The organism is Amycolatopsis sp. NPDC051758, from assembly GCF_044453095.1.
Lineage (GTDB): Bacteria > Actinomycetota > Actinomycetes > Mycobacteriales > Pseudonocardiaceae > Amycolatopsis.
Genome location: NZ_JBITCJ010000007.1, coordinates 539,893 through 588,002, shown reverse-complemented (window position 1 = coordinate 588,002; position 48,110 = coordinate 539,893). Strand labels below are relative to the sequence as shown.

54 protein-coding genes and 1 riboswitch (1 of these 55 running past the window's edge) are annotated in these 48,110 nt (G+C 71.5%); of the genes, 19 read left to right on the top strand and 35 right to left on the bottom strand.

Going from position 1 to position 48,110, the window contains the following annotated elements:
• On the bottom strand, positions 1 to 1,358 hold a 1,358-nt coding region (locus ACIA5G_RS33045), incomplete at its 3' end, for an SAV_2336 N-terminal domain-related protein (RefSeq protein ID WP_395930348.1).
• Positions 1,355 to 2,509, bottom strand: coding sequence for an NAD-dependent epimerase/dehydratase family protein (locus ACIA5G_RS33040; RefSeq protein WP_395930316.1), 1,155 nt, complete (start codon positions 2,507 to 2,509; stop codon positions 1,355 to 1,357). The genes ACIA5G_RS33040 and ACIA5G_RS33045, both read right to left, overlap by 4 nt.
• Before the next feature lie 178 nt (positions 2,510 to 2,687).
• Between ACIA5G_RS33040 and ACIA5G_RS33035 the strand changes: the two genes are divergently transcribed.
• A complete protein-coding gene (locus tag ACIA5G_RS33035; protein ID WP_395930314.1) occupies positions 2,688 to 3,185 on the top strand; it encodes a GtrA family protein in 498 nt (165 codons plus the stop codon).
• Here the strand turns inward: ACIA5G_RS33035 and ACIA5G_RS33030 are convergent.
• The 4 genes from ACIA5G_RS33030 to ACIA5G_RS33015 form a co-directional block, all read right to left on the bottom strand.
• Positions 3,115 to 5,289: a glycosyltransferase family 2 protein gene (locus ACIA5G_RS33030; RefSeq protein WP_395930312.1), complete on the bottom strand. Its 2,175-nt coding sequence runs from the start codon at positions 5,287 to 5,289 to the stop codon at positions 3,115 to 3,117. The two genes, ACIA5G_RS33035 and ACIA5G_RS33030, sit on opposite strands and share 71 nt — an antisense overlap.
• Entirely contained in the window at positions 5,286 to 6,233 is a 948-nt protein-coding gene (locus tag ACIA5G_RS33025; protein WP_395930310.1) for an NAD-dependent epimerase/dehydratase family protein, read from the bottom strand. Before ACIA5G_RS33025 ends, ACIA5G_RS33030 begins: the two co-directional genes overlap by 4 nt.
• 83 nt (positions 6,234 to 6,316) lie before the next feature.
• Positions 6,317 to 9,196, bottom strand: coding sequence for an aminomethyl-transferring glycine dehydrogenase (gene gcvP / locus ACIA5G_RS33020; protein WP_395930346.1), 2,880 nt, complete (start codon positions 9,194 to 9,196; stop codon positions 6,317 to 6,319).
• Positions 9,197 to 9,482: 286 nt separating this feature from the next.
• A riboswitch (glycine riboswitch) is annotated at positions 9,483 to 9,581 on the bottom strand.
• Positions 9,582 to 9,623: 42 nt separating this feature from the next.
• Positions 9,624 to 10,202 carry a MerR family transcriptional regulator gene (locus ACIA5G_RS33015; RefSeq protein ID WP_395930308.1) on the bottom strand — a complete coding sequence of 193 codons (579 nt, stop codon included), beginning with the start codon at positions 10,200 to 10,202 and terminating at the stop codon, positions 9,624 to 9,626.
• A 278-nt stretch (positions 10,203 to 10,480) separates the two neighbouring features.
• Here ACIA5G_RS33015 and ACIA5G_RS33010 point away from each other — a divergent pair, with 278 nt between their 5' ends.
• A complete protein-coding gene (locus ACIA5G_RS33010; RefSeq protein ID WP_395930306.1) occupies positions 10,481 to 11,113 on the top strand; it encodes a TetR/AcrR family transcriptional regulator in 633 nt (210 codons plus the stop codon).
• On the opposite strand, the gene trxA is transcribed toward ACIA5G_RS33010, so the two are convergent.
• The 9 genes from trxA to ACIA5G_RS32965 form a co-directional block, all read right to left on the bottom strand.
• The gene (gene trxA, locus ACIA5G_RS33005; RefSeq protein WP_395930304.1) at positions 11,110 to 11,439 is read right to left on the bottom strand and encodes a thioredoxin; all 330 of its coding nucleotides are present in this window, start codon (positions 11,437 to 11,439) and stop codon (positions 11,110 to 11,112) included. The genes ACIA5G_RS33010 and trxA overlap by 4 nt on opposite strands.
• 11 nt (positions 11,440 to 11,450) lie before the next feature.
• The gene (locus ACIA5G_RS33000) at positions 11,451 to 11,846 is read right to left on the bottom strand and encodes a MerR family transcriptional regulator (protein WP_395930302.1); all 396 of its coding nucleotides are present in this window, start codon (positions 11,844 to 11,846) and stop codon (positions 11,451 to 11,453) included.
• Positions 11,847 to 11,886: 40 nt separating this feature from the next.
• Positions 11,887 to 12,360, bottom strand: coding sequence for a bifunctional nuclease family protein (locus ACIA5G_RS32995; protein ID WP_009078856.1), 474 nt, complete (start codon positions 12,358 to 12,360; stop codon positions 11,887 to 11,889).
• Between the two features lie 216 nt (positions 12,361 to 12,576).
• Positions 12,577 to 13,323 (bottom strand): MerR family transcriptional regulator, encoded by a 747-nt coding sequence (locus ACIA5G_RS32990; RefSeq protein ID WP_395930299.1) that lies wholly within the window; start codon positions 13,321 to 13,323, stop codon positions 12,577 to 12,579.
• Positions 13,320 to 13,790: a glycogen accumulation regulator GarA gene (gene garA / locus ACIA5G_RS32985; protein WP_284750621.1), complete on the bottom strand. Its 471-nt coding sequence runs from the start codon at positions 13,788 to 13,790 to the stop codon at positions 13,320 to 13,322. Before garA ends, ACIA5G_RS32990 begins: the two co-directional genes overlap by 4 nt.
• Positions 13,791 to 13,927: 137 nt before the next feature.
• Entirely contained in the window at positions 13,928 to 14,314 is a 387-nt protein-coding gene (gene gcvH / locus ACIA5G_RS32980) for a glycine cleavage system protein GcvH (protein WP_395930296.1), read from the bottom strand.
• 100 nt (positions 14,315 to 14,414) lie between these two features.
• Positions 14,415 to 15,032: a CDP-alcohol phosphatidyltransferase family protein gene (locus ACIA5G_RS32975; RefSeq protein ID WP_395930294.1), complete on the bottom strand. Its 618-nt coding sequence runs from the start codon at positions 15,030 to 15,032 to the stop codon at positions 14,415 to 14,417.
• A 13-nt stretch (positions 15,033 to 15,045) separates the two neighbouring features.
• Positions 15,046 to 15,270 (bottom strand): hypothetical protein, encoded by a 225-nt coding sequence (locus ACIA5G_RS32970; RefSeq protein WP_395930292.1) that lies wholly within the window; start codon positions 15,268 to 15,270, stop codon positions 15,046 to 15,048.
• Between the two features lie 159 nt (positions 15,271 to 15,429).
• The gene (locus tag ACIA5G_RS32965) at positions 15,430 to 15,840 is read right to left on the bottom strand and encodes a hypothetical protein (protein ID WP_395930290.1); all 411 of its coding nucleotides are present in this window, start codon (positions 15,838 to 15,840) and stop codon (positions 15,430 to 15,432) included.
• Position 15,841: 1 nt separating this feature from the next.
• Here ACIA5G_RS32965 and ACIA5G_RS32960 point away from each other — a divergent pair, with 1 nt between their 5' ends.
• On the top strand, positions 15,842 to 16,096 hold the full coding sequence (locus tag ACIA5G_RS32960) for a hypothetical protein (protein ID WP_395930288.1): 255 nt from the start codon (positions 15,842 to 15,844) through the stop codon (positions 16,094 to 16,096).
• 29 nt (positions 16,097 to 16,125) lie between these two features.
• On the top strand, positions 16,126 to 16,524 hold the full coding sequence (locus tag ACIA5G_RS32955; RefSeq protein WP_395930286.1) for a hypothetical protein: 399 nt from the start codon (positions 16,126 to 16,128) through the stop codon (positions 16,522 to 16,524).
• Between the two features lie 108 nt (positions 16,525 to 16,632).
• On the opposite strand, the gene ACIA5G_RS32950 is transcribed toward ACIA5G_RS32955, so the two are convergent.
• Both ACIA5G_RS32950 and ACIA5G_RS32945 read right to left on the bottom strand, forming a co-directional pair.
• Entirely contained in the window at positions 16,633 to 18,342 is a 1,710-nt protein-coding gene (locus ACIA5G_RS32950; RefSeq protein ID WP_395930284.1) for an AMP-binding protein, read from the bottom strand.
• 22 nt (positions 18,343 to 18,364) lie between these two features.
• Positions 18,365 to 19,207 (bottom strand): crotonase/enoyl-CoA hydratase family protein, encoded by an 843-nt coding sequence (locus ACIA5G_RS32945; RefSeq protein WP_395930282.1) that lies wholly within the window; start codon positions 19,205 to 19,207, stop codon positions 18,365 to 18,367.
• Between the two features lie 137 nt (positions 19,208 to 19,344).
• On the opposite strand from ACIA5G_RS32945, the gene ACIA5G_RS32940 reads away from it, so the two are divergent.
• Together ACIA5G_RS32940 and ACIA5G_RS32935 are read left to right on the top strand one after the other, a co-directional pair.
• Complete coding sequence (locus ACIA5G_RS32940) at positions 19,345 to 20,226, top strand: alpha/beta fold hydrolase (RefSeq protein ID WP_395930280.1); 882 nt, start codon at positions 19,345 to 19,347, stop codon at positions 20,224 to 20,226.
• Positions 20,227 to 20,254: 28 nt separating this feature from the next.
• Positions 20,255 to 20,866 (top strand): hypothetical protein, encoded by a 612-nt coding sequence (locus tag ACIA5G_RS32935; protein WP_395930278.1) that lies wholly within the window; start codon positions 20,255 to 20,257, stop codon positions 20,864 to 20,866.
• Here ACIA5G_RS32935 and cobA read toward each other — a convergent pair.
• The 7 genes from cobA to rpmB form a co-directional block, all read right to left on the bottom strand.
• A complete protein-coding gene (gene cobA, locus ACIA5G_RS32930; RefSeq protein WP_395930276.1) occupies positions 20,778 to 22,004 on the bottom strand; it encodes a uroporphyrinogen-III C-methyltransferase in 1,227 nt (408 codons plus the stop codon). The two genes, ACIA5G_RS32935 and cobA, sit on opposite strands and share 89 nt — an antisense overlap.
• Before the next feature lie 47 nt (positions 22,005 to 22,051).
• Positions 22,052 to 23,935 (bottom strand): hypothetical protein, encoded by a 1,884-nt coding sequence (locus ACIA5G_RS32925; RefSeq protein ID WP_395930274.1) that lies wholly within the window; start codon positions 23,933 to 23,935, stop codon positions 22,052 to 22,054.
• A complete protein-coding gene (locus tag ACIA5G_RS32920; RefSeq protein ID WP_395930272.1) occupies positions 23,932 to 24,993 on the bottom strand; it encodes an ATP-binding protein in 1,062 nt (353 codons plus the stop codon). Before ACIA5G_RS32920 ends, ACIA5G_RS32925 begins: the two co-directional genes overlap by 4 nt.
• 90 nt (positions 24,994 to 25,083) lie before the next feature.
• Positions 25,084 to 25,329, bottom strand: a complete 246-nt coding sequence (gene rpsR / locus ACIA5G_RS32915; RefSeq protein ID WP_395930270.1) for a 30S ribosomal protein S18 — start codon at positions 25,327 to 25,329, stop codon at positions 25,084 to 25,086.
• 5 nt (positions 25,330 to 25,334) lie between these two features.
• Positions 25,335 to 25,640 (bottom strand): 30S ribosomal protein S14, encoded by a 306-nt coding sequence (gene rpsN, locus ACIA5G_RS32910; protein WP_395930268.1) that lies wholly within the window; start codon positions 25,638 to 25,640, stop codon positions 25,335 to 25,337.
• Positions 25,640 to 25,807 carry a 50S ribosomal protein L33 gene (gene rpmG / locus ACIA5G_RS32905; RefSeq protein WP_395930267.1) on the bottom strand — a complete coding sequence of 56 codons (168 nt, stop codon included), beginning with the start codon at positions 25,805 to 25,807 and terminating at the stop codon, positions 25,640 to 25,642. The genes rpsN and rpmG overlap by 1 nt, the downstream gene beginning before the upstream one ends.
• Positions 25,807 to 26,043, bottom strand: a complete 237-nt coding sequence (gene rpmB, locus ACIA5G_RS32900) for a 50S ribosomal protein L28 (protein ID WP_395930266.1) — start codon at positions 26,041 to 26,043, stop codon at positions 25,807 to 25,809. Before rpmB ends, rpmG begins: the two co-directional genes overlap by 1 nt.
• Before the next feature lie 78 nt (positions 26,044 to 26,121).
• On the opposite strand from rpmB, the gene mrf reads away from it, so the two are divergent.
• The 4 genes from mrf to ACIA5G_RS32880 are packed head-to-tail and all read left to right on the top strand — an operon-like array spanning position 26,122 to position 28,827.
• Positions 26,122 to 27,372: a ribosome hibernation factor-recruiting GTPase MRF gene (mrf, locus tag ACIA5G_RS32895; RefSeq protein ID WP_395930265.1), complete on the top strand. Its 1,251-nt coding sequence runs from the start codon at positions 26,122 to 26,124 to the stop codon at positions 27,370 to 27,372.
• Entirely contained in the window at positions 27,369 to 27,623 is a 255-nt protein-coding gene (locus tag ACIA5G_RS32890) for a type B 50S ribosomal protein L31 (protein ID WP_395930263.1), read from the top strand. The genes mrf and ACIA5G_RS32890 overlap by 4 nt, the downstream gene beginning before the upstream one ends.
• Positions 27,623 to 27,772, top strand: coding sequence for a 50S ribosomal protein L32 (rpmF, locus tag ACIA5G_RS32885; protein WP_395930262.1), 150 nt, complete (start codon positions 27,623 to 27,625; stop codon positions 27,770 to 27,772). The genes ACIA5G_RS32890 and rpmF overlap by 1 nt, the downstream gene beginning before the upstream one ends.
• Positions 27,769 to 28,827 carry a GTP-binding protein gene (locus tag ACIA5G_RS32880; RefSeq protein WP_395930261.1) on the top strand — a complete coding sequence of 353 codons (1,059 nt, stop codon included), beginning with the start codon at positions 27,769 to 27,771 and terminating at the stop codon, positions 28,825 to 28,827. Before rpmF ends, ACIA5G_RS32880 begins: the two co-directional genes overlap by 4 nt.
• Position 28,828: 1 nt before the next feature.
• Here ACIA5G_RS32880 and ACIA5G_RS32875 read toward each other — a convergent pair whose 3' ends face one another.
• Positions 28,829 to 29,125: a hypothetical protein gene (locus tag ACIA5G_RS32875; protein ID WP_395930260.1), complete on the bottom strand. Its 297-nt coding sequence runs from the start codon at positions 29,123 to 29,125 to the stop codon at positions 28,829 to 28,831.
• A gap of 156 nt (positions 29,126 to 29,281) precedes the next feature.
• Here ACIA5G_RS32875 and ACIA5G_RS32870 point away from each other — a divergent pair, with 156 nt between their 5' ends.
• The 4 genes from ACIA5G_RS32870 to ACIA5G_RS32855 are packed head-to-tail and all read left to right on the top strand — an operon-like array spanning position 29,282 to position 32,431.
• The gene (locus ACIA5G_RS32870; protein ID WP_395930259.1) at positions 29,282 to 29,716 is read left to right on the top strand and encodes a MarR family winged helix-turn-helix transcriptional regulator; all 435 of its coding nucleotides are present in this window, start codon (positions 29,282 to 29,284) and stop codon (positions 29,714 to 29,716) included.
• A gap of 8 nt (positions 29,717 to 29,724) precedes the next feature.
• Entirely contained in the window at positions 29,725 to 31,410 is a 1,686-nt protein-coding gene (locus ACIA5G_RS32865) for an MFS transporter (protein WP_395930257.1), read from the top strand.
• The gene (locus tag ACIA5G_RS32860) at positions 31,407 to 32,147 is read left to right on the top strand and encodes a dienelactone hydrolase family protein (protein WP_395930255.1); all 741 of its coding nucleotides are present in this window, start codon (positions 31,407 to 31,409) and stop codon (positions 32,145 to 32,147) included. The genes ACIA5G_RS32865 and ACIA5G_RS32860 overlap by 4 nt, the downstream gene beginning before the upstream one ends.
• An 11-nt stretch (positions 32,148 to 32,158) precedes the next feature.
• Positions 32,159 to 32,431: a DUF6295 family protein gene (locus tag ACIA5G_RS32855; protein WP_395930253.1), complete on the top strand. Its 273-nt coding sequence runs from the start codon at positions 32,159 to 32,161 to the stop codon at positions 32,429 to 32,431.
• A 51-nt stretch (positions 32,432 to 32,482) separates the two neighbouring features.
• On the opposite strand, the gene ACIA5G_RS32850 is transcribed toward ACIA5G_RS32855, so the two are convergent.
• The 6 genes from ACIA5G_RS32850 to ACIA5G_RS32825 form a co-directional block, all read right to left on the bottom strand.
• Entirely contained in the window at positions 32,483 to 33,898 is a 1,416-nt protein-coding gene (locus tag ACIA5G_RS32850; RefSeq protein ID WP_395930251.1) for a pyridoxal phosphate-dependent decarboxylase family protein, read from the bottom strand.
• The gene (locus tag ACIA5G_RS32845) at positions 33,885 to 35,198 is read right to left on the bottom strand and encodes an MFS transporter (protein WP_395930249.1); all 1,314 of its coding nucleotides are present in this window, start codon (positions 35,196 to 35,198) and stop codon (positions 33,885 to 33,887) included. Before ACIA5G_RS32845 ends, ACIA5G_RS32850 begins: the two co-directional genes overlap by 14 nt.
• 34 nt (positions 35,199 to 35,232) lie before the next feature.
• Positions 35,233 to 36,180, bottom strand: a complete 948-nt coding sequence (locus tag ACIA5G_RS32840; protein WP_395930247.1) for a sphingomyelin phosphodiesterase — start codon at positions 36,178 to 36,180, stop codon at positions 35,233 to 35,235.
• A 17-nt stretch (positions 36,181 to 36,197) separates the two neighbouring features.
• On the bottom strand, positions 36,198 to 38,195 hold the full coding sequence (locus ACIA5G_RS32835; RefSeq protein ID WP_395930245.1) for a neutral/alkaline ceramidase: 1,998 nt from the start codon (positions 38,193 to 38,195) through the stop codon (positions 36,198 to 36,200).
• A gap of 98 nt (positions 38,196 to 38,293) precedes the next feature.
• The gene (locus tag ACIA5G_RS32830) at positions 38,294 to 39,319 is read right to left on the bottom strand and encodes an LLM class F420-dependent oxidoreductase (protein ID WP_395930243.1); all 1,026 of its coding nucleotides are present in this window, start codon (positions 39,317 to 39,319) and stop codon (positions 38,294 to 38,296) included.
• Positions 39,320 to 39,328: 9 nt separating this feature from the next.
• Positions 39,329 to 40,255, bottom strand: coding sequence for an oxygenase MpaB family protein (locus ACIA5G_RS32825; protein ID WP_395930241.1), 927 nt, complete (start codon positions 40,253 to 40,255; stop codon positions 39,329 to 39,331).
• A gap of 86 nt (positions 40,256 to 40,341) precedes the next feature.
• On the opposite strand from ACIA5G_RS32825, the gene ACIA5G_RS32820 reads away from it, so the two are divergent.
• From ACIA5G_RS32820 to ACIA5G_RS32800, 5 genes are all read left to right on the top strand, one after another.
• Positions 40,342 to 40,932, top strand: a complete 591-nt coding sequence (locus ACIA5G_RS32820; RefSeq protein ID WP_395930239.1) for a TetR/AcrR family transcriptional regulator — start codon at positions 40,342 to 40,344, stop codon at positions 40,930 to 40,932.
• A gap of 55 nt (positions 40,933 to 40,987) precedes the next feature.
• Positions 40,988 to 41,773, top strand: coding sequence for an IclR family transcriptional regulator (locus ACIA5G_RS32815; RefSeq protein WP_395930237.1), 786 nt, complete (start codon positions 40,988 to 40,990; stop codon positions 41,771 to 41,773).
• 106 nt (positions 41,774 to 41,879) lie between these two features.
• Positions 41,880 to 43,703 carry a glycosyl transferase gene (locus ACIA5G_RS32810; protein ID WP_395930235.1) on the top strand — a complete coding sequence of 608 codons (1,824 nt, stop codon included), beginning with the start codon at positions 41,880 to 41,882 and terminating at the stop codon, positions 43,701 to 43,703.
• A gap of 18 nt (positions 43,704 to 43,721) precedes the next feature.
• Complete coding sequence (locus ACIA5G_RS32805; RefSeq protein WP_395930233.1) at positions 43,722 to 44,570, top strand: DUF4397 domain-containing protein; 849 nt, start codon at positions 43,722 to 43,724, stop codon at positions 44,568 to 44,570.
• On the top strand, positions 44,560 to 45,153 hold the full coding sequence (locus ACIA5G_RS32800; protein WP_395930231.1) for a class F sortase: 594 nt from the start codon (positions 44,560 to 44,562) through the stop codon (positions 45,151 to 45,153). Before ACIA5G_RS32805 ends, ACIA5G_RS32800 begins: the two co-directional genes overlap by 11 nt.
• On the opposite strand, the gene ACIA5G_RS32795 is transcribed toward ACIA5G_RS32800, so the two are convergent.
• The 4 genes in view from ACIA5G_RS32795 to ACIA5G_RS32780 are tightly spaced (each overlapping or abutting the next) and all read right to left on the bottom strand, a layout consistent with a single transcriptional unit that may run on beyond the window.
• Entirely contained in the window at positions 45,150 to 46,253 is a 1,104-nt protein-coding gene (locus tag ACIA5G_RS32795) for an LLM class flavin-dependent oxidoreductase (RefSeq protein ID WP_395930229.1), read from the bottom strand. The two genes, ACIA5G_RS32800 and ACIA5G_RS32795, sit on opposite strands and share 4 nt — an antisense overlap.
• The gene (locus ACIA5G_RS32790; RefSeq protein ID WP_395930227.1) at positions 46,250 to 47,266 is read right to left on the bottom strand and encodes an aliphatic sulfonate ABC transporter substrate-binding protein; all 1,017 of its coding nucleotides are present in this window, start codon (positions 47,264 to 47,266) and stop codon (positions 46,250 to 46,252) included. Before ACIA5G_RS32790 ends, ACIA5G_RS32795 begins: the two co-directional genes overlap by 4 nt.
• Entirely contained in the window at positions 47,253 to 47,957 is a 705-nt protein-coding gene (locus ACIA5G_RS32785; protein WP_395930225.1) for an ABC transporter ATP-binding protein, read from the bottom strand. The genes ACIA5G_RS32790 and ACIA5G_RS32785 overlap by 14 nt, the downstream gene beginning before the upstream one ends.
• On the bottom strand, positions 47,942 to 48,110 hold the final stretch of the coding sequence (locus ACIA5G_RS32780) for an ABC transporter permease (protein ID WP_395930223.1). It continues 650 nt past the right edge of the window; only the last 169 of its 819 coding nucleotides appear in the window; its start codon lies beyond the right edge, outside the window; it ends in the stop codon at positions 47,942 to 47,944. The genes ACIA5G_RS32785 and ACIA5G_RS32780 overlap by 16 nt, the downstream gene beginning before the upstream one ends.

Sequence of the window (48,110 nt, the reverse complement as noted above, 5' to 3'; positions counted from 1 at the left end):
GTCGTCTCGTCCTCGGTCAGCTGCCGCTCCACGGCCGCGAGAAGGGACTCGCGGCCGGTGAAGTTGGGATTCTTGGGCGGTACGTTGCCCATGATCCTCGGCTGGCCCGAACGGACGACGCGTGCTTCCGGCGGTTTGACTTCCATCTCCTCGCGAGCCCTCCGGGCGGTGTTGTCAGCTGGTGCCGAGGTGTCAGCTGCTGGGGGTGTCGTGGGCGGCACGGGTCCTCCTGGTGAAACGACGCTGTCCGGTGGCAGCTTTGCCCAATTCGCGGCGTTTTTCATCGGTTCCGCACCGATCTCACCCGGCCGGGCAGACGGGCCGCCCGACGAGCCCATCAGGCGGGTGGCCACCCTGGCGGCCCGGCCGGCGTACGGGCCCGCCAGCGCTCGCAGGACGGCCAGTTCGATCCGGAGCCAGGGGCGGGCCCCGGGCTCCGCACCGGGGAGGGCGGTGCGCACCGGGTCGTGGAGGGCCGCGCGGAGCCGCGCGCCGTGGCCCTGCCCCGTACGCAGCTCCGCCAGCAGGCCCACGGTGCGCGCGAGTTGGGTCCTGGTGCTGGTGGCGAGCAGCGCTTCGCGTACGTCGTCGGCGAAGTCCGGGCCGCCCTCGGCGCCGGTGTCCCAGTCGATCAGCCCGCCCATCATGACCTCGGCGAGGTGCTCGGGCCCGGCGTCCGGCAGGGCCAGGTCGCGCAGCTCGTCGATGACGGCGAAGTCCATCGGGGCGAGGGCCAGCAGCACGGCGAGCTGCCGGGCCAACGGGCTGGCCAGCGAGCGGAACCTGCGTACGGCGGCGGCCGCCGCCCGGGGACCGTCGACGACGGGGGTGCGCAGTCCGGGGGCGGAGGCCCCCTTGGCCATCGCACCCGCCAGGACGACCGGCAGCGTTCGCCGCACCCCGCGTTCGCCGGTCACCAGGTCGGCCCAGGCGCGGAAGGACCCGGCGCGCACGCTGAGCACCGGTACGGGCACGGTGTCGTCGTCCGGTTCGGGCAGCGGCCGGACGGGGTCGTGCGCGCCGAGCGGCGGGCGGAAGCGGAACCGTCGGTTCGGCGCGCCGAAGCCTCCGGCGTCCAGTTGGGCGCGGAAGGGGAACAGCGAGGAGCGGTGGCGCAGATAGGGCGGCAGGAGGTGGACGAGCGCGGTGGGCCCGCCGGATGCGAGCCGTTCCAGTAACCGGTCGGCCCCGTGGCCCGCCCAGCCGTGGGCGAGCCCGTCCGTGATGACGAGGAAGAGCCGTGAGCTGCGGCCGTCGAGTAGTTCGGCGGGGTCGCCGTCGCGGGCGCCCGGCCCCCCCCCCGCCCGGTGGGCCGCCCCCCCCGGGCCGGGGCCCCCCCCACGGTCCCGCGCCGTCAGCTCTTGAGCGCGCCCCGCCAGCGCACGGTCGGGCGCAGCTTGTCCGGGTTCACCCGGTGCTTGTTCGCGCCGACGATGTCGAACATCGACTCGATCAGCGTGTCCGAGAGCAGGTGCGGCGCCAGCCCCAGCCCGACCAGCCCGGTGTGCTTCACGTTGTAGTAGTGCTCCAGCGCCTCGGTGCGCGGGTTCTCCAGCTGCTCGATCTGCACCGGGCCGGGGAACCGCTCGGCGACGAGGTCGGCGATGGCGGCCACCGACATGCTCTCGGTCATCTGGTTGAAGACGCGGAACTCCCCCGCCTCGGCCGGGTTCTCGACGGCGAGCCGGATGCACTCCACGGTGTCGCGGATGTCGATCAGGCCGCGGGTCTGCGCGCCCTTGCCGTACACGGTCAGCGGCTGGCCGAGGACCGCCTGGATGACGAACCGGTTCAGCACGGTGCCGAACACCGCGTCGTAGTCGAACCGGGTGGCCAGCCGCGGGTCCAGCGCGGTCTGCGGCGTCTGCTGGCCGTACACGATGCCCTGATTGAGATCCGTCGCCCGCAGTCCCCAGGCGCGGCACGTGAATTCGATGTTGTGCGAATCGTGGACCTTGGTCAGGTGGTAGAAGGAGCCGGGACGCTTCGGGAACAGCACGCGGTCCTTGCGCCCGTTGTGCTCGAGGTCCAGCCAGCCTTCTTCGATGTCGACGTTCGGCGTGCCGTATTCGCCCATCGTGCCCAGTTTGACCAGGTGGATCGCCGGGTCGATCTCCGCGATCGCGTACAGCAGGTTCAGGTTCCCGACGACATTGTTGTGCTGGGTGTACACCGCGTGCTCGCGGTCGATCATGGAGTACGGCGCCGACCGCTGCTCGGCATAGTGGACGATCGAATCGGGCCGGAAGTCGCGTACCGCCTCGAACAGGAACTCCGCGTCCAGCAGGTCGCCTTCGTAGCTGGTGATCGCCGCCCCGGAGACCTCGTGCCACGCGGCGATCCGGTCGGCCAGGGATTCGATCGGGACGAGGCTTTCGACACCGAGTTCGGCGTCGTAGCCGCGGCGGGCGAAATTGTCGAGAACGGCTACCTCGTGGCCTTTGTCCGATAAGTGCAACGCGGTCGGCCAACCCAGATATCCGTCACCGCCGAGAACCAGCACCCGCATTGTGCCGCCTTTCCTGCTCGTTTACGTACAAGCATGCTGATCCCGCGAACGAGCAGAGGCTTGCAAGAACCCGACGTTATCGATCACGTGCTGATGAGGACCTGGCAAACAGCTGTGAATCTCCTATGCGTAGGGGACCCGGACGGCGGCGCGGCGGGCCCGCGGGGAGGATGGGGGCATGACGACCGTAACCAACGGCGTGCGGCCCCGCACGACGGAGAAGACGCGCCGCCGCGGCTGGGCCCGCCTGGCGCGCGCCGCCGCGACGTCGGTCGCCGCCACGGTCCTCAGCCAGGTCGTCCTGCTCGCCGTCCTCGCCACCGGCGGGGCGGCGGCCCTGGCGAGCACGCTGGCCTGGGCGGCCGGCGCGGTGCTGAACTTCGTCGTCACCCGCCGCTGGGTGTGGGGCCGGACCGGGCGGCCGCGGGTCCGGCGCGAACTGCTGCCCTACCTGGTCGTGATCGGGCTCGGCGGGCTCGCGTCGATCGGCCTGACCACGCTGGCGGGCTCGCTGCTGACGCCGCTGAACCTGCCGCACTTCTGGTGGGTCGTGCTCGTCGACGGCGCGTACGTGGCCAGTTACGCGCTGGTGTTCGTCGTAAAGTTCACGCTGCTCGACCGGCTCGTGTTCGGCCGCGGCGCAGCACGTACCCCCGCCACCACGTCCCGGTCATGACGCGGGCGTAGTTGGCGCCGTAAACGACGCTGCCGCCCTTCTTGCTCTTGCCCGCCTTGCGCAGCCGCATGCTCATCGGCAGCTCGACGACCCGGGAGCCGCGCGCGGTCACACCGAGCAGCAGTTCCGACGACTGGTACTGCGGTTCGTTGAGCGGGACCGAGCACGCCAGGTCCGCCCGCATCGCGCGGAAGCCGAACGACGTGTCGGTGATCCGCCGCCCGGTCAGCACCGAGGCCAGCACCGCGAACACCCGCACCCCGAGCCAGCGGACGCGGCTGTCGGCCTCTTCGTGCCCCAGCCGCCGGGAGCCGGTGACGAAGTCCGCGGTGCCGTCGACGACCGGTCCGACCAGCGCTTCGAGCTCGCTGTTGTCGTACTGGCCGTCGGCGTCGGTCGTCACGACGTACTCGGCGCCGGCCAACGCCGCGAGGTGGTATCCGAGCCGCAGCGCGGCGCCCTGGCCGCGGTTGCGGGGTGCGACGCAGACGTACGCGCCGTGCTCCCGCGCGATCTCGGCCGTGTTGTCGGTGCCGCCGTCGACCACCACGACCACGTCGACCGGCATGCCGAGGCACTGGTCAGGCATCTTCTCCAGCACTTCGCCGATGCCGCCGGCTTCGTTGTAGGCCGCGATGACAACCGTCAACGGAGCGAGCTTCAGCTCCGGATGGCGGCCGCGGAAGTCGTCGAGCGCGCCGGTGTCGACGTTGTCGGGGAACGCGGCGAGGCGTTTCCGGCTGGCCGAGGTCAGCGTCGTGAAGCCGAGCGCCCCGGCCACCGGCAGCAGCACCAGGGCGGGGATCTGGTAGCGCCAGGAGAACTGGAACACCGCCGACGCGAAGAGCAGCACGAGTCCGCTGGACGCGGCGAGCAGCGCACCGGCCCGCGCCCGGTCGACCGGCTCCTTGCGGCGGAACACCGTCAGCAGTCCCAGCAGTGCGCCGATGCCGAGCACCGCGCCCGGGACGTAGCCGCCGCCCAGCTGGTAGTCACGCAGGATCTTCGCCAGAGGCTGGTCGACACTCGCGACCACACCGTCGTTCTGCTGCGTGACGAGGTCGATCAGCGACTGGTCGGCCCACTGCGGATAGGTCAGCTGGAACTGCCAGCGGTCCAGCGGGACGTCGGTGGGGTCCTGGGTGCGGGTCCACGCGAAGCTCTTCGAGAAGTCGTCCAGGACCGCGCCCGCGACGTCGAACGGCTGGGCCTTCAGCACCTCGATCGCGAACTCGTGGGCCAGCGCGGCCTTGTCCGCGCCGGGCGGCAGCGGGCCCGGCCAGGCGGGGTCGAGGTCGGCGTGGGTGTAGTTGTCCACCAGCCGCGTCTCGCGGGGTTCGGTCGGGCAGAACACCTGCAGCGTCGGGTCGAGGTGGAGGTTCGCGCAGTCGGCGACGGCGGCGGTCCGGCCGTAGAGCATGTTCCCGGACGGCCCGGTCAGGCCCCACTTGCCGGTCTGGTCGTGCACGCGCGCCGCGTAGGGCACGAGCACGACCAGCAGCCCCAGCAGCCCGACGCCGGCGCGACGCCAGCCCGCCCACTGCCGCCACGCTCCCCCGGCGACCACCAGGTGGACCAGCAGCGGCAGGGCCAGCGAGATCCCGATCAGCCGGGTCAGCACGGCGAACCCGACCAGCAGGCCCGCGGCCCCGGCGCGCTTCCAGCCCGGGGCGCCGCGGCCGAGCAGCAGCCACAGCAGGGCGAGCAGCACGGCCTCGAAGACGACCTCGGACATGATGTTCTGCTCGATCTGCAGCTGGTAGGCGTCGAGCAGCACCGGCGTCGCGGCGAGCGCGCCGACCCACGGGCGGCCACCGAGGCGCAGCACCAGCGCGTACACCCCGACGGCGATCAGGAGACCGCCGACGTGCTGCACGGCGGCCACCCAGGCGAGCCCGCCGACCGCCAGCAGCGGGCGCAGCACCAGGTCGTAGCCGATCGGGTCGAGCTGGTCGGCACGCAGGGCGTGAAGGTTGTCGAGGTAGCGGAACGAATCGATGTAGAGCAGGGCCGGCCGGTAGGCGAGCCAGGTCAGCACCCGCAGCACGATCGCGGGCACCAGCAGCAGGAGCAGCAGCCAGTGGCGGCGCAGGAACACCCTCACGGTGTCGCGTTTGGACGGTCGAGCCCGGAGAAGTACTTCCACGCCGTGGCCAGGCCGTCGATCAGCGACACCGTCGGCTCGTAGCCGATCGTCCCGGCGCTGGCCGAGACGTCGACGACCACCGCGGGCATCTCGCCCGCCGGGGCCTCGACGTGCTCGACGGGCAGCTCGGCGCCGGTGACCTCGCGCACGGCCTCGACCATCTCCAGCACGGACACCGAACGCCCGGCGCCGACGATCGCACGGCCGGAGTGGCCGCTGTCGAGGGCCAGCAGGATCGCGCGGACGACGTCGTCGACGTGCACCAGGTCACGGCGCTGGCGGCCGTCACCGTAGATCTTGACCCCGGTGCCGGTGAGCGCGGCGCGCATCATCCGCGGCACAAAACTGTCCTTGTGGGACATTCCCGGGCCGTAGACATTGGTGAACCGCAACGCACACGTGGTCATGCCGTACGCGCCGGCGTACCCCGAGAGCAGCATTTCGCACGCCGCCTTGGTCGCGCCGTACGGGGTCAGCGGCCGCAGCGGCAGGTCCGGGGTGATGGTCTCGGTGCCGACGTTGCCGATCACCGCGTTGGTCGAAGCGAGCAGGAACTTCGGCACCTCCCGGCGCCGCGCGAGCTCCAGCAGCTCCTGGGTGACCACGACGTTGTCGGCGAAGGTCTGCTCGGGCAGTTCGACCGAGCGCAGCACCGACGTCAGCGCGGCGAGGTGCACGATGCCGGCGGTCTCCCGCGTCACGGCTTCCTCGCGGACGGCGGCCTCACCGAGCTCGCCGGTGACCACACGAACGCCGTCGAGCTCTTCGGGGAACGGCACCCGGTCGACGACGGTGACCGGAACACCCCGGTCGCGGAGGGCGCGCACGACGGCCCGGCCGATGAAGCCGCTGCCGCCGGTCACGACCACGGACGTCCGATCAGGACCGTGCGCACTCGCCATGGCGTCAACCTACCTCCCGTTCCTGTGCGGGTCCGGCCCGGCGTAGGTGTCCTTTCGGCCGCGCCCGCCCAGCCCGCACCGGCTCAGGCGAACGCCTCCGGCGGCGGGCACGAGCAGACCAGGTTCCGGTCACCCGCCGCGCCGTCGATCCGCCGGACCGGGGGCCAGATCTTCGGCGCGCCGGTGCCCGCCGGGAACACCGCGACCTCCCGGCTGTACGGCCGGTCCCACTCCCCCGTCACACAGCGCGCGGTGTGCGGGGCGTGCCGCAGCGGCGAATCCGCCAAGGGCCACTCACCCGCGGCGACCCGGTCGATCTCGCCGCGGATGGCGATCATCGCGTCGCAGAAGCGGTCCAGCTCGGCGAGGTCTTCACTCTCCGTCGGCTCCACCATGAGCGTGCCCGCGACCGGGAACGACATCGTCGGCGCGTGCAGGCCGTAGTCCGCCAGGCGCTTCGCGACGTCGTCGACCGTGACGCCGGTGGCCTTCGTCAGGGGCCGCAGGTCGAGGATGCACTCGTGCGCGACGAGCCCTTCGTGGCCCGCGTACAGCACCGGGTAGTGCTCCCCGAGGCGGCGAGCGATGTAGTTGGCGTTGGCCACCGCGACCAGGGTCGCCCGGCGCAGGCCGTCGGCGCCCATCATCCGGACGTACGCCCACGAGATCGGCAGGATCGACGCGCTGCCCCAGGGCGCCGCGCTGACCGGGCCGACGCCGGTGGCCGGACCCGCGGCCGGCTGCAGCGGGTGGTTCGGCAGGAACGGCGCCAGGTGCGCGCGGACGCCGATCGGGCCGACCCCCGGCCCGCCACCGCCGTGCGGGATGCAGAACGTCTTGTGCAGGTTGAGGTGTGAGACGTCGGCGCCGAAGCGGCCGTACTGGGCGACGCCGATCAGCGCGTTGAGGTTGGCGCCGTCGACGTACACCTGCCCGCCCGCGTTGTGCACCGCTTCGCACACCTCGCCGACGGTGTCTTCGTAGACCCCGTGCGTCGACGGGTAGGTGAGCATGATCGCCGCGAGGTCGGCGCGGTGGTCGTCCACAGTGGACTTGAGGTGCGCCAGGTCGATGTTGCCCCGCTCGTCGCACCGGACGACGACCACCCGCATGCCCGCCATCACCGCGCTCGCCGCGTTGGTGCCGTGCGCGCTGGCCGGGATCAGGCAGACGTCCCGCGCGTGCTCGCCGCGGGAGCGGTGGTAGGCCCGGATGGCCAGCAGGCCCGCGAACTCGCCCTGGCTGCCCGCGTTGGGCTGTAGGGAAACCGTGTCGTAGCCGGTGATCCGTGCGAGCCAGGCGCCCAGATCGGCCACCACGGTCAAGAGCCCGGCGGCGTCTTCGGCCGGCGCGAACGGGTGCAGCCCGGCGAACTCGGGCCAGGTGATCGGCTCCATCTCGGCGGTGGCGTTGAGCTTCATGGTGCACGAGCCGAGCGGGATCATGCTGCGGTCGAGCGCGACGTCCTTGTCCGCGAGCTGCCGCAGGTAGCGCAGCAACGCGGTTTCCGAGCGGTGCGCGTGGAACACCGGGTGGGTGAGGAACTCGCTGGTGCGGCGCAGCGGTGCCGGGAGCGCGTCCGCCGTGTCGGCGTCCAGGCCGTCCACATCGGACACGGAGACGCCGAACGCCTTCCACACGCACGAAAGCCGTTCCCGGGTCGTGGTCTCGTCACAGGCGATGCCGACGTGGTCGTCGTCGGTGTGGCGGAGGTTGACCCCCAGGTCGCGCGCCGCCGCGACGATCGCGGCCGCCCGGCCCGGCACCGCGGCGGTCACCGTGTCGAAGAACTCGCCGTGCACCACCTCGACGCCGCCCTCGGCGAGGCCGGCGGCCAGCACGGTCGCCATCCGGTGCGCACGCAGCGCGATCCCGCGCAGCCCCTCGGGCCCGTGGTGCACGGCGTACATCGACGCCATCACCGCCAGCAGGACCTGCGCGGTGCAGATGTTCGACGTCGCCTTCTCACGGCGGATGTGCTGCTCGCGCGTCTGCAGGGCGAGCCGGTACGCGGGTGCGCCATCGGCGTCCTTCGAGACGCCGACCAGCCGGCCCGGCAGCTGCCGCTCCAGGCCCCGGCGAACCGCCAGATACGCGGCGTGCGGGCCGCCGAAGCCCATCGGGACGCCGAACCGCTGGGTCGAGCCGATCGCGACGTCGGCACCCAGTTCACCGGGCGGGCGCAGCAAGGTCAGGGCGAGCGGGTCCGCGGCGACGATCACCGCCGCGCCGTGCTTCTTGGCGTCGGTGATGGTGAAGTCGAACTCGCGGACCGCGCCCGACGCGCCGGGATAGGACAGCAGGATCCCGAAGAAGTCCCCACCGAGCCCGAGCCCGGTCAGCCCCTGCGAAAGATCCTCGACGACCAGCTCGATGCCGAGCGGCTCGGCACGCGTCCGAAGCACGGCGAGGGTCTGCGGCAGGGTGTCCTCGTCGACGACGAACCGGTTCGACGCCGACTTGCCGGCGCGGCGGACCAGCGTCATCGCCTCGGCCGCCGCAGTGGCTTCGTCGAGCAGGGACGCGTTCGCGACGGGCAGCCCGGTCAGGTCCGCGACCATGGTCTGGAAGTTGAGCAGGGCTTCGAGCCGCCCTTGCGAGATCTCGGGCTGGTAGGGCGTGTACGCGGTGTACCAGGCCGGGTTCTCGAGCACGTTCCGCCGGATCACCGGCGGCGTCACGGTGTCGTGGTAACCGAGCCCGATCATCTGCGCCATCGGCCGGTTCCGCGCGGCCAGCGCCCGCAACTCGGCAAGCGCCTCGGCTTCATTGGCGGCGGACGGCAGCTCGAGCGGCTCCGCGGACGCGCGCAGCGACTCGGGAACCGCACGCTCGGAGAGCTCGTCGAGCGAAGCGACACCGACAACGTCGAGAATGTGGCGAAGTTCGTCCGGTCCGGGCCCGATGTGCCGCTCGGCGAAGGGAATGCCCTGCTCGAGCGAGGCGAGCGAGAGATCCACGATGGCCTCCTCCGAACGGCGGTGTCTCCACCCACCTAACCGGACGCGGGAACCAAAGGCGACCACCGCGGGGGTCCGGGGGCGGAGCCCCCGGGCGGGGTGTGGGGATCGCACCCCCACAAAACACCAGGAAGGCGAGAGCGAGCTCGCGAGCCCTGAGCCGAGCCGAACCTCCCCACTCTGTCCGTACCCCGAAGGGCGCCTGAGAGTTTCACCCGAGGTTGAGCCGGGCTTGCACCGTCGGCGGGGCCATCAGGCTGTGTCCTGACGACCCGCTTTCCAGAGGCGTCTCGTCCGCGCGGTCCTGGGTGCCTGAGAGGTTCCGGGGAGGACTTGCTCCTTCGGCGCCGAGCTCGGAGTGTGGCTCGGACTCTCCCGCGCGGATTCGTCGACCGCAGGGGAAACCTTACCCGGTTCCCCGCGGCGATGATCACCCGGTCCGGCGGGCGTTGCGGCGCTGGGTCAGTTCGTCCGGTCCGTGCTGCTCGACGATGCCGCCGTCGGCGCGTTCGGCCGGGAACTCGTGGATGGTGCCGCTGATTTCCTGCATCGCGCCGCTGACCGCGATGCCGAACACACCCTGGCCACCCTGGAGCAGGTCGACGATCTCTTCCGGCGACGTGCACTCGTAGACGGTGGTGCCGTCGGAGAACAGGGTGACCTTGGCGAGGTCGCGGACACCGCGGACCCGCAGGTGGTCGACCGCGACCCGGATGTTGTGCAGGGAGACCCCGGTGTCGAGCAGCCGCTTGACGACCTTGAGGACCAGGATGTCCTTGAACGAGTACAGCCGCTGCGAGCCGGAGCCGTGCGCGGTGCGGATGCTGGGTGCGACCAGCTTCGTCCGGGCCCAGTAGTCGAGCTGGCGGTAGGTGATCCCCGCGATCTGGCACGCGGCCGGGCCGCGGTAGCCCACCAGCTCGTCGGGCAGCGAGTCGTCGGGGAACAGCTCACCCTGCTCACCAGCCGCGACCTGAACAGGCTGCTTCTCGGAACCAGCCTCGACCACGCAAGCCTCCCCTCGCCCGACCGGACGGCCGGCGAATGACAGCCGGGGAGTCCCAGGAGCGGGACCCACCGGAGATCAACCGCCGCGGTCCGGCCCCAGACCGTGAATCACACCGTGGCGATTTACCTCCTTCGACGGTAAGCGCCCGGAGAACACCGGTCAACGCGACGCGCGGCAAGCCTCAACGGTCGGATGAGCCTTTGCGCCGTTCGCCGTACCCCGGAAGCGGCGGTTCAAACCTCCTGGACGGTTTTACTCAGCCGTGTTAATTTTAACTCATGCAAGTAAACACCGACCTCATGGCCGAGCTGGGCCTCAGTGTGACGGAGGCGGCGCGCCGCGCGCAGATCATCGGCGCGACCATCGGCGTCATCGCCGACCTCGGATACCGGAAGGCCACGTTCGCCAAGATCAAGGAACGCGCGGGGCTGAGCAGCACCCGGATGATCTCGTACCACTTCACGAACAAGGCCGGCCTGATGCAGGCCGTGCTGAGCACGGTGGTCGAGACGAAGAGCGAGTTCCTGAAGGAGCGCACCGGCGGCGGGGTGGACCCCGCGGACCGGGCCGGCTACCTGCGGGCGCACATCGAGACGTCGATCGCCTTCCTGCGCGCGTACCCGGAGTGCGTCCGGGTGCTGACGGAGATGGCCGCCAACGCCGACGACGCCGACAACTGGGTGATGACGAAGGTCCTGGTCGACGACATGCGCGTGCACGGCCTGGCCCGCCAGCTCAAGCAGGGCCAGGCCGAGGGCGCGTTCGGTGTCTTCACGCCCGAGGTGATGGCGATGTCGATCGCCCAGGCCGTCGACGGCGTGGCGGCGGCCTTCGCGGGCGATCCTTCGCTGGACCTCGAGCAGTACGGGCGGGAGGTCGCGGACACCTTCGTGAAGGCGACCGCGCCCTAGAGGGCCTGGTCGAGGCGTTCCTCGATCCGGGCCTTCGGGTAGGCGCCGACGATCGTCGTCACCGGTTCGCCGCCCGAGAAGAGGATCATCGTCGGCAGGGACATGACCTGGTACGAGCGGGTCGTCTCCGGGTTCTCGTCGGCGTTGACCTTCCGCACGGCGAGCTCCCCGGCTCGTTCGGCGGCCAGCTGGGCCAGCACCGGGCCGACCATCCGGCACGGCCCGCACCAGGTGGCCCAGAACTCGACCAGCACCGGGACGTCGCTGCCGAGGACCTCGGCGGCGAACGTCGCGTCGGTGACATCGGAAACGGCTACAGCGGTCATGACAGGCTCCTTCACGGGCGCGGGGCATCGGGGACGACACACGGATCGGGCGCCTGCCGGGCCAGCGCGCCGGCGAGCTTCGCGGCCAGCTCGGCACGGATCCCGCCGAGCCGGGCGAGGAGCGCGTCGGCTTCTTCGAGCTTGCGGCGGTAGACCTCGAGCGAGCTCGCGCAGGAGTCGCCGGTCTCGTGGCCGCTGCGCAGGCAGTCGACGAACGGCCGGGTCTCGTCGAGGGTCAGGCCGACCGTCTGCAGGGTCAGGATCTCCTTGACCAGCTGGAGGTCGTCCTCGGTGTATTCGCGGTAGCCGTTCGCCGAGCGCCCGGCCGCGATGAGGCCCTGGGCCTCGTAAAAACGCAGCGCACGGGTGGTGACACCCGTGCGCTGCGCAAGCTCTCCGATCCGCATACCCCGACGCTAGACGTTGACGTCCGCGTCAAGGCAAGTTTCAGGTGTCGGCTCCCCGGAAGTCTTCCGGTGACACGGAGTCGAGGAACTCGCGGAACTTCTCGACCTCGTCCTCCTGCTCGTCCGGGATGATCAGGCCCGCCTCCTCCAGCACCGCGTCCACGGCGTGGATGGGGACCCCGATCCGCAGGGCCAGCGCGACCGAGTCGCTCGGCCGGGCGGACACCCGGATGTCGCCGTCGAAGACGAGCTCCGCGAAGAACGTCCCCTCCTTCAGGTCGGTGATGACGACCTGCTCCAGCTCCCGGCCGAGCGCCCCGATGACCTCTTTCAGCAGGTCATGCGTGAGCGGGCGGGCGGGGCGGACGCCCTGCTGCTCCAAGGCGATGGCGGTGGCTTCGACCGAGCCGATCCAGATCGGCAGGTACCGTTCACCCTCGGTTTCCCGCAGCAACAAGATCGGCTGATTCGCGGGCAGCTCGACCCGCACACCGACGACGCGCATTTCGCTCATCGGGCTTCGCCTCCCTCTCGTGCACACGGGCTTCAGCGGTGGGAACGGCTTGCGCCGCCACTGCCGACGCTACCCGTCATCCGTGCGCTGTGCTCGCTGTCCGGACTCTCTCGGTTCGCCTGCCGCAAACCCTTGCTCTCACGGTACGGCATGAGGGTCCGAACATTCAGTCATTGACATGGGACCGCAAAGAGGATCTCACTGTCCCGTTACGCATCAACACCCGGAGACGCCGCGGATTCCCGCCTTGACGAGGAGCGTGTGCAGGGTCACGGACAGTGCCGCGAGCTCCCTGACCACCTCGTCGGCCCGCGCCTTGGCCTCCGGGTCACGGTGCCGATACACCGGCGTCACGATCTGCTCCAGCAGGCCGACTTCGCGGTCGGCCGCGGCGCGGAAGGCACGCAGGTGTCTCGGCTCGATACCGAATTCGGTCATCGCCTTCACCGTCCGCGCGACCAGCACCGCGTCCGGGTCGAAGAACCCCGCGGGACCGGGCCGGACCAGGCCGTACTGCTGCAGCTCGGCCAGCACGGCCGCGTTGATGCCGGCCTGCTCCAGGAGGTCCTCCTCGGTGAGGCGGAGCTCCTTGCCGGCGGCGAAGTCCTCCGCCACCGGCAGGCCGACGTTCTCGGCCGGCGCGTCGATCGGGACCAGCCGGCGCGGCGGGCGGGGCAGGGCCGCGACGGGCCCGGCACCCGAGTCCGCCGCGTCCAGCTGCTCCTTGATGACCTTCAACGGGAGGTAGTGGTCGCGCTGGGCGGCCAGGACGAACCTGAGGCGCTCCACGTCCGCCGCGGCGAACTGCCGGTACCCCGAAGCCGTGCGGCCCGGCTGGACCAGGCCTTCCGCTTCGAGGAACCGGATCTTGGAGATGGTGACATCGGGGAAATCCGAGCGCAGCTGCGCCAGTACGGCCCCGATGCTCAGCCCGTGGTTCTGTGGCCGCCCGGCCGCCGTCACTGCGCCCCCTGGCCCCCGTGCCCCGGGCCGGTCAGGAAGACCAGGCGGAACTTCCCGATCTGGACCTCGTCGCCGCCGGCGAGGACGGCCTGGTCGACCGGCTCCCGGTTGACGTAGGTGCCGTTGAGGCTGCCGACGTCGATGACGACGAACTCGCCGCCCTCACGCCGGAACTCGGCGTGCCGGCGGGAGACGGTGACGTCGTCCAGGAAGATGTCGCTGTCCGGGTGCCGCCCCGCGCTGGTGGTGTCGCGGTCGAGCAGGAACCGCGAACCCGCGTTGGGCCCGCGCTTCACGACCAGCAGCGCCGAACCCGCCGGCAGGGCGTCGACGCCCTGCACCGGTGCCTCCGCGGCGGGGGCGGACTCGTGGCCTTCGGCTTCGGCCAGGAAGTCGGCCCGGAAGACAGAGGTCCGCTCCGGAGACTGCTCCGGGGGAACGCCGCCGGGCCCGTCGTTCGTGCTCACCTGAGCTCTCCTCCACACATGCTGTGTTGCCTAGTACTCAAGAACGTGTAGCTGCCAACGTACCGTGCCTGATCGATTCTCCGAGCCCCGGCTCCCCGAACCGGCGCAGTGCCGGTCCGGCCGGCCCGGAGCCGGGTTCAGCCCTTGGTCAGCGCGTCGTACGCCTCGGCTTCGAGCAGGGCTTCCAGCTCCGCCGGATCGTCCAGCCGGATCTCGATCAGCCAGCCTTCGCCGTAGGGGTCGCTGTTGATCAGCTCCGGCGAGTCGGCGACCGCCGCGTTGACCGCGACGACCTCGCCGTCGACCGGCGCGAACAGCTCGGAGACGCTCTTGGTCGACTCGACCTCGCCGAAGACGTCACCCGCGCTGACCTGGCGGCCGACGTCGGGCAGGTCGACGAACACGACGTCACCCAGCTGGTCCTGCGCGTACTCGGTGATGCCGATCCGGACGAGGGTGTCCTCGCCGCGGGTGGCGACCCACTCGTGTTCCTCGGTGTAGCGAAGCTCTTCAGGAGCGGACACCGCCGGTCCCCTTTCATGCCCTCACTGGCGAAACGTGCTGGGCGAAGTCTTACACCCACACGGCCCAGCCGCCGGGCACTACCCGGGAAAAGCGTCGCGCTCAGTCGTCACCCGCGCCGCGCAGCGCGTTGCGCGCCTGCACGACGTAGAGCACGCCGGACCAGACGTAGAGGACACCACCCCAGATGGTGAAGGCGTAGCCGATCGGCCGGGCGACCGCGGCGACGTCCGAGCCACCCTGCGCGAGCAGCAGGAACGGGAAGGCGTACATCAGCACGAAGGTCGCGCCCTTGCCGATGTAGGTGACCTCCGGCGGCGCGAAACCGCGGCGGCGCAGCGTCAGCACGCACACGCCGAGCACGGCCTCGCGCAGCACGAGCGGCACCACGACCCACCACGGGATGATGCCGCGGACCAGGAACGCTACGAGCGTCGCGAGGATGTAGAGCCGGTCGGCGGCCGGGTCGAGCAGCTGCCCCAGCCGCGACATCTGGTTGAGCCAGCGGGCCAGCTTGCCGTCGAGCCAGTCGGTCAGGGCGCTGAACACCAGCAGGGCGAGCGCCCAGCCGTCCTCCTCCGGGCCGAGCAGCAGCCACAGGAACACCGGCACACCGGCCAGCCGGAGGATCGACAGCATGTTGGGGACGTTGAACGCCTGCCTCAGCAGGGACGGCTCGACGCTCGCCTGAGCGGCTGGTTCGGGGGCGGCTGTGCTCACACGGTCAGCGTAGTCAGCACGCGCGGCGGTGGCTCCAGCCGCGTCGCTGCAGTTCGGCGCTGCTCAGCGCCTCGGGACGGCCGCGGTAGTCGGTGCCCATCCAGCGGGCGCGGCCGGGGCGCGCCTCGAGGACGTACGGGCGCCCGCAGCACCAGACGACGCTGCTGGGAACGGTCGGCGGGCCGGCCGGGTCGTCGGTGCTACTGGCTTCGGGGCTGGTCACAGCTTCGGCGTTCATCGCTCTCACGGGGCTCGGGGCGGGTGTCGGGGACGGGGGAAGCTCTTCGGCCTCCACCAAGATCTTCGGCCCGCGGGGCCGGGATGTTAACCGGCGCGGCGGGAATTAGACCGATCGATTCTTGATGACAGCCTGAGGTTTCGGAGCGTGAACGGAATGTTAATCGTCCATTGTGGACGGTGAATCGGCAGCCACCGGGCCGGGCCGCCACCCGGCTGGAGTAATCTCCGGCACACCCGTGGGCGAGTCGGCCCACGGCGCCCGGGCCCGGTGGGCCAGAATGGCCCGACCAGCCAGCCGGGGAGGAAGGATCGCGGTGCCCCACCCGACCACCACGAGGACGTGGCGGCCGTTGCTCGCGGCCTGTCTCGCCGTGCCGGCCCTCGCGGCCTGCTCCGGCGAACCGGCCGCCCAGGCACCGCCGCCTTCGACGTCCGCCTCGCCTTCGGCACCCGCGACGACGTCGACGGGCACGCCTCCCCCGCCGCCCGCGACCGGCAGCTCGTCGGCGCCGGCCCCGGTGACGAAGCCGTCCGGGGCGCCGCCGTCGGTACCCGGCTCGTGCGGCACCGTGACCGCCGCCAGCGGGTTGACGCTGTACGTGTTCGACAGCGGCTCCGCCGGCGTCAGCTGCGTCGCGGCGACGAAGCTGGTCGGCGACTTCCACCGCAAGATCGCCGGCCGCCAGGGCGCCGGCTCGAACGACGCGGTGAACGAGACCGTCGACGGCTGGCTGTGCACGTCCGGGCCGCCCGCCGCGCAGGGCGGCACCACCTGCACCAAGGGCGAGCAGACGGTGTTCGCCGCCGTCGTGCCGTCCGAGTGAGATCCGTTCCGTCCGCTGCTGAAGGGCCCATGAAGACACTCGCGTATCCCCTGCTGCTCGTCGCCGCGACCGCCGCACTGGCCGGCTGCGGCGGCTCGGACCCGGCGCCCGCCGCGCCGTCCGGTTCCGCCTCCGTGCCGGCCGCGGCCGCCGCGGCGGAGTCCACCGCCCCCGGCGTCCCGTGCGGCGACGTCACCGGCACGGGCGGCACGAAGACGGCGGTCGTCGCGCACGGCCAGGTCGACTGCGCCGCGGCGACGAAGCTCCTGAAGGACTACTTCGCGAAGCTGACCCCGGCCGAGGCGAACTCCCCCGACGGTCCGGGCCCGGTCGTGCTCGACGAGTGGACGTGCGGCAGCGGCGCGAACGACCCGGTGACGGCGTGCTCGACGGAGGACGGCCGCCAGGTCGAGGGCACCCGCGCCTGAGCTGTCCCGGAGCGCCCCAATGTGGCCTTCGGTGCGTGAGACGCACCCAAGGCGGCCTTCGGTGCGTCGGACGCAACCAAGGCCGCCTTGGGGCGCTGAGACCCGGGCTCAGGACTTGAGGTCCGGGAAGTCCTCTTCGCGGTACTCCGTGCCTTCGCCGCGCTTCGGATCGTTCTCGCGGCCGCGCAGCTCGACGCGGCGGATCTTGCCCGAGATCGTCTTCGGCAGCTCCGCGAACTCGAGCCGCCGGATCCGCTTGTACGGCGCCAGGTGCTCGCGGCAGTACGCGAGGATCGACCGTGCCGTCGGGGCGTCCGGCGAGAAACCCGAAGCCAGCACGACGTACGCCTTCGGCACCGCGAGCCGGATCGGGTCGGGGGCCGGGACGACCGCCGCCTCCGCCACCGCTTCGTGCTCGATCAGCACGCTCTCCAGCTCGAACGGCGAGATCCGGTAGTCCGACGCCTTGAACACGTCGTCCGTGCGCCCGACGTAGGTGATGTAGCCGCGTTCGTCGAGCGAACCGACGTCGCCGGTGTGGTAGAAGCCGTTGGCGAAGGCCGCAGACGTGCGCTCGTCGTCATCCGCGTACCCGGTCATCAGGCCGACCGGGCGGTGCTGCAGGTCGAGGCAGATCTCGCCCTCCGGCGCCCGCTCGCCGCTGACCGGGTCGACCAGCGCCACCACGAAGCCGGGCAGCGGGCGGCCCATCGAGCCGGGCACGACGTCCTGGCCGGGCGTGTTCGCGATCTGGACGCTGCTCTCCGTCTGGCCGAAGCCGTCGCGGATGGTGACACCCCACGCCTTCTGCACCTGCTCGATCACCTCGGGGTTGAGCGGCTCCCCCGCGCCGACGACCTTCTTCGGCGGGACCCGAAGCGCGGTCAGGTCGGCCTGGATGAGCATCCGCCACACCGTCGGCGGCGCGCAGAAGCTGGTGATCCCGCACCGGTCCATCTGGGCCATCAGCGCGTTCGCGTCGAAGCGGCTGTAGTTGTAGAGGAACACCGTCGCTTCGGCGTTCCACGGCGCGAAGACGTTGCTCCACGCGTGTTTCGCCCACCCGGGCGAGGAGATGTTCAGGTGGACGTCACCCGGCTCCAGCCCGATCCAGTACATCGTGGACAGATGCCCGACCGGGTACGAGACCTGCGTGTGCTGCACCAGTTTCGGCTTCGCCGTCGTGCCCGAGGTGAAGTACAGCAGCAGCGGGTCGGCCGCCTTCGTCGGGCCGTCCGGGGTGAACTCCGGCGACTCGGCGAACGCGGTGGAGTACGACTGCCAGCCCTCGACCGGCTCGCCCACCGCGATGCGCGTGTAGTCACCGGCGATGTCGGCGAACTTCGGCGCGTCCACCGAGCGGACCACGACGTGCTTCGCCGCGCCGCGCTCCACGCGGTCGGTCAGGTCCGCCGGGCCGAGCAGGGTGGACGCCGGGATGATCACGGCGCCCAGCTTGATCGCCGCGAGGATGGTCTCCCACAGCTCACCCTGGTTGCCCAGCATGAGGATCAGCCGGTCACCGCGCCGGACGCCGAGGCCGCGCAGCCAGTTCGCCACCTGGTTGGACCGGCCGGACATCTCCGGGTAGGTCCAGCGGTTCTCGGTGCCGTCCTCCTCGACGATCCACAGCGCGTACCGCTCGGCGTTGTCCGGGTCGTGCGCGACGACGTCGAACCAGTCGATCGCCCAGTTGAAGTGGTCGAACTCCGGCCAGGCGAAATCCCGGTAGGCCGTGTCGTAGTCCTCCCGGTGGGTCTGCAGGTAGTCCCGCGCCACGCGGAACGCGTGGTGGACTTCCGAAGCGCCGTTGCTCACCCTGCTGCCTCCTCGGTCGTGTCTATTCGCCCTTGAACTCCGGCTTGCGGCGCTCCATGAACGCCTGGACCGCCTCGCCGAGGTCCTTGCTGGGCAGGAACGCCGAGTTCCACGCCGCGACGTACCGGAGGCCGTCGGCGACCTGGCGCTCGGTGTTCGTCGCCAGTACCTGCTTCGTACCCTGCACCACGAGCGGCGGGTTCGCAGCGATCGAGCCGGCGAGTTCGCGCGCGGCGGCCAGCAACGCCTCCTGGTCTTCGTAGACGTCGTTGACGAGCCCGATCTTCTCGGCGCGCGCGGCGGTGATGTCCTTGCCGGTCAGCGCGAGCTCACGCAGGTGCCCCTCACCGACGATCGAGGCGAGCCGCTGGAGGCTGCCGAGGTCGGCCACGATGGCGACACGCACCTCGCGGACGCTGAACTTGGCGTCGGCGCTGGCCAGGCGGATGTCCGCGGCCGCGACGACGTCGACCCCGCCGCCGATGCACCAGCCCGAAATCGCCGCGACGACCGGTTTGCGGCATTCCGCGATGGAGCTGACGGCCGCCTGGAGCGACCGGACCTGGTCGAGGAAGGCCGTCCGCGGGCCGGCGAGGCTGTCCCCGCCGAGCATCGGCGCCCAGTCGCCCATCATCGCCGGCAGGTCGAGGCCGTAGGAGAAATGGGACCCGCTGCCGGTCAGCACCACGGCCCTGACCTGCGGGTCGGCGTCCAGCGCGCGGAACACCAGCGGCAGCTCGCGCCAGAAGTCCGGGCCCATCGCGTTGCCCTTGGACGGGCCGAGCAGGGTCACTTCGGCCACGTGGCCGTCGACGTCGACCTTCAGGGAGACGAGGTCGGGCAGACTGTCAGCAGTAGCGGTCATGGGGCCATCTTGACCCATGCCCGCGACGACCCGCCATTGGCACCTTGTCAATTGAGACCAGCGCGTCACTGTGCCAACGGCGGCACGGGATGCTTTCCTGGAAGCAGGGTCTTACGACACGGGGAGGACGGTGGGACATGAGCCCGGCCAGCAGCAGCGCGACCGTGATCGAACCGGAGCCCGCGCCGGCGCCGGCGCGGCGCTCGTCCCGCCCGATCGAGCTCACCGGCTCGTTCGACCACGAGGGACACCGGCTCTGGTACACCGAGTTCGGCAGCGGCGACCGCGTCGTCGTGCTGACCCACGGCATCATGCTGACCCGCCGGATGCACGCCCCGCTGGCGCGCCGGCTGGCCCGCGCCGGGTTCCGGGTGGTCACGCTCGACCTGCTCGGCCACGGCGACTCGGACCGCCCGACGGAGTCGTGGCTCTACTCGATGCCGTCGTTCGCCGAGCAGACCCTCGCGCTGCTGGACCACCTCGAGGTTTCGTCCGCCGTGATCGGCGGGACGTCGCTGGGTGCGAACGTCTCGCTGGAAGTGGCGGTGTCGGCGCCCGAGCGGGCTCGCGGCCTGATCGTCGAGATGCCGGTGCTGGACAACGCGATCGTCGCCGGGCTGTTCACGTTCGCCCCGCTGCTGATGGCGGCCCGGTTCCTGCCGGTGACGGTGCAGGCGGTGGCGCTCGCGGCATCCCTGGTGCCGCACGGCAACCAGTGGGTCGACGTCGTCACGGACACGCTCTCGCAGCGCCCGGCCCCGATGGCGGCACTCCTGCACGGCGTCCTGTTCGGCCGCATCGCACCGCCGAAGTCGGTGCGCCGCAAGATCACGACCCGCTCGCTGGTGATCGGCCACCAGGGTGACCCGATCCACCCCTTCGGCGACGCGGACACGCTGGCGATCGACATGCCGGACGCGGAGTTCGTCCAGGCCCGCAGCCCGGTCGAGCTGAGGCTGGACCCGACCCGGCTGTCGGACGCGATCCGGGACTTCGCCGCGAGCTGCTACGAGGACTGAACGCGGCGTGACGTGAGATGCTTCGCCGGTGCCATTGGTGTGGGTGACCGGCAACTCGGGAGCCGGCAAGTCGGCGGTCTGCGCACTCCTGAAAAGCCGGGGCGAGCATGCGGTTGACGCCGACGGGGAGGGCTACAACCACTGGGTGGACCGGACGAGCGGACGGGTTGTCACCCATCCCCCTGATCCGGTGCCGGCGGGCTGGCTCGACCGCTTCGGGTGGCGAACCAGCCGCACGGCGGTCGAGGTCCTCGCGGCGAAGGCGCACGACAAGATCGTGTTCTTCTGCGGATCCACCGAGAACGACGGAGAGCTGCGGGACCTCTTCGACCTCGTGGTCTGCCTGGTGGTCGACAACACCACGCTCCGGGACCGCCTGCTGACCCGTACCTCGAACAGCTTCGGCAAGCACCCGGAGGAGCTGGCGGCGGCACTCGAAGCCAATGCCGGCGCCGAGTCCGCCTACCGACGGCTCGGCGCGACCATCGTCATCGACGGCCGCCTGCCGCTGCCCGACGTCGCCGATGCGATCCTCGCCGCCCGGCCGTCTCCTAAGAGGACTGAACCGGTGCGAGCCCGGCCACCGGGCCGATCACGATCACCGCGGGCGGCCGGACCCCCGACGCCGCCGCGTCCGTGACCACCGTGTCCAAAGTGGACCTCAGGGCCCGCTGGGTGCGCATCGTGCCGTCCTCGATGATCGCCACCGGGGTGTCGGCCGGGCGGCCGCCGTCCAGCAGCGCCTTCGCGAACTGCGGCAGGCGCTCGACGCCCATCATCAGCACGATCGTCCCGCGCATGCGGGCCAGCAGCTCCCAGTCGACCAGGGACCGGTCGTCGCCGGGCGCGACGTGGCCGGAGACCACCACCACCTCGTGCGCGACGCCGCGGTGGGTCACCGGGACGTCCGCCACCGCCGGGACCGCGAAGGCGCTGGTGATGCCCGGGACCATCGTCACCGGGACGCCCGCCTCGGCGCAGGCGAGCACCTCTTCGAAACCGCGGCCGAACAGGTACGGGTCGCCGCCCTTGAGGCGGACGACGAACTTGCCCTCCTTGGCCCGCTCGATCAGCGTGCTGTTGATGACGTCCTGGCTGGCCGCGCGGCCGTAGGGGATCTTGGCCGCGTCGACGATCTCGACCTCGGGCGCGAGCTCGTCGAGCAGCTCGCGGGGCGCCAGCCGGTCGACGACCACGACGTCCGCGCGCGACAGCAGCCGGCGGCCGCGGACGGTGATCAGCTCCGGGTCGCCCGGGCCGCCGCCGACCAGCGCGACACCGGGCAGGCTGCCCGCCGGGTGCGGCCGGCGGCCGTCCTCGATCGTGCCGTTGTGCAGGCCGTCGAGCATCGAGTCGCGCACCGCGGCCGAGCGCAGCGGCTCGCCGCCGGAGAGCACGCCGAACAGCAGGCCGCCGTGCCGGCCGGACGCCGGCGTCACCGCGGAACCCGACTCGCCTTCGTCGGCGCGGACGCAGAACACCCGCTCGCGCTCGGCTTCGGCGCAGATCGCGGCGTTCACCGCGGGGTCGTTCGTGCAGGCCAGCGCGTACCAAGCGTCGCGCAGGTCACCCTCGGTGTAGGGGCGTTCGTGCCAGACGAGCTCCCCCGCGTCCACCATCCCCTGCACCGACGGCGTCGTGTGCGGTGACACGAGTTCGACGCGGGCACCCGCGCTGATCAGCCGGGGCAGCCGCCGCTGGGCGACGGAACCACCGCCGAACATCACGACGCGGCGGCCCGTCAGCTGGAGGCCGGAGAGGTAGTGGGGGTCGTCCATGGGCGGGAGTTTATTGACGGTTCACCGGCGCGCCAGCCCAGCGTGCGTTACGCCACCCGGAACACCGGCCCGCGCGCCACGAACGGGAGCCGCGCCCCCCGCGGGACCAGGTACGCGTGCTCACGCCGCGGACGGACGTGGTCGCACTGGGCGTCCGTGATGATCAGGATCGGCCCGTCCGCCGGGAAGTCCGGTGCCCGCTGCAGCAGGTCGACGCCGGGCTGCAGGATCGTGCCGCCCCGGCCACGGACCTTCACCCTTCCCGCGATCTGCTCCACCGCGAGGTAGCCCGCGTCGTACGCGACCGCGTCGCAGAACACCACCCGGGCCGCGGGGACGTCGCGGGCCATCGCGTACGACGCGATCGCGCCCACCGCCTTGCCCAGCAGCTCCGCGTTCATCGAGCCGGACGTGTCGAGCACCACGCCGAAGGTGACACGCCGGTCCAGGCGCTCGGGGCGGACGCGGCCCGGGCGCGGGATGTCCGGCGTCGACGACTGGCGGCGGGACGCCCGCGCGTAGCTGCGCACCGGCAGCTCGGCGCGGACGTGCTCGTCGAACCAGCGGGCGAGCTGCGCGTCCCACGGCAGCGGCGGGTGGTCCAGGGCCCGGATCTCCTGCTCCAGCCCGGCCGGCAGCAGCCCGCGGCCCTGGTTGTGGTGGTAGGTCAGGCCCTGGGTGAGCGCGCGGCGGTAGAACTCGTCGAGGTCGACGCCCTGGACGCGGTCCGTCCACGGCATCGGCCGCGGCTCGGCGCGCCGCGACGACCGGCGCTGCGTCGCCTCGGGTTGCGAGAGCCAGTCGCCCAGCACGTCTCCCGCTTCGCGGCCGCCCAGGGTGTGCAGCTTGCGGCTGCGCCGGAGGTCGGTGGTCAGCGTGTCGTACACCGACTCGGCGGACAGGCCGGTGAGCTGCGGGTCGTGCAGCGAGCCCTCGGGCAGCTCGCCGACGGCCATCGTGACCAGCCAGCCGTTGATGACGTAGTCGCAGGCGACGTTCCACAGGTACGGGTCGCGGCCGAGCGCGCGGCGGTCGTGGCGCAGCGCGGCGTGCAGCATCTCGTGGGCGAGCACGAACCGCCATTCCTCGGCGGTCAGCGCCGCGTGCGGGTTGACGTAGATCTCGCCGTGCTCGGCGTCGACCGCGGCCAGGGTGATGTCCCAGGCCCGGACGACCTCGACGTCGGCGATCAGGGTGAAGCCGGCGGCCATCGCACCGAGCAGCGGGAACGACGAGACGAACCAGGCCAGCGCGCGGTCCCACTCCCCCAGCGCCCGCCGGTGGCGGGTCTGGCCGCGTGCGTCCGCGGCGCGTTCCATGGCCTCGGTGGCCGACACGATCAGGCCGCGGGCGAACCGCTCGGTCCACTTCTCCGGCTTGCCGTGGTACTGCAGCTGCCAGCGCGAAAGCGGCGGCCCGAGCCGCAGGCACGGCCGCGCGCCGCCGGTGCCGAGCGCCGCGAAGGGCGCGGGGACGCCGGTTTCGCGCCACGCGCGAGCCAGGGAAAGTTCGTCGCCGCCCGGCAGTTCCGGGAGCAGCACCGCGGGTTCGCCGACGTGGACCGCTTCGGCGAACCGGTGGACGGCCACGCAGCACGCCGTGCCGTAGGACGCGTCGATCTCCCGGCCGGGCGTGACGGCCTCGGCGTCGGCCAGCACCTCTTCGTCGAGGTGACCGAGGCCGAGGTGCAGCAGCAGGTGCGCGAAGACCCACGCCCATTCCGCGGGTTCGGCGTCGCGAGCGCGGTTCGCCGTGACCACCCCGCGGTCGCTGACGACGGCCCAGCTGCCGACGCCGGTCAGGCTCTCCTTGTCGAGGCTCGCGCCGCGCATCAGGTGGTCGAGGACGGTGTTCTCGCGGGCCAGCGCCCAGCCGGCGTCGATCGCCTTGGTCCGGCGTTCGCGGCGCTTGGCCTCCGCCTTGGCGTTCATGCGCGCGCCGCGACCAGCCGCGGCAGGTCGCGGGCCGCTTCGACCAGGAACCACGACGGCAGCCGCGGGTGGCCGGCTTCGTCGTCGGCGATGACCAGCTGCGCCATTTCCAGGGAGAGCTCGGCCAGCTCCACGAGCAGGCTCTTCGCCCGGAACGCGAACTGCCGGACGGCCGCCGACGCGTGCCGCTTGTCCGCGGGCAGGTCCTTGACCAGCCGCGCGCGGAACGTCTCGGCGAGGAAGTAGAGCAGGTCGCGATCGCCCGGCTCGGCGGGCCAGCGCGCGTCACCCTTGAGGATCGCCTCCAGGTCGAAGGCGTGCCGTGCCACCTTGAGGTACGCGCGGAACGCGCCCGCGTGCTGAGGCGTGAGCGTGGCGTACGCCAGCAGGGCGATGGTTTCGTCGCCGGCCGCTTCGCCGTAGGAGTGCAGCAGGTCCGAGAGCATGTGCCAGGACCGCGGGGTCGAGAACGGCTCCTCGGTCTTCGGCGGCGGGCTCCACAGGTGGTCCGGGCGCTGGGTCAGGTACTCGACCACCGACGGGTGGATGCCGTGCCCGGCGGCCCAGGTGAGCCAGTCGCCCGCCGCGGCCCGGAGGTGGACGTGCACCAGGCGGTTGACCAGCGCGGACGCCATCGGGCGGGCCAGCGCCTGGTCGGTGGCGCGGTTGCCGGCGCCGATCACGACCGAGCCGGGCGGCAGCTCGTACGAGCCGATGCGGCGGTCGAGGATGAGCGAGTAGAACGCCTTCTGGACGTCGGGCGCGGCGGCGTTCAGCTCGTCGAGGAACAGGCAGTAGGGCTCGTCGCGGGCGATCTGCTCCGGCGGGCAGAACCGGCTGCGGCCGTCGACGATCTGCGGTACACCGATCAGGTCCTCCGGCGCGAGCTGGGTGCCGAGCAACGACACGCACTCGAGGCCGAGCGAAGCGGCGAACTCCCTTACCAGGGAGGACTTCCCGATGCCGGGCGCGCCCCAGAGGAACACCGGCCGGACGACGGCGGTGTTCAGCAGGACTTCGGGCAGCTGGGCGGGCGTGACCGTGAGCTGGGCGTGCAAGCGTGGACTTCCTGAGTCAGGACATCCTCTTGCGACGCCCCCTTTCGTGAGCCCATCATCGCGCGCCCGCCCAGCGTGCGCACCCGAATTTCAGTTCGCGCGCCCCGATGCCGGGTACGGCAGCAGGGCCATTTCACGTGCGTTCTTGATCGCCGTGGCGACCTGTTTCTGTTGCTGCGGCGTCAATCCGGTGACGCGGCGGGCACGGATCTTGCCGCGGTCGGAGATGAACTTCCGCAGCAGGTCGACATCCTTCCAGTCGACTTCGGTGACCTTGTTGGCACGCAACAGGTTCACCTTGCGGCGGGCCGGACGGTCGCGGTTCGGCTTCGACATCCGGCTCACCAGCTCGACTTCGAGACGCCGGGCAGTTCGCCGTTGTGCGCGGCCTGGCGCATCTTCACCCGCGACAGTCCGAACTTCCGCAGGTACCCGCGCGGCCGTCCGTCGGCCGTGTCGCGGTTGCGGATCCGGGTCGGGCTCGCGTCGCGCGGCAGCTTCTGCAGCGCGACAACCGCTTCGCCCTTCTGCTCCGGCGACGAAGCGGGTGAAGCGATGACGGCCTTCAGCGCACGACGGCGTTCGACGTACCGCGCGGCGATCACCTTCCGCTGCTCGTTCTTCGCGATCTTCGACTTCTTCGCCATCAGCGCTCTTCCTTGAACTCGACGTGCTTGCGCGCGACCGGGTCGTACTTGCGCAGGACCATCCGGTCGGGGTTGTTCCGCCGGTTCTTCTTCGTGACGTAGGTGTAGCCGGTGCCCGCGGTGGACCGCAGCTTGATGATCGGCCGCACGTCGGTGCTCTTCGCCATTACAGCTTCACTCCCCTTGCTTTCAGTTCGGCGACCACGGATTCGATGCCGCGCTTGTCGATCGTCTTCATCCCCTTGGCGGAGACACGCAGGCGGACCCACCGGCCTTCGCTCGGCACGAAGTAGCGGCGGTTCAGCAGGTTCGGCTCCCACCGCCGGGACGTACGGCGGTGCGAGTGCGAGACCTGCTTGCCGTACCCCGGCTTGCGGCCGGTGACCTGGCACACGGCGGACACGGACCCTCCCGAGTTGATAGTGGTTATCGTTTTCATCTACTCTACGCACCGTACCCCGCCCGTATTCCTGGAGCTCTCGTGACCCCTGATCCCCGCATTCCGCTCGTCTTGGTGAGCGGCCTCGCCCCGGGACCGAACGCCGAACTCGCCGAACTGCTGCGCGTCGCCGAGCCCGGCACCGCCGTCGTCCACCACGACCTGCGCGACATCCACTCCGGCGTCGTCCGCCGCCGGCTGCGGCTCGACCAGCGCGACCAGCTGACCGTGCTCGAGCTGGCCCACGGCTGCGTGTCGTGCACCCTGCGCGAGGACCTGCTCCCGCTGCTGCGGCGCCTCGCCCGGATGCCGCGGGTCCGCCGGATCGTCGTCCGGCTGGACGAAGCGATGGAGCCGGAGCCGGTGAGCTGGGCGATCCGGAACGTCCTGGTCGGCGACCACCCGGTGCACGACGACGTCGACCTGCGCGCGGTCTTCACGGTCGTCGACTGCGCGACCTGGCTCGCCGACGCGACCGGCGACGACGTCCTGGCCGAACGGAACCTTCAGGCCAGCCCGGAGGACGAGCGGACCGTCGCCCAGGTCGCGCTGTCGCAGGTCGAGTTCGCCGACGTCCTCGTGCTGGCCGGCGCGGCCACCGACGCGTGGAACGCCGCGAAGGCGTCCGCGGTCCTCGACCGCGTCGCGCCGTCGATCCCGCGGGTCGAACTGTCGCGGATCGACGGGAACAGCGCGCTCGACGCCGTGCCGAAGGACGCCCGCCGTGGCGAGGTCACCGACATGCACGGAGCCCTGCTGCGCGGGGAGCCGCCGCTGCACCCGGACTGCGGAATCGGCGTGGTCACCTTCACCGCGCAGCGGCCGTTCCACCCCGAACGGCTCCACGACGCCCTCGACGTCCTGCTCAACGGCGTCGTCCGCACCCGCGGGCGCGCGTGGGTGGCGAGCCAGCCGGACGTCGCGTTCTGGATCGAGTCGGCCGGGGGCGGGCTGGGCATCGGCCACGCCGGCCCGTGGCTCGCCTCGCCGGACGGACCGGCGTGGCCGGACGTCTCCCCCGAGCGCCGCACCCTGGCGTCGCTGCGCTGGGACCCGGTGCACGGCGACCGCGCGCAGGAGCTCGTCGTCGTGACGGACCAGACAACGCCCGACGAGATCGACGCGGCCCTGCGCGGCGCTCTACTCACTGACGAAGAACTGGCCGCCGGCCCGGCGGAGTGGCAGCGCTACCCCGACCCGTTCGGCGACTGGCACGAAGAACCGTGCGAGGACACCGAGACCGACCCGGCGCGGCACGACGCGACCGCGGCGAACCGAAAGGAAGACCAGTGAAGAACGGCATCCACCCCGACTACCACCCCGTGGTGTTCAAGGACTCGTCCACCGGCGACGCGTTCCTGACCCGCTCCACCATCACCTCCGACAAGACCGTCGAATGGTCCGACGGACAGCGCTACCCGCTCGTCATGGTCGACATCAGCTCGTGGTCGCACCCGTTCTGGACCGGCACCCAGCGGATCATGGACAGCGCCGGCCAGGTCGAGAAGTTCCACCGCCGCTACGGCAAGCGGGGTACGCGCTGATGGCCGTCCCGAAGCGCAAGAAGTCGCGAAGCAACACCCGCGCCCGGCGGTCGCAGTGGAAGGCCGCCGCGGTGGACCTGGTGCCGATCAAGGTCGACGGCGGGACGAAGCTCGTCCCGCGCCGGCTGATCAGGCACTTCCACTCGTGAGCGTTCCGGTCACGGTGCTGTCCGGCTTCCTCGGCGCGGGCAAGACGACGCTGCTCAACCACATCCTCGCCACCCGCGCGGGGCTGCGGGTGGCGGTGATCGTCAACGACATGAGCGAGGTCAACATCGACGCAGGCCTCGTGCGGTCGCAGGAGCGCCTCGTCGAGCTGACCAACGGGTGCATCTGCTGCACCCTGCGGGAGGACCTCCTCGAGGAGGTCGCGGCCCTGTGCGCCGGCGACCGCTTCGACCACGTGCTCATCGAGTCGAGCGGGATCTCCGAGCCGATGCCGGTGGCGGCGACGTTCTCGTTCCTGGACTCCGTCGCCCGCCTCGACACCATGGTGACGGTGGTGGACGCGGCGAACTTCGCCCGCGAACTGGCCGCCGGCGACTCCCTGGTGGAGCGCCGGCTGGACCAGTACGAAGCCGACGAGCGGACCGTCAGCGACCTGCTGATGGACCAGGTGGAGTTCGCCGACGTCCTGCTGCTGAACAAGACGGACCTGGTGTCGCCGGACGACGCGGCACTGCTGGTGGCGGTGCTCCGGCGGCTCAACCCGGCGGCCGACGTCGTCACCAGCAGCTTCGGAAAGGTGCCGCTCAACCGGGTCTTCGGGACCGGCCGGTACGACCCGGTCCGGGCACAGGAGGCGCCGGGCTGGGTTGCCGAGCTGAACGGCGACCACGTGCCGGAGACCGAGGAGTACGGCATCTCGAGCGTGGTGTTCCGCGCCTCGCGGGCGTTCGACCCGGTGGCACTGTGGGACTTCGTCGCCCGCCGGCTGGACTCGGGCGAGTTCGGGACGGTGTTGCGCTCCAAGGGGTTCTTCGCGCTGGCGTCCCGGCCTGGGGTGACCGGCCTGTGGTCCCAGGCCGGCACGGTGGCGCGGTTCGAACCCCAGGGCGTGGCGGACGAACCACGCCAGGAACTGGTGTTCATCGGCGTCGACCTCGCCGGCGAAGCGCTGCTGGCCGCGCTACGGGAGTGCCTCGGCGAGGTCGCGTCCGGGCCGGATCCGTTCCCGGCGTGGGGCCCGGTGCACGTCCATTGACTCAGTGGTCGTCGTAGTGGTCCTCGTGCACGGCGTGGCGGTGGCCGTCGTGCAGGTAGTCGACGTGCTCGCCGTGCGGCACGGCGACGTGCCCGCAGCCCTCGCCGTGGGTGTGGTCGTGGCCGGTGTGCGGCACGTGGCCGGTGATCTCGCACTCGTCGAAGTGGCCGTCGTGGGCCCGGTGCAGGTGCCCTTCGTGCACGTAGTCCACGTGGTCGCCGTGCGGCACGGCCGCGTGCCCGCAGCCCTCGCGGTGCACGTGGTCGTGGCCGGCGTGCTCGACGTGCGGGATGGTCATCGGCGGTTCCTCCGTGGATGCGCTCGGCTGCATATGTCCACTTCGGACGCTAACACCGGGTGACCGGGCCGACCGGGCGAAAGCTCCCGGCTCACCCGATAGCGGCCGATCCGTCCGAGTTGATCAACCCAGGTTTATCAGTCTAGGTTGACGATCGTGACGGATGAGGAGCTGCTCCAGGCGAGCACCGACCTGCGCGTCGCCCTCGGCCGGCTGGTCCGGCGGCTGCGCCAGGGGTACGTCGTCGGCGAGCTGACCCTGCCCGAACGCTCGGTGTTGTCCCGGCTCGACCGGGAGGGCCCGGCCACCCCGGGCTGCCTGGCCGACCTCGAGCGGGTGAAACCGCAGGCCATGGGCGTCACCCTGGCCGGGCTGGTCGACCGCGGCCTCGTCGAGCGCCGCAAGGACGACTCCGACGGCCGCAAGGTCCTGATGTCGGTCACCGGGGCCGGCGTCCGGCTGCTCACCGACCGCCGGTCGCGGACCACCGAGCTGATGGCCACCGCGCTGGCCGAGAAGTTCACCGTGGCCGAGCAGCGCAAGCTCATGGCGGCCATCCCGCTGATCGAGCGGCTGGCGGACGAGCTGTGACGGCGGCGGTGACCACGAACAGCCGTTACAAGTGGGTCGCGCTGTCCAACACCACGCTCGGCGTGCTGATGTCGGCGCTCGACGGCTCGATCGTCATCATCTCGCTGCCGGCGATCTTCCGCGGGATCGGGCTCGACCCCCTGGCCCCGGGCAACATCGGTTACCTGCTCTGGATGATCCTCGGCTACCTGCTGGTCCAGGCCGTGCTGGTGGTGACACTCGGCCGGCTCGGCGACATGTTCGGCCGGGTCAAGATGTACAACCTCGGCTTCGTCGTCTTCAGCGTCGCTTCCGTGGCCCTGTCGTTCGACCCGTTCCACGCCGGCGGCGGCGCCCTGTGGCTGATCGGCTGGCGGGTGGTGCAGGCGGTCGGCGGCTCGATGCTGACGGCGAACTCCGCGGCCATCCTCACCGACGCCTTCCCCACCGAACAACGCGGCATGGCGCTGGGCGTCAACCAGATCACCGCGCTGGCCGGGCAGTTCCTCGGCCTGGTCGTCGGCGGGCTGCTCGCCGAGATCGACTGGCGCGCGGTGTTCTGGGTGAGCGTCCCGTTCGGCCTGCTCGGCACGATCTGGTCGATCCGCAGCCTGCGCGAGGTCGGCACGCCGAAGCGCGCCAAGATCGACTGGGGCGGCAACGTCACCTTCGCCGCGGGCACCGCGATCCTGCTCGCCGCGATCACGTACGGGATCCAGCCCTACGGTGGCGGCGCGACCGGCTGGGGCAACCCGTGGGTGCTCGGCGGCATCGGCGCCGGGGTGCTGCTGCTCCTGCTCTTCGGCGTCATCGAGACCCGTGTCGCGGCGCCGATGTTCCACCTCGGGCTGTTCAAGATCCGGGCCTTCGCCGCGGGCAACATCGCCGCCCTGCTGACTTCCGTGGCCCGCGGTGGCATGCAGTTCATGCTCATCATCTGGCTGCAGGGGATCTGGCTGCCGCTGCACGGCTTCGACTACGAGCGGACCCCGTTGTGGGCGGGCATCTACCTGCTGCCGCTGACCGTCGGCTTCCTGATCGCCGGTCCGGTGTCGGGGTACCTCTCCGACCGGTTCGGCGCGCGGCTGTTCTCCACCGGCGGGCTGCTGCTGGTCGCGGCGGCGTTCCTCGGCCTGCTCGCACTGCCCGTGGACTTCCCTTACCCGCTGTTCGCCGCACTGCTCGTGGTCAGCGGGATCGGCCAGGGCATGTTCTCCGCGCCGAACACCTCGGCGATCATGAGCAGCGTCCCGACCGAGCAGCGCGGGGTCGCTTCCGGCATGCGGGCGACGTTCCAGAACTCCGGGACGTCGTTGTCGATCGGCGTGTTCTTCTCACTGATGATCGCCGGGCTGGCTTCGTCGCTGCCCCAGACCTTGACCGGCGGCCTGCAGGCCCACGGCGTCCCGGCGCACGTGGCGGACGGCGTCGCCCAGCTACCCCCGGTGAGCACGCTGTTCGCGGCGTTCCTCGGCAGCAACCCGGTGGGGCACCTGCTCGGCCCGGGTGTCCTTTCCGGACTGTCGCCCGGGGACCGCGCCACGCTGACCGGCGGGGAGTTCTTCCCGCAGCTGGTCTCCGGGCCGTTCCACCACGGCCTCGTGGTCGTGTTCACCGCCGCCGCGGTGATGGCCGTCGTCGCCGCGGTGGCGTCGGCCTCGCGCGGAGCCCGATACTTCCACCCGACAGCGGACGCAGCGAAGGAGAACCGATGACCGACGAACTCATCGCCGGAACCGTCACCATCACCGGGCACGGCGGCGACGAGATCGAGGCCTACCTGGCCAAGCCGACCGACGCGGCGCCCCGCGGCGGTGTGGTGGTGATCCACCACATGCCCGGCTACGACGCGTCGACCAAGGAGATGGTGCGCCGGTTCGCTGCCGAGGGGTACAACGCGCTCTGCCCCAACCTCTACTCCCGCGAAGCTCCCGGCGCGGACCCGGACGACGCCGCCGCCACGGTCCGTGCGGCCGGCGGTGTCCCGGACGACCGGCTCGTCGGCGACGTTGCCGGCGCGGCTGACCACCTTCGCGCCCTCGAAAACGCGAATGGTCGCGTCGGTGTCATCGGGCACTGCTCGGGCGGGCGCCAGGCGTTCCTGTCCGGCTGCTCGCTCGACATCGACGCGGCAGTCGACTGCTACGGCGCGTTTGTCGTCGCCGATCCGCCGGAGGCGATGAAGCAGATGAAGCCGCTGCTCGGCCTGGCCCCGCAGCTGTCGTGCCCGCTGCTCGGCATCTTCGGCGCGGACGACCAGTTCCCCAGTCCGGACGAGGTCGCCGTGCTGGCGGCGGAGCTGGAGAAGCTGGGCAAGGAGCACGAGTTCCACACGTACGCGGGCGCGGGTCACTCGTTCTTCGCCGTCGACCGCCCGAGCTACCGGCCGGAAGCGGCGAAGGACGGCTGGGAACGCATCTTCGACTTCTACTCCCGCACGCTCAGCGCCTGAGAGGACCCGCCATGTGCACCTACCTGACCGAGAAGTTCCCGCTCGAAGGCAGCGGCAAGGGCGCCCGCGGCTGGTTCCGCCTGGACGAGGGCACCGTGTACGTCGACCACCCGGTCCACGCGCCGTACGGGCACACGGTCAACATCGACTTCCGCAACCCGGGCCTGGGCGCGTCGGCGCGCGTCGCGCTCGAACTCACCGAGGAAGACGCGCTGGCCTTGGCGGACGCGATCCACGCAGCCGTCAAGTCCGCCCCGGCGGGCCTCGCCTCCCGCAACCAGTAGCCACGTGCCGTTAAGGCCACCTGACGCCCGTAAGGTGGCCTTAACGGCATTTCACGGGGTGTAGAGCGCGCCGAGGAATTCCAGCAGCAGGCGTTCGCGTAGCGGCGGAGGAGCCGTTGCGAGGAGGGCGTTGATCGGGGCCATCCGGTCCGGCAGGCCCGAAGCGCCGCCGAGGCCCGCTGCCGCGAGGAGCCCGGCGAACTGTTCGGACGTGAGCGTCGCGGGATCCAAGGCCGCGACGAACTCCGCCACCGCCGGGTCGATGATCACCGGGCCCGCCGCGCGGGCCGCGTCGACCGAAGCAGCAAGATCGGCGAGAAACTCCTTCTCACTGCCGTGATTCGCCGCCGTCACCGTCAGGTGCAGGTTCACCGGCGATGACAGATGAGCGAACTGCGGCTGGACGTACCAGCCGCGCGTCTTCATCTCGTCGGCCACGGTGAACAGGTCGAAACCGTCGTCGCCGGTGAACGCGATCAGCGTCGACACCGGGTCGCCGAGCACGCGCAGCCCCTCGATTTCCGAGACCCCGTCCCGGATCCGGGAAACCGCTTCGCGCGTCGACGCGGCCAGCTGCAGATAACCGTCCTCGCCGAGGTGACGCACCACCGCCCACGCCGCGGCCAAGGGACCGCCCGAACGTGTGCTCTGGATCGTCGTGTTCAGCATCGTGTACCCCGGCCAGCCCGCGCTCGCGAAGTAGTGCGAACGCCGCAGCTCCGCCGACGCGTGCAGCAGCACCGACGTGCCCTTCGGGCAGTACGCGTACTTGTGCAGATCCACCGAAATGCTCGTGACACCCGGGACGCGGAAGTCGAACGGCGGCACGTCGGCGCCGAGGCGAGCGAAGTACGGCAGCACCCAGCCGCCGATGCACGCGTCGACGTGCATCCGGACCCCACGCGCCGAAGCCGCCGCGGCGATCTCGCCGATCGGATCCAGCACCCCGTGGGCGTACGACGGCGCGCTCGCCACCACCAGCACCGTCGAGTCGTCGATGGCCGCCGCCATCGCCGCCGGGTCGGCGCGGAACGTCACCGGGTCGACCGGGACGTCGATCCGCCGCACCCCGAACAGGTGCGCCGCCTTGTGGAACGCGGCGTGCGCGGTGGTCGGCAGCACGATCGAGGGCGAAGCGATCGAAGGGTGCGCGTCCCGGGCGGCGAGCACCGCCAGCAAGCACGACTCTGTGCCGCCGGAAGTCACCGAGCCGACCACACCCGGCACCGAGCCCAGCAAAGCAGAAGCCGCGGCAACGAGGTCGTTCTCCATCCGCAGCAAGCTCGGGAACGCCGTCGGGTCGAGGCCGTTCGCCGACGACGCCAGCGCGTGCGCCGCGGCCCCGAGGGTGTCCACTTCGGACAGCCCGCTGTCGTAGACGTACGCCAGGGTGCGGCCGCCGTGCGTCGGCAGGTCACCGGCGCGCAGCTCCCGCAGCGCCGCGAGGACGTCCTCAGGCGGGTTCATGGCGCGGCTCCAGGACCTTGCGCCGCAGCAGCGGCAGGGCCAGCGCGATGAGCACGCCGGGGACGATCGACGCGCCGACGAGGATCGCCACGATCGCGCTGTCCGGCTGGGCGCTCGTCGCGTCCGTGCTGGAAACGTACCCGCCGAACGCGAGGATGAGCGCCCACAGGCCGCCGCCGAAGGCCAGCCCCAGCGTCTCCCCCGCGGTCCACACGCCGGCCGCGATCCCCGCGCGGGTCTCGCCGGTGCGCTCCTCTTCGGCGGTGATCAGGTCGGGCAGGATGGCCAGCGGGAACACCGAGATCCCCGCGTACCCGACGCCGCACAGCGCCACGAAGACGAACGACACGAACAGCGGGATCTCCTGGGCGAACACCAGGCCGAGCAGGCCGATCGCGAACGTGGCCGTCGCCAGGCGGAAGCCGTTGAGCTTGCCGACCCGGTCGCCCAGCCGCGGCCACAGCGGCATGGTGATCAGCGCCGGGCCGACGAAGATGACGAACAGGATCGTGCCGTAGCCGCTGTCACCGAGGATGCGCTGGGCGAAGAACGGGATCGCGGCGAGCACCGTGCCGATGCCCAGCGCCTGGATGAAGTACGTGCCCAGCAGCCAGCGGAAGGGCCGCCAGCCGGCGAGCGTGCGGACGAGGTCCTTCAGGTTCACGGTGTTCGGCCGCAGCGAGCCGACCGGCGCGTCCTTGAGCCCGAAGTACACCAGCAGTGTCGCGGCCAGCACGATCAGCCCGATCACCACGGCCATCACGCGGTAGCCGGCGACGCCGTCGATCGCGGTGGTGATCGCCGGGGCGCCGCCACCGCAGATCAGGATCGTCACGGCGAGCACGCCGATCCGGACGCTGGTGAGCTTCGTGCGTTCGGTCGCCGACTCGGTCAGCTCGGCGGGCAGCGCGTTGAACGGCACCTGGAACAGCGCGTACGCCGTCGCGCAGAGGGCGAATGTGATCGCCACGTACAGCGCGTCCGGCAGCGGGGTGCCGAACCCGGGGTGGGCGAACATCGCCGCGAACAGGATCGCCACGCCGATGCCGCCGATCAGCAGGAAGCGGCGGCGGCTGCCGGTCTTGAGCAGGTCGGCGTCCGACATCCGGCCGGCGATCGGGTTGAACAGCACGTCCCAGGCCTTGGGCACGAACACGATCGCGGCGGCCCAGCCGGCGGGCACGGCCATCGTGTCGGTCAGGTACTTGACCAGGACCAGGCCGGGGACCGTGCCGAAGGACCCGGTGACGAACGAGCCGAGCGAATACCTGAACCGCGTCCGGCCGGACAGCGTCGTCATGGTCCTCCTCGAAAAACGAACTCCGATGAGGCGATCAGTAGTGGATCTCGGCCAGCACCGGGTAGTGGTCGGAGGGAATCGTGCCACCGTCGTAATGCACCAGCTGTACCGGCCCGACCTCGGCGCGTCGCAGCGAGCCGACGTAGTCCAGCGAATCCCGGTAGCCGGCCGGGACGGACTTCGCCGCGGCCGGGTTGGTGACGGCGTCGAAGCTGTACTCCCCCGCTCCCGCCGTCCGCAGCGTCCCGCCGAGCACGGCCTCGCCCTGCGACGACTGGGACCGCCCCAAGGCGTCGCGGCGGTCCTGCCCGGCCCAGTACTCGATGTTGAGGTCTCCGGCGACGGCCACCGGGTCGCCCGCCGGGACGCGGGCGGCGGCGAGGTCGCGCAGCTCGCCGAGCTGGGCCAGCCGGATCTCGTGCGCCTTCGGCAGCGTCTCCGGGCCCTCGTCGGCCTGCAGGTGCGTGCCGGCGAGCCAGAGCGCTTTGCCGTGGGCGAAGATCCGCACCAGCGCCGCGCCCTTGTTGGACAGGTAGTCGGCCGTCCCGAAGTAGGAGTTTCGGTAGACGAGCTGGTGCTTTTCGGTGATCGGGTACTTGCTGAGCACGGTGACACCGCCGTTGACCACGATCGGCGAGTTCGAGCAGGTGCCGTTCACCGACGTCCAGCCCGGCGACGTCGAGCAGGACTGCCCGACCAGGGGTGTCTGGAACGGGTAGGCGTCGACGAGCCGCCCGCGCAGGTCCTCGGCCTGGGCGCTGAAGGCCTCTTCGAGCACGACGACGTCGGCGTCCTGGGCGCGGATGACTCCTTCCGCGGCCTGAGCCCGGGCCGCCTTGTCGGCGGTGTTCGGGTTGGCGATCCACGGCAGCTGCCAGAGGTTGAAGCTCAGCACGCTCACGGCGGCGTCCGCGGCCCGGGCGGGCGCGGTCAGGAGGGTGAGCGCGGTGACGACGACGGCGAGAATGGCGGTCCTGCGCACGACGGGTCCTTTCCGGATCAGGAGACGACGAAGGCGCGGGAGGTCCCGCTGAGCTGGGCGATGGCGCCGGTGAGGCCGTGCTTCCACGCTCCGAAGTGGACAACGCGGTACTTGCCGACCGGCGTGTTCGCGGGAATGTCCCAGGTGACCTCGGCCCGCGACTCGCTCACGAACGTCCGCGTCCACCGGAACTTCGTCGCCCAGTCGCCGTCGTCGGCGTAGCGGACCCAGCGGCCGTCCACGTACTGCTGGATCTCGAGGAACGTGCCGTCGCGGCGGAGGTCGTTCTTCGGATGGCCGGTCACGAACGCTACCGAGACCTGCTCGCCGCGCCGGTAGCTGCTCTTCGCGTCGGTGACGACGTCGCCGAAGCTCTTCAGCAGCGGCGCGCTGTCGAAGACGACACCGGGTTGGAAGTTGACGAGCTTGCCGCGCAGATCACGCGGGACCGGGCCGTGCGGCACCGACGTCCCCGCCTTCATCGCTGCGGCGAGCTTCCCGAACTCCTGCTGATACGCGGGCAGCGTGTAGCGGCCGAAGAGCGTCGACGCGCCTTCGTACTGCTGCGAGTCGTACTCCTCCGGCGTCGTGACGTACTGGCTGTAAGCGTTGGAGTAGCCCTGCATGAGGACGTTCTCGAGCGGCACGCCCAGCGCGGCGGCGACGGTCTTCCGGATCCGCAGCCCGGCGACGATCGTGTACTCCGCGGGCCCGGCGACCAGGTGCAGCTGCCCGATCCGGACGATCTGCAGCGGCAGCACCTCCGGCGCCCACGGGTACGGCTTCATCGCGCCGAACGGCACCGCGACGACCTTCGGTGCCTGCGCGTCGGCCAGGGCCTGCGGGATCGGCGCGTCGATGCCGCCGAGCCAGTCGATGAACGGGTTCTTGACACCCTCGGGCAGCGGCAAACCTGGCCCGTCTTCGGTGCTGCCGGCCAGCATCGAGACGCCGATCGCGGCGGTGCAGGTCCGATGCGCGCGGCCGTCCGGGGTGAACTGCGGGTCGACGTCGACGGCGGACATGTCCACGTACGTCATCCGGTGGTCCACGCCGCCGGTGATCGGCTCGCCCGCCGCGTCGAAGGCGCGTTTTGCCGCCTGGAACTGGAGTTCGCCGATGCGCCGGGTGTTCTGGAACTCCGTCTCCGGCGTGCCCGGCTGGAGGTTCAGGTTCGGCGTCATGTCGCCGGAATTGGTCTGGGCGAAGGCGGCGACGAACCCGGGCGGGCCGTCGAGGTAGCGGACACCCGCGTGGTCGTGCTCCCACGCGTAGGCGGCGTAGCCCTTGTTGTCGCTGCTGATCAGGTGATTGCCGTTGCTCATGGACGTGCCGTGCGTGGCGAACCAGGTGATCGCGCCGACGTCCTTCCCGCCTTGGCGGAACCGCAGCACGGTGACGGCCGGGTCGATCGAGAGCGGGAAGTGGTCCTTGTCGGGGTTGCGCTCGAAGGCGACCCTCGACCGGTTCGCGCTCGCCTCGGTCAGCTCGGTGCGGCCGAGGCTGAGTTCGCCCGGCGCGAGGTCGTCGTGCGCCCGGCTGATCGCCTCGACGATCCCGGCGACAACGGCGTCGTAGGTCTGCTGCTGGAAGCCGAGGATCGACAGGTCGTACGCGGCGTAGTGCGAGTCACCGCCGCACGCGGAGTGCGTGTGGGTGGCGTTGAGCAGGACGTTCTGCTCGGTGTAGCGGTCGCCGTACTTCCGGACCAGTTCGCGCAGGACACCCTGGTGGACGGACTGGAACAGCGCGCCCAGCTCGGCGGTGACGAAGACGATCCGGCGGGTCCCGTCGTCGACGACGTAGGCCCGGGCCCGGGTGCGCAGGTGGATGCCGGCGGTCTGCTGCTGCGGCATGGAGTAGCCCATCATGCCGTTTTCGGCCGCGGGCCCGGTGACGTCGCCGATCCCGACGCCGACCTTGAGCGCGGAGGCGGCCGCGGCGGGTCCGGCCACGGCGGCGGCGAACGGGAGCGCGGTGGCTCCGGCCAGGACGGTACGACGACTCACCCGCATACGGTCTCCCGACTAACGTGAACGACTTTCGCGTTAATCGGGGACCGTACGTGAGCCCCGCCACCCCGGCAACCCGACAAAAGTGCCGACAGCGGCGCTCAGCCCAGGGCTTCGGCGATCTTCGTCAGGGTCGCCGCGTCGCCACGCAGCAGCAGCTGCGTCACGACCGTTTCCTCCCAGGCCTGCAGCTCGTCGCGGATTTTTGCGGCGGGTCCGATCAGTGACGTGTCCTCCACGAGCGACGTCGGAATGGCCGCGGTCGCCTCGTCCTTGCGGCCCGCGAGGTACAGCTCCTGGACCTTGTCCGCCACGTCCTCGTACCCCAGCCGGGCGAAGACGTCGTGGTGGAAGTTGACGCTCTTCGCGCCCATCCCGCCGATGTACAGCGCGAGTGACGGCTTGATCCAGCTCGCCGCCTCCTCGACGTCGTCGTGGACGAGCACCGGGACCGAGCACGGGACCTCGAACGTGTCGAGGGTGTGCCGGGCGCCCGGCCGCGCGAAGCCCTCTTCCAGCGCCGCCTTGTAGAAGTTGTTGCTCTTGGGTGAGAAGAACAGCGGCAGCCAGCCGTCGCCGATCTCGGCGGAGAGGGCGACGTTCTTCGGGCCCTCCGCGGCCAGGTGGATCGGGATGTCCTTGCGCAGCGGGTGGACCGTCGGCCTGAGCGCCTTGCCGAGGCCGGCGCCGCCCTTGTACGGCAGCTGGAAGTGCTGGCCGTCGAGGGTCACCGGGGCTTCGCGGGCGATCACCTGGCGCACGATGTCGACGTACTCCCGGGTCCTCGCCAGGGGTTTCGGGTACGGCTGGCCGTACCAGCCCTCGACGACCTGCGGGCCGGACGCGCCGAGCCCGAGCACCATCCGGCCACCCGACAGGTGGTCCAAGGTGAGCGCGCTCATCGCCGTCGCGGTCGGGGTGCGCGCCGCCATCTGGACGATGTTGGTGCCGAGCCGGATCCGGCTGGTGGAGGCGCCGTACCAGGCCAGGGGCGTGAAGGCGTCCGAGCCGTACGCCTCCGCCGTCCACACCGAGTCGAAGCCGAGCTCCTCGGCCCTCACCACGGCCTCCAGCGCACCCGGGGTCGGCCCGCTGCCCCAGTACCCGACGTGGAATCCCAGCTTCACGAATGCCTCCTAGACGTTCGGCGCGTAGTGCTCCGGCTTGCCGCGCTCCGACAGCGGCGGCAGGTTCCTGGGTGGAGTCTCGACCACCGGCGCGTCCGGAGCCACCTCGCCGCGCACGCGGCGCCAGCCGGCGCGGGCCCGCGGGTGGTAACGACGGTCGTGCGGGACGAGCTTGAACACGGCGTTGATCAGCTTCCCGGCCCGCCGGTGGCGCCGCGCGTCGCGTTCGGACCAGCGCAGGCCCAGCAGGTCGCGGATCTCGCGGTCGTAGAGGCCGGTCGTCAGCCAGACGAAGTTCTTCGCGATCAGCACGCTCACCGGCCGCCAGAGCACGTCCGGCAGCCAGGGCAGGAACGGCGGTTTCGCGATCCCGCGCAGGTCGAGGACGTCCCGGGTGGCCTTGTTGTCCTCCAGGACCTCGGCGCACATGTGCTTCCAGTAGCGCTGGAAGTCCTCCCAGCTCTCCGGCACCGGCCGCAGGGTCATGTCGTACATCCGCCACCAGGTGACGTGCTCGTCGAACAGCCGCCGCTTCTCCACCTCGCCGATGCCGCCCATGAAGTGGTCGGCGATGAGGATCGTGCTGACGAAGAACGTCGAATGCGCCCAGTAGTAGGTGTCGGGGTCGAGCGCGTGGTACCGGCGGCCTTGCGCGTCGATCCCCTTGATGCGGTCGTGGTACCCGCGGACCTCGAGAGCGGTCCGGTGCGCGCGCGGCCCGTCGTAGACCACGCCGCCGATCGGGTAGAGCGAGCGGAACAGCCGTTGCCACCGCTCTTCGAAGAACCGGGAATGCTGCTCGACGCCGGCGCCGAGGCCGGGGTGCATGTTCTGCATCGAGCCGGCCCACAGCGCGATGAGCAGGCCACGCCAGTCGCCGAAGTACTTCCACGTGAGCGAGTCGGGGCCCAGCGGTCGGGGTGCTTCCCTGCTCATCGGCGCTCTCCTCGTCGAGTCGGAACTGACTACGGCTGTTGTCAGGCTAGGATCTGACAACACACGTAGTCAACCGAGGAGCGAGCATGCCGGGCCGCACGTGGGCGGGCACGACCCTGGACGACCGGAAGGCGCTGCGCCGTGAGCAGCTCGTCGCCGCCGGGCTCGAACTGCTGGGCACCGAGGGCTCGGCCGGGACGAGCGTCCGCGCGGTCTGCCGGCACGCCAAGCTCACCGAGCGCTACTTCTACGAAAGCTTCGCCGACCGCGAAGAGCTCGTCGCGGCGGTGTACGAGCACGTCGGCGAGCAGGCCCGGCAGGCGCTGGTGGCCGCGGTCCGGGACGCCCCGAACCCCACGCTGCGGGCCGAGCACGCGGTGCGCGCGTTTGTCGAGCTGATCGTCGACGACCCGCGCCGGGGCCGCGTCCTGCTGCTCGCGCCGCTGACCGACCCGGCGCTGACCCGCCGGGGCCTGCACCTGCTGCCGGTGTTCGCCGCGCTCGTCGGCGAGCAGCTGTCCCACGGTGACGAGACCGAACGCCACATGGTCGCCATCGGGCTGGTCGGGGCCCTGAGCAACGTCTTCATCTCCTACCTCGACGGCTCGCTGAAGGTTTCGCGCGAACGGCTCGTGGCGCACTGCGTCAAGCTCGTGCTCGGCGCCGACGACCACTGACCTCACCTCCGCTGACCTGGTGACAGTGGCGGGGAAGATCGGGCACACTCAACCCATGCGTACCGCTGGCCGGAACGACGGCGCGAGCGGCGACGGCCTCGTCGCCGCCCGGCTCGCCGCGCTCCTCGACGCCTTCCGCCCGGGTGACGAGACCCTCGGCGTCTCCGAGCTGGCCCGCCGGACCGGGCTCGCCAAGACGACCGTGCACCGGCTCGTCGGGCACCTCGTCGAAACCGGCCTGCTCCAGCGCGAGGACAGCGCGGTGCGGCTCGGCCTGCGGCTGTTCGAAATCGGCCAACTGGCCTCACCCCGCCGTGGGCTGGTCGAAGCCGCCCGGCCGTACCTCGCGGATCTGCGCGAGGCGACACGCAACACCGTGCATCTCGCGATCCTCGAAGGCACCGAAGTCGTCTACCTCGACGTGCTGCGCGGGCCGGACGCGCCGACGCTGCCGTCCCGCATCGGCGGCCGGTTTCCCGCGCACGCGACCGGCGTCGGCAAGGCGATCCTGGCGTTTTCCGCGGAATCCGTGGTGAACCAGGTGATCGACGCCGGATTACCCCGCATGAGCGCCCGGACGATCACGGCGCCCGGCTTGCTCCGCCGTCAGCTCACCCGGATCCGCGAGGACGGGATCGCGCTGGAGCGCGAGGAATCCGGCGTCGGTGTCGTGTGCGCGGCCAGCCCGCTGCTCGACGCGCGCGGTGTCGCGGTGGCCGCCGTTTCGATCTCGGGCTGGGCCAACCGGATGCGCACCGAACGGGTTGCCCCCGCCGTCCGGACGGTCGCACTCGCGTTGACCCGGACACTCTCCGGATCCACTCGGGACAGTCGGAAATAATCTTGCGGGACAAGGCTTTTTGATCTCCCCGGCGATCTCTAGGCCGTCCGGATGACGTAATCGTCCCGAGCTGGACGGGTGATCGGGAGCGGCTACGATCCGTCCAATGGCCCAGCACAGCTGGGGGACGTCGTACTCGGGCCCCTCCCCCGCGACGCTTTCCGAGCGGCCGGGCACTCCGTCCCCGGCCGCACACCGGTTGCTGTCGCTCGACATCGTCCTGGCGCTGCTGGCGCTGGCCGGGGGCCTCCGGGTGCTCTACCTGGCCGCCACGACACCGGCCCTGCCCGCCGAATCCGCGAACGTCGCGCACGCCTACGCGCTCGGGCACTTCACGCCGTTCACCGACGCGGGTGGCGCCGGGGTGAGCCCGTTCGGCTGGTGGCAGCTCTCGGCCTACACGATGGTCACCGACGCGTTCGGCCGTTCGGCCTCGGCCCTCGGCGCGGTCCGCGAAACGATGCTCGTCGCCGCCGTGGCCGGCATCGTCCTGCTGTGGGTCCTGGCGCGCCGGCTCGGCCTGACCCGGTGGGCGTCGGCGGCCGCGGTGGTGCTCGTCGCGGCTTCACCACTGGCGCTCGGCCTGCAGCGGCTGGTCGTCGTCGAGCACCTCGCGGTGGTGTGGGCACTGGGCGCGCTGGTGCTGGTCACCAAGCCCGGCGGCCGGATCCGCCACGACGTGCTGGCCGCGATCTGCCTGCTCGCGGCGGTCCTCACCTCGCCGCTGGCCCTGTTCTTCCTGCCCGCGGCCGGCTGGCTGCTCGTGCGGCGCGCGCCGGCCCGGGCGGCGCTGGTGGCGGTGCTGCTCAACCTGGGGCTGGGCATCGCCTTCGGCCCGGCCGCCGACGTCCTCCGGCCGCACCTCGCCGCCGCGAGCCGGCCTTCGGTCGCCGACTGGGTCGCGCTCGACCCGGCATGGGCGGTGCTGTCGACGGTCGCGCTGGTGGCCGCGCTCGCCGTCACCGCGCTGCGGCCGCTCGCGGTGTCCGGCCTGCTGCTGGCGGCGACGCTGGCCATCCCCGGTGTGCCCGACACCGCCGTGCTCGCCCTGCTGCTGCCCCTGACTCCGCTGCTGCTCGCCGGCGTCGCCCAGGCCATGACCCGCCAGCGCACCGCGGCGCACCGGTGGGAAGCCGGCCGTTCGCGCGGGATCGCCCTGGCGACCGTCGTCCTGGTCGCGGTGGTCGCCGTCGGCTGGGTGTACGGCTACCCGGCGCTGAAACCCTCGACCGACCGGCGCGGGCCGCTCGCCGAAGCCCAGGAATGGTTGCAGGCCAACGCATCCGGCGCCCGGCTGCTGGTCGACGACGCTGCCTGGGCCGAGCTCGCGAAGGCCGGCTGGCCGACCGGCATGCTGGCCGCGCCCGCGGCGTGTGCGGCCACCTGCCCGCCCGCCGAGTGGGCCGTCTTCACCGGTGACGGGGCCGACCTCCGGCAGCACTTCCCCGCTCTCGACGGCACTCTCGGCACCGCCGGGGTGACCGCGGTCTTCGGCGCGGGCGAGGGCCGGGTCACCGTCTCGCGCCTCGGCCTGTCCCCGGCCGACCCGGCGGGGCCTTCGGAGTCCTCGGCGCGCGCCCACGCCGGCGAGGCGCTGGCGTCGTCCGCCCGGATCAGCCTCACGCCGGACGCCGCCGCCGTGCTCCGCGCGGGCCGTGCCGACCCCCGGCTCATCGCGACGATCGCCGCGCTCGCGGCGCTCCAGCCCGTCCGGGTCACGGCCTTCCCCGAGGTCCCGGGCGAGGACCCGGCCGGGCAGCCGCGCCGCCGGGTGCTGCTGGCCGGCGGTGAAGACGGGGCGGCCGAGTTCTACGCCGGCCAGCGCGACCTGTTCCGCCCGTCCTCGGTCGCCCGGACCGCCGGCGGCGTGCTCGTCACCTATCCGCTGTTCGCACCGACGGGACTGCTCGTCCCGTTCTCCTCTCCCTGACCGGCGAAAGGCCCTCCCATGCGCACCCTTCCACGGCTCCTGCTCAGACCCGGCGGGCTGGCCGCCGCAGCCCTCCTGCTCGTCGCGCTGACGCCGGTGACGGCCGAGGCGGCGACCGCGCCCGGCCCGGGCGTCGGCTGGATCCGGGTCGGTCACCTCTCCCCCAAGGTGCCGCCGGTGGACATCTACTTCGCGCCGTTCGGCCAGGCGGAGAAGGTCGTGATCCGCAAGGCCGGGTACGGCGCGGTCACGCCGTACTCCTCGCTCGGCCCCGGCAAGTACACGCTTTCGATGCGGCCCGCCGACGCCGCGGCCAGCACCCCGCCCGCGCTGTCGGCGACGATCGAGGTCGCCGAGCGCAACGCCTACTCCTTGCTGGTCTTCGCGAACGGCCCCGACGGCACGCTCAAGGGTGACCTGCTCACCGACGACCTCACCCCGCCCGCGGCGGGCAAGGGCCGGGTCCGGGTCGTCGAAGGGTCGGCGGCGATCACGCCGGTCAGCGTCGACGGGCCGCAGGGCGTTTCGCTCGCCAAGGACGCGCCCTACGGCCTGACCTCGAACTACGTCGACGTGCCGGAAGGCCGCTGGCCGCTGCAGCTGAGCGGCGGCTCGGTGAAGTCCACCGCCGACGTCGACGTCAAGGCGGGGACTTCGACAACGCTGCTGGTCACCGAGAACGCCGGAGCGCTCAAGGCGAACCCGATCTCGGACGGCGCGGCCTTGCCAGAACCACCGAAGTTCGGCGTCGAAACCGGAGGCGGCGGCACCGCGCCGTCGTCCGGGATCCCGCTGTGGCCGGTGTTCGCGGCGATCGCCCTGCTGGCCGCCTTCGTGGTGGGACGCCGGGCGGCCCGTGCGCGCTGACCTCGGCGTCCTGCTCGTCGTGGCCGCGCTGGCCGCGGGGTGCTCGGCGGCTCCGGCCGCCACGCCGCCTTCGGTCACACCGCCGTCCGCGACCCCGACGGCGACCGGGCCGCAACCGCTGCCCGCCGCCGCCGACGTCCGCCCGGTGCGGCTGCGGATCCCCGCCATCGGCGTGGACGCGCCCGCGCTCGTCCCGCTCGGGCTGGGCGCCGACCACCAGCTCGAGGCGCCGGCGCGCTTCGAGGACGTCGGCTGGTACGCCGCCGGCCCGGTGCCGGGTGACCCGGGCCCGGCGGTGATCGCCGCCCACGTCGACTCCCGGTCCGGGCCGGCGCCGTTCTTCCGGCTGCGCGAGCTGCGCGACGGGGACCAAGTGTTCGTCGCGCGCTCGGACGGCCAGGAGACCCGCTTCGTCGTGGACGGCGTCCAGCGCTACCCGAAGGACGCGTTCCCGACCGACGCGGTGTACGGGCCCGCGCCGGGCAGCGCACTGCGGCTCATCACCTGCGGCGGCAGCTTCGACGCGGCGAAACGGTCCTATCGCGACAACGTCGTCGTCTACGCCTCGCCCCGCTGGGGTTAGAACTCCTTGATCAGGCCGCGTCGCGCGAGCTCCGGCCGGACGCCGTCGCCGAACCAGTACGCCTCCTCCAGGTGCGGGTAGCCGGAGAGGACGAACTCGCTCACGCCGATGCTGTGGTACTCCTCGATCAGGTCCGCGACCTCGCTGTGGCTGCCGACCAGCGCCGTGCCCGCGCCGCCGCGGACCAGGCCGACGCCGGCCCACAGGTTCGGGTGGATCTCCAGCCCGCGGACGCCGCCGTCGGTGCGGCCGCCGTGCAGCGCGACCATCCGCTGCTGCCCCACCGACTCGCTGGCGGCCAGCTGCGCCTGCGCCTTGGCGACCTGCTCCGGGCTCAGCGCGTCCAGCAGCTTCTGCGCTTCCGCCCAGGCTTCGGCCGAAGTGTCGCGCGAGATCGTGTGCAACCGGACGCCGAAGCGGATCGGCCGGTCGCCGGCCAGCGCACGGACCTTGCCGATCTTCTCGGCCACCTGCGCGGGCGGCTCGCCCCAGGTCAGGTAGACGTCGGCGTGCCGCGCCGCGACCGGCAGCGCGGCCGGTGACGAGCCGCCGAAGTAGATCGGCGGCAGCGGGTCCGGCGCGGCCAGGGTTGTCGCGCCTTCGACCTTCAGGTGCTCCCCTGCGAAGGAGAACGGCTGTCCCGACCACACCCCGCGCACGATCGTCAGGAACTCGTCGGTGCGGGCGTAACGGGCGTCGTGGTCGTGCCAGTCGCCGAAGCGCCGCTGCTCGACCGCGTCACCGCCGGTGACGATGTTGAGCAGCACCCGGCCGTTCGACAGTCGTTGGAAGGTGCCCGCCATCTGCGCGGCCAGCGTCGGCGAGATGACGCCGGGGCGGAACGCGACCAGGAACTTCAGCCGGGTCGTCTCCCGGATCAGCGCGGCGGTGGTCAGCCAGGCGTCCTCGCACCACGTGCCGGTCGGGGTCAGGACACCTTCGAAACCCTGCCGCTCGGCGGCGCGGGCGACCTGCGCCAGGTAGTCCAGGTCGGGTTCGCGCTGCGCCGACGGGCCCTGGGACCGGTTGGCGTGGAAGCGTTCCACGATCGTGCGGCCGTCGCCGCTGGTGGGCAGGAACCAGTGCAGCCTGACGCTCATCCGTTGCTCCTCGCCTGATCCAGGTCGGGACCGAACCGCCGGTCGACGTACGCGGCGAAGTCCACCTTCCCCGGCAGAGTCTTCTCGTCGCTGAAGGCGTCCGCGAGCTGTTGCTCCGACGCCACCACCGAATCGTCCAGCGCGATCGGCCGGTCGCGGCCCGCGTCCACGGCCTTCTGGGCCACTTCGAGCTTGAGCCCGGTCTCCTTGGCCCACGCCGCCGCCCACTCCGTGCGGTGCGTGTCGGCCCACTTCTGGGCCTTGACCACCCGGATCACGAAGTCGCGGATCGCCGAGTTCCTGCCGGGGTCGGCCAGCGCCGCGGTGCTCGCGGTTTCGAAGGCCAGGCCGTTGGACGCGCCCCGGCCGTCGGCGAGCACCCGCGCCTTGGCTTCGATCTGGGCCTGCGCGGTGTAGGGGTCCCAGATCGCCCACGCGTCGATCGTGTGCTGGGTGAACGCGGCGTAGGCCTCGGCGGGCTGCAGGAAGCTCACCTTGACGTCCTTGGTGGACAACCCGTTGTTGTGCAGGGTGTTCAGCAGCTGGCCGTGCGCGGAACTGCCTTTCGCGACACCGATCGTCTTGCCCTTGAGCGAGGCGACGTTCGTCAGCGGCGAGTCGGGCGGGACGAGGATGGTCTCCCGCTCGACGTTGCTGCGCGCCACGCTGACGACCGCGATCTTCGCCTTCGCGGCCGCAGCGAAGATCGGCGGGGTGTTCCCGACCCGGCCGATGTCGATCGCGCCGGCCGAGGCCGCTTCGAGCAGCGGCGGGCCCGAGGTGAACGTCGCCCATTCGATCTTGTACGGCGTGCCGTCGAGCTGGCCCGCCGCGGTGAGCAGCGACTTCACGCCGCCCTTCTGGTCACCGACCTTGAGTGTCACCTTCGCCAGGTCGGCCGGGCTCACCGGTCCCGGCACGGCCGCCGGGCCCGGGTCCGAGCTCGTCGCCGAGCCGCACCCGGCCAGCACGAACGCCGCCGCGACGACGGTCAAAGCCTTACGCATGCGCATCTTCGGTCACTCCCAGGTCCGCCAGCACCCGCCGGCGGAGGTCGTCGTGGTCGGCGGCTTCGCGCGGCCGGTGCTCGGCGACGATCCGGCCACCGTCAAGCACCAGCACCCGGCCGGCGAGCAGCAGCGCCTCGTCGACGTCGTGCGTCACCAGCAGGACGCCGGGCCGGTGCCGCCGCCACAGGTCCTGGACCAGCCCGTGCATCGCGATCCGGGTGAGCGCGTCGAGGGCGCCGAACGGCTCGTCGAGCAGGAGCAGGCCGGGTTCGCGCACCAGCGCGCGGGCGAGCGAGACACGCTGGGCCTCACCGCCGGACAGGGTCAGCGGCCAGTCGTCCGCGTGCTCGGCCAGGTGGACCTCGGCCAGCGCCTTCTCGGCCAGGGTCCGGTTGCGCGCCTTGGAGACGCCTTCCTGGCGCAGGCCGAGGACGACGTTGCGCCAGACCTTCCGCCACGGCAGCAGCCGGGGCTGCTGGAAGGCGACCGAAACGGTCCCGGGCACGTCCACGCTGCCCTCGACCTGGTTGTCGAGCCCGGCCAGGACACGCAGCAGCGTCGACTTGCCGGAGCCGCTGCGGCCGAGCAGGGCGACGAACTCGCCGCGCTCCACCGTCAGGTCGAGTCCACTGAGGACGGTCCGGTCGCCGAACCGCTTGGTCAGGTCCCGGATCTCCGCTACCGCGTCCGCCACCGGAGCACCTTCCGTTCGAGCAGCCGGACCAGCGCGTCGGTGACCAGGCCGAGCAGGGCGTACAGGATCAGGCCGACCACCACGACGTCGGTGCGCAGGAACTCCCGCGCGTTGTTGATGAGGTAGCCGACACCGGCGTCGGCGTTCACCGTC

What these genes read in the sequence shown, in the direction of transcription:
- ACIA5G_RS33040 (WP_395930316.1), bottom strand. Translation starts at nt 2,509, where the DNA reads ATGCGGGTGCTGGTTCTCGGCGGTGACGGATATCTGGGTTGGCCGACC.
- ACIA5G_RS33035 (WP_395930314.1), top strand. Translation starts at nt 2,688, where the DNA reads ATGACGACCGTAACCAACGGCGTGCGGCCCCGCACGACGGAGAAGACG.
- ACIA5G_RS33025 (WP_395930310.1), bottom strand. Translation starts at nt 6,233, where the DNA reads ATGGCGAGTGCGCACGGTCCTGATCGGACGTCCGTGGTCGTGACCGGC.
- ACIA5G_RS33010 (WP_395930306.1), top strand. Translation starts at nt 10,481, where the DNA reads ATGCAAGTAAACACCGACCTCATGGCCGAGCTGGGCCTCAGTGTGACG.
- trxA (WP_395930304.1), bottom strand. Translation starts at nt 11,439, where the DNA reads ATGACCGCTGTAGCCGTTTCCGATGTCACCGACGCGACGTTCGCCGCC.
- ACIA5G_RS33000 (WP_395930302.1), bottom strand. Translation starts at nt 11,846, where the DNA reads ATGCGGATCGGAGAGCTTGCGCAGCGCACGGGTGTCACCACCCGTGCG.
- ACIA5G_RS32995 (WP_009078856.1), bottom strand. Translation starts at nt 12,360, where the DNA reads ATGAGCGAAATGCGCGTCGTCGGTGTGCGGGTCGAGCTGCCCGCGAAT.
- ACIA5G_RS32970 (WP_395930292.1), bottom strand. Translation starts at nt 15,270, where the DNA reads ATGAACGCCGAAGCTGTGACCAGCCCCGAAGCCAGTAGCACCGACGAC.
- ACIA5G_RS32955 (WP_395930286.1), top strand. Translation starts at nt 16,126, where the DNA reads ATGAAGACACTCGCGTATCCCCTGCTGCTCGTCGCCGCGACCGCCGCA.
- ACIA5G_RS32945 (WP_395930282.1), bottom strand. Translation starts at nt 19,207, where the DNA reads ATGACCGCTACTGCTGACAGTCTGCCCGACCTCGTCTCCCTGAAGGTC.
- ACIA5G_RS32940 (WP_395930280.1), top strand. Translation starts at nt 19,345, where the DNA reads ATGAGCCCGGCCAGCAGCAGCGCGACCGTGATCGAACCGGAGCCCGCG.
- cobA (WP_395930276.1), bottom strand. Translation starts at nt 22,004, where the DNA reads ATGGACGACCCCCACTACCTCTCCGGCCTCCAGCTGACGGGCCGCCGC.
- ACIA5G_RS32925 (WP_395930274.1), bottom strand. Translation starts at nt 23,935, where the DNA reads ATGAACGCCAAGGCGGAGGCCAAGCGCCGCGAACGCCGGACCAAGGCG.
- rpsR (WP_395930270.1), bottom strand. Translation starts at nt 25,329, where the DNA reads ATGTCGAAGCCGAACCGCGACCGTCCGGCCCGCCGCAAGGTGAACCTG.
- rpsN (WP_395930268.1), bottom strand. Translation starts at nt 25,640, where the DNA reads ATGGCGAAGAAGTCGAAGATCGCGAAGAACGAGCAGCGGAAGGTGATC.
- rpmG (WP_395930267.1), bottom strand. Translation starts at nt 25,807, where the DNA reads ATGGCGAAGAGCACCGACGTGCGGCCGATCATCAAGCTGCGGTCCACC.
- rpmF (WP_395930262.1), top strand. Translation starts at nt 27,623, where the DNA reads ATGGCCGTCCCGAAGCGCAAGAAGTCGCGAAGCAACACCCGCGCCCGG.
- ACIA5G_RS32875 (WP_395930260.1), bottom strand. Translation starts at nt 29,125, where the DNA reads ATGACCATCCCGCACGTCGAGCACGCCGGCCACGACCACGTGCACCGC.
- ACIA5G_RS32860 (WP_395930255.1), top strand. Translation starts at nt 31,407, where the DNA reads ATGACCGACGAACTCATCGCCGGAACCGTCACCATCACCGGGCACGGC.
- ACIA5G_RS32855 (WP_395930253.1), top strand. Translation starts at nt 32,159, where the DNA reads ATGTGCACCTACCTGACCGAGAAGTTCCCGCTCGAAGGCAGCGGCAAG.
- ACIA5G_RS32850 (WP_395930251.1), bottom strand. Translation starts at nt 33,898, where the DNA reads ATGAACCCGCCTGAGGACGTCCTCGCGGCGCTGCGGGAGCTGCGCGCC.
- ACIA5G_RS32845 (WP_395930249.1), bottom strand. Translation starts at nt 35,198, where the DNA reads ATGACGACGCTGTCCGGCCGGACGCGGTTCAGGTATTCGCTCGGCTCG.
- ACIA5G_RS32835 (WP_395930245.1), bottom strand. Translation starts at nt 38,195, where the DNA reads ATGCGGGTGAGTCGTCGTACCGTCCTGGCCGGAGCCACCGCGCTCCCG.
- ACIA5G_RS32825 (WP_395930241.1), bottom strand. Translation starts at nt 40,255, where the DNA reads ATGAGCAGGGAAGCACCCCGACCGCTGGGCCCCGACTCGCTCACGTGG.
- ACIA5G_RS32820 (WP_395930239.1), top strand. Translation starts at nt 40,342, where the DNA reads ATGCCGGGCCGCACGTGGGCGGGCACGACCCTGGACGACCGGAAGGCG.
- ACIA5G_RS32815 (WP_395930237.1), top strand. Translation starts at nt 40,988, where the DNA reads ATGCGTACCGCTGGCCGGAACGACGGCGCGAGCGGCGACGGCCTCGTC.
- ACIA5G_RS32810 (WP_395930235.1), top strand. Translation starts at nt 41,880, where the DNA reads ATGGCCCAGCACAGCTGGGGGACGTCGTACTCGGGCCCCTCCCCCGCG.
- ACIA5G_RS32805 (WP_395930233.1), top strand. Translation starts at nt 43,722, where the DNA reads ATGCGCACCCTTCCACGGCTCCTGCTCAGACCCGGCGGGCTGGCCGCC.
- ACIA5G_RS32795 (WP_395930229.1), bottom strand. Translation starts at nt 46,253, where the DNA reads ATGAGCGTCAGGCTGCACTGGTTCCTGCCCACCAGCGGCGACGGCCGC.
- ACIA5G_RS32790 (WP_395930227.1), bottom strand. Translation starts at nt 47,266, where the DNA reads ATGCGCATGCGTAAGGCTTTGACCGTCGTCGCGGCGGCGTTCGTGCTG.